General features: G+C 61.5%; 51 protein-coding genes, 5 tRNA genes and 1 pseudogene (1 of these 57 running past the window's edge). 23 read left to right on the top strand and 34 right to left on the bottom strand.

The window, feature by feature from the left end:
• From ACIQUS_RS25015 to ACIQUS_RS24990, 6 genes are all read left to right on the top strand, one after another.
• A protein-coding gene (locus tag ACIQUS_RS25015; RefSeq protein ID WP_403053097.1) for a multidrug efflux RND transporter permease subunit crosses the window boundary here: on the top strand, positions 1 to 2,576 show its 3' portion. The gene continues 526 nt to the left of window position 1, outside the view; the window shows 2,576 of its 3,102 coding nt (coding positions 527–3,102); the start codon falls outside the window, past its left edge; its stop codon occupies positions 2,574 to 2,576.
• 9 nt (positions 2,577 to 2,585) lie between these two features.
• Positions 2,586 to 3,260: a heavy metal response regulator transcription factor gene (locus tag ACIQUS_RS25010; protein ID WP_403053094.1), complete on the top strand. Its 675-nt coding sequence runs from the start codon at positions 2,586 to 2,588 to the stop codon at positions 3,258 to 3,260.
• On the top strand, positions 3,235 to 4,614 hold the full coding sequence (locus tag ACIQUS_RS25005; protein WP_403053091.1) for a heavy metal sensor histidine kinase: 1,380 nt from the start codon (positions 3,235 to 3,237) through the stop codon (positions 4,612 to 4,614). Before ACIQUS_RS25010 ends, ACIQUS_RS25005 begins: the two co-directional genes overlap by 26 nt.
• 316 nt (positions 4,615 to 4,930) lie before the next feature.
• Positions 4,931 to 5,155: a hypothetical protein gene (locus tag ACIQUS_RS25000; protein WP_403053088.1), complete on the top strand. Its 225-nt coding sequence runs from the start codon at positions 4,931 to 4,933 to the stop codon at positions 5,153 to 5,155.
• A gap of 206 nt (positions 5,156 to 5,361) precedes the next feature.
• A complete protein-coding gene (locus tag ACIQUS_RS24995; RefSeq protein ID WP_403053085.1) occupies positions 5,362 to 6,696 on the top strand; it encodes an OprD family porin in 1,335 nt (444 codons plus the stop codon).
• Positions 6,697 to 6,847: 151 nt separating this feature from the next.
• A complete protein-coding gene (locus tag ACIQUS_RS24990; protein WP_403053103.1) occupies positions 6,848 to 8,341 on the top strand; it encodes a diguanylate cyclase in 1,494 nt (497 codons plus the stop codon).
• On the opposite strand, the gene ACIQUS_RS24985 is transcribed toward ACIQUS_RS24990, so the two are convergent.
• Positions 8,338 to 8,811, bottom strand: coding sequence for a PA2169 family four-helix-bundle protein (locus ACIQUS_RS24985; protein ID WP_403053082.1), 474 nt, complete (start codon positions 8,809 to 8,811; stop codon positions 8,338 to 8,340). The two genes, ACIQUS_RS24990 and ACIQUS_RS24985, sit on opposite strands and share 4 nt — an antisense overlap.
• 201 nt (positions 8,812 to 9,012) lie before the next feature.
• Here ACIQUS_RS24985 and ACIQUS_RS24980 point away from each other — a divergent pair, with 201 nt between their 5' ends.
• On the top strand, positions 9,013 to 9,243 hold the full coding sequence (locus ACIQUS_RS24980; protein WP_403053079.1) for a DUF3820 family protein: 231 nt from the start codon (positions 9,013 to 9,015) through the stop codon (positions 9,241 to 9,243).
• Here the strand turns inward: ACIQUS_RS24980 and ACIQUS_RS24975 are convergent, their stop codons facing one another.
• The 3 genes from ACIQUS_RS24975 to ptsP are packed head-to-tail and all read right to left on the bottom strand — an operon-like array spanning position 9,244 to position 14,786.
• A complete protein-coding gene (locus tag ACIQUS_RS24975) occupies positions 9,244 to 10,980 on the bottom strand; it encodes a PTS fructose-like transporter subunit IIB (protein WP_403053076.1) in 1,737 nt (578 codons plus the stop codon).
• Positions 10,977 to 11,927 (bottom strand): 1-phosphofructokinase, encoded by a 951-nt coding sequence (gene pfkB / locus ACIQUS_RS24970; protein WP_403053073.1) that lies wholly within the window; start codon positions 11,925 to 11,927, stop codon positions 10,977 to 10,979. The genes ACIQUS_RS24975 and pfkB overlap by 4 nt, the downstream gene beginning before the upstream one ends.
• Entirely contained in the window at positions 11,928 to 14,786 is a 2,859-nt protein-coding gene (gene ptsP / locus ACIQUS_RS24965; protein ID WP_403053070.1) for a phosphoenolpyruvate--protein phosphotransferase, read from the bottom strand.
• Between the two features lie 283 nt (positions 14,787 to 15,069).
• On the opposite strand from ptsP, the gene cra reads away from it, so the two are divergent.
• Positions 15,070 to 16,065 carry a catabolite repressor/activator gene (cra, locus tag ACIQUS_RS24960; RefSeq protein ID WP_403053067.1) on the top strand — a complete coding sequence of 332 codons (996 nt, stop codon included), beginning with the start codon at positions 15,070 to 15,072 and terminating at the stop codon, positions 16,063 to 16,065.
• A 2-nt stretch (positions 16,066 to 16,067) separates the two neighbouring features.
• Positions 16,068 to 16,844 (top strand): TatD family hydrolase, encoded by a 777-nt coding sequence (locus ACIQUS_RS24955; protein ID WP_403053064.1) that lies wholly within the window; start codon positions 16,068 to 16,070, stop codon positions 16,842 to 16,844.
• Between the two features lie 9 nt (positions 16,845 to 16,853).
• Here the strand turns inward: ACIQUS_RS24955 and ACIQUS_RS24950 are convergent, their stop codons facing one another.
• Together ACIQUS_RS24950 and ACIQUS_RS24945 are read right to left on the bottom strand one after the other, a co-directional pair.
• Positions 16,854 to 17,216, bottom strand: a complete 363-nt coding sequence (locus ACIQUS_RS24950) for a VOC family protein (protein WP_403053061.1) — start codon at positions 17,214 to 17,216, stop codon at positions 16,854 to 16,856.
• 162 nt (positions 17,217 to 17,378) lie between these two features.
• Positions 17,379 to 17,981: a hypothetical protein gene (locus ACIQUS_RS24945; RefSeq protein ID WP_403053058.1), complete on the bottom strand. Its 603-nt coding sequence runs from the start codon at positions 17,979 to 17,981 to the stop codon at positions 17,379 to 17,381.
• 416 nt (positions 17,982 to 18,397) lie between these two features.
• Between ACIQUS_RS24945 and ACIQUS_RS24940 the strand changes: the two genes are divergently transcribed.
• Together ACIQUS_RS24940 and ACIQUS_RS24935 are read left to right on the top strand one after the other, a co-directional pair.
• Positions 18,398 to 18,619 carry a hypothetical protein gene (locus tag ACIQUS_RS24940; protein ID WP_403053055.1) on the top strand — a complete coding sequence of 74 codons (222 nt, stop codon included), beginning with the start codon at positions 18,398 to 18,400 and terminating at the stop codon, positions 18,617 to 18,619.
• A gap of 206 nt (positions 18,620 to 18,825) precedes the next feature.
• Positions 18,826 to 19,032, top strand: coding sequence for a hypothetical protein (locus ACIQUS_RS24935; protein ID WP_403053052.1), 207 nt, complete (start codon positions 18,826 to 18,828; stop codon positions 19,030 to 19,032).
• A gap of 37 nt (positions 19,033 to 19,069) precedes the next feature.
• On the opposite strand, the gene ACIQUS_RS24930 is transcribed toward ACIQUS_RS24935, so the two are convergent.
• A complete protein-coding gene (locus ACIQUS_RS24930) occupies positions 19,070 to 19,804 on the bottom strand; it encodes a hypothetical protein (RefSeq protein WP_403053049.1) in 735 nt (244 codons plus the stop codon).
• Between the two features lie 603 nt (positions 19,805 to 20,407).
• Between ACIQUS_RS24930 and ACIQUS_RS24925 the strand changes: the two genes are divergently transcribed.
• Positions 20,408 to 21,634 carry a PIN domain-containing protein gene (locus ACIQUS_RS24925; protein ID WP_403053046.1) on the top strand — a complete coding sequence of 409 codons (1,227 nt, stop codon included), beginning with the start codon at positions 20,408 to 20,410 and terminating at the stop codon, positions 21,632 to 21,634.
• Between the two features lie 67 nt (positions 21,635 to 21,701).
• On the opposite strand, the gene ACIQUS_RS24920 is transcribed toward ACIQUS_RS24925, so the two are convergent.
• From ACIQUS_RS24920 to ACIQUS_RS24890, 7 genes and pseudogenes are all read right to left on the bottom strand, one after another.
• Positions 21,702 to 22,376 carry a hypothetical protein gene (locus tag ACIQUS_RS24920; protein WP_403053043.1) on the bottom strand — a complete coding sequence of 225 codons (675 nt, stop codon included), beginning with the start codon at positions 22,374 to 22,376 and terminating at the stop codon, positions 21,702 to 21,704.
• Between the two features lie 164 nt (positions 22,377 to 22,540).
• On the bottom strand, positions 22,541 to 23,326 hold the full coding sequence (locus ACIQUS_RS24915; protein ID WP_403053040.1) for a hypothetical protein: 786 nt from the start codon (positions 23,324 to 23,326) through the stop codon (positions 22,541 to 22,543).
• Between the two features lie 459 nt (positions 23,327 to 23,785).
• Complete coding sequence (locus ACIQUS_RS24910) at positions 23,786 to 27,172, bottom strand: P-loop NTPase fold protein (protein WP_403053037.1); 3,387 nt, start codon at positions 27,170 to 27,172, stop codon at positions 23,786 to 23,788.
• Between the two features lie 290 nt (positions 27,173 to 27,462).
• Positions 27,463 to 27,675, bottom strand: a pseudogene (locus tag ACIQUS_RS24905) (integrase); the annotation flags it as partial.
• A 901-nt stretch (positions 27,676 to 28,576) separates the two neighbouring features.
• Positions 28,577 to 29,899: a tyrosine-type recombinase/integrase gene (locus tag ACIQUS_RS24900; protein ID WP_403053034.1), complete on the bottom strand. Its 1,323-nt coding sequence runs from the start codon at positions 29,897 to 29,899 to the stop codon at positions 28,577 to 28,579.
• A 160-nt stretch (positions 29,900 to 30,059) separates the two neighbouring features.
• Positions 30,060 to 30,135: transfer RNA gene (locus ACIQUS_RS24895), tRNA-Thr, on the bottom strand.
• A gap of 63 nt (positions 30,136 to 30,198) precedes the next feature.
• On the bottom strand, positions 30,199 to 30,627 hold the full coding sequence (locus ACIQUS_RS24890; RefSeq protein WP_403053031.1) for a pilin: 429 nt from the start codon (positions 30,625 to 30,627) through the stop codon (positions 30,199 to 30,201).
• Positions 30,628 to 30,845: 218 nt separating this feature from the next.
• Here ACIQUS_RS24890 and ACIQUS_RS24885 point away from each other — a divergent pair, with 218 nt between their 5' ends.
• From ACIQUS_RS24885 to yacG, 4 genes are read left to right on the top strand one after another with little or no spacing between them, the layout of a single operon-like run.
• Positions 30,846 to 32,006: a type II secretion system F family protein gene (locus ACIQUS_RS24885; RefSeq protein WP_403053028.1), complete on the top strand. Its 1,161-nt coding sequence runs from the start codon at positions 30,846 to 30,848 to the stop codon at positions 32,004 to 32,006.
• 2 nt (positions 32,007 to 32,008) lie between these two features.
• Positions 32,009 to 32,878 (top strand): prepilin peptidase, encoded by an 870-nt coding sequence (locus tag ACIQUS_RS24880; protein WP_403053026.1) that lies wholly within the window; start codon positions 32,009 to 32,011, stop codon positions 32,876 to 32,878.
• Positions 32,878 to 33,501, top strand: a complete 624-nt coding sequence (gene coaE, locus ACIQUS_RS24875; RefSeq protein WP_403053023.1) for a dephospho-CoA kinase — start codon at positions 32,878 to 32,880, stop codon at positions 33,499 to 33,501. Before ACIQUS_RS24880 ends, coaE begins: the two co-directional genes overlap by 1 nt.
• Entirely contained in the window at positions 33,498 to 33,704 is a 207-nt protein-coding gene (gene yacG / locus ACIQUS_RS24870; protein ID WP_403053020.1) for a DNA gyrase inhibitor YacG, read from the top strand. Before coaE ends, yacG begins: the two co-directional genes overlap by 4 nt.
• Positions 33,705 to 33,707: 3 nt before the next feature.
• On the opposite strand, the gene ACIQUS_RS24865 is transcribed toward yacG, so the two are convergent.
• Entirely contained in the window at positions 33,708 to 34,397 is a 690-nt protein-coding gene (locus ACIQUS_RS24865) for an energy-coupling factor ABC transporter permease (RefSeq protein WP_403053017.1), read from the bottom strand.
• Between the two features lie 119 nt (positions 34,398 to 34,516).
• On the opposite strand from ACIQUS_RS24865, the gene ACIQUS_RS24860 reads away from it, so the two are divergent.
• The 3 genes from ACIQUS_RS24860 (at position 34,517) to ACIQUS_RS24850 (ending at position 36,868) form a co-directional block, all read left to right on the top strand.
• On the top strand, positions 34,517 to 35,146 hold the full coding sequence (locus tag ACIQUS_RS24860; protein ID WP_403053014.1) for a DUF1780 domain-containing protein: 630 nt from the start codon (positions 34,517 to 34,519) through the stop codon (positions 35,144 to 35,146).
• Positions 35,147 to 35,314: 168 nt separating this feature from the next.
• Positions 35,315 to 35,488, top strand: a complete 174-nt coding sequence (locus ACIQUS_RS24855; RefSeq protein ID WP_403053011.1) for a DUF3094 family protein — start codon at positions 35,315 to 35,317, stop codon at positions 35,486 to 35,488.
• Positions 35,489 to 35,572: 84 nt separating this feature from the next.
• Complete coding sequence (locus ACIQUS_RS24850) at positions 35,573 to 36,868, top strand: NAD(P)/FAD-dependent oxidoreductase (protein WP_403053008.1); 1,296 nt, start codon at positions 35,573 to 35,575, stop codon at positions 36,866 to 36,868.
• A gap of 624 nt (positions 36,869 to 37,492) precedes the next feature.
• Here ACIQUS_RS24850 and ACIQUS_RS24845 read toward each other — a convergent pair.
• From ACIQUS_RS24845 to rluD, 8 genes are all read right to left on the bottom strand, one after another.
• On the bottom strand, positions 37,493 to 38,014 hold the full coding sequence (locus tag ACIQUS_RS24845) for a dihydrofolate reductase family protein (protein WP_403053005.1): 522 nt from the start codon (positions 38,012 to 38,014) through the stop codon (positions 37,493 to 37,495).
• 104 nt (positions 38,015 to 38,118) lie between these two features.
• Positions 38,119 to 38,195, bottom strand: a tRNA-Pro gene (locus tag ACIQUS_RS24840).
• 101 nt (positions 38,196 to 38,296) lie between these two features.
• Positions 38,297 to 38,372: transfer RNA gene (locus tag ACIQUS_RS24835), tRNA-Lys, on the bottom strand.
• 5 nt (positions 38,373 to 38,377) lie between these two features.
• Positions 38,378 to 38,454, bottom strand: a tRNA-Pro gene (locus tag ACIQUS_RS24830).
• 4 nt (positions 38,455 to 38,458) lie between these two features.
• A tRNA-Asn gene (locus ACIQUS_RS24825) sits at positions 38,459 to 38,534 on the bottom strand.
• A gap of 305 nt (positions 38,535 to 38,839) precedes the next feature.
• Positions 38,840 to 41,404 (bottom strand): ATP-dependent chaperone ClpB, encoded by a 2,565-nt coding sequence (clpB, locus tag ACIQUS_RS24820; protein ID WP_403053002.1) that lies wholly within the window; start codon positions 41,402 to 41,404, stop codon positions 38,840 to 38,842.
• 124 nt (positions 41,405 to 41,528) lie between these two features.
• Positions 41,529 to 42,269, bottom strand: a complete 741-nt coding sequence (gene pgeF / locus ACIQUS_RS24815) for a peptidoglycan editing factor PgeF (protein ID WP_403052999.1) — start codon at positions 42,267 to 42,269, stop codon at positions 41,529 to 41,531.
• Positions 42,266 to 43,228, bottom strand: a complete 963-nt coding sequence (gene rluD, locus ACIQUS_RS24810; RefSeq protein ID WP_403052996.1) for a 23S rRNA pseudouridine(1911/1915/1917) synthase RluD — start codon at positions 43,226 to 43,228, stop codon at positions 42,266 to 42,268. The genes pgeF and rluD overlap by 4 nt, the downstream gene beginning before the upstream one ends.
• A 150-nt stretch (positions 43,229 to 43,378) precedes the next feature.
• Here rluD and ACIQUS_RS24805 point away from each other — a divergent pair, with 150 nt between their 5' ends.
• Together ACIQUS_RS24805 and ACIQUS_RS24800 are read left to right on the top strand one after the other, a co-directional pair.
• Positions 43,379 to 44,398: an outer membrane protein assembly factor BamD gene (locus tag ACIQUS_RS24805; protein ID WP_403052993.1), complete on the top strand. Its 1,020-nt coding sequence runs from the start codon at positions 43,379 to 43,381 to the stop codon at positions 44,396 to 44,398.
• A gap of 93 nt (positions 44,399 to 44,491) precedes the next feature.
• Positions 44,492 to 44,722 carry a PP0621 family protein gene (locus ACIQUS_RS24800; protein ID WP_403052990.1) on the top strand — a complete coding sequence of 77 codons (231 nt, stop codon included), beginning with the start codon at positions 44,492 to 44,494 and terminating at the stop codon, positions 44,720 to 44,722.
• 78 nt (positions 44,723 to 44,800) lie between these two features.
• On the opposite strand, the gene thiO is transcribed toward ACIQUS_RS24800, so the two are convergent.
• From thiO to ACIQUS_RS24775, 5 genes are read right to left on the bottom strand one after another with little or no spacing between them, the layout of a single operon-like run.
• The gene (gene thiO / locus ACIQUS_RS24795; RefSeq protein ID WP_403052987.1) at positions 44,801 to 45,904 is read right to left on the bottom strand and encodes a glycine oxidase ThiO; all 1,104 of its coding nucleotides are present in this window, start codon (positions 45,902 to 45,904) and stop codon (positions 44,801 to 44,803) included.
• 30 nt (positions 45,905 to 45,934) lie between these two features.
• Positions 45,935 to 46,342: a type IV pilin protein gene (locus ACIQUS_RS24790; RefSeq protein WP_403052984.1), complete on the bottom strand. Its 408-nt coding sequence runs from the start codon at positions 46,340 to 46,342 to the stop codon at positions 45,935 to 45,937.
• An 11-nt stretch (positions 46,343 to 46,353) separates the two neighbouring features.
• Complete coding sequence (locus ACIQUS_RS24785) at positions 46,354 to 46,860, bottom strand: hypothetical protein (RefSeq protein WP_403052981.1); 507 nt, start codon at positions 46,858 to 46,860, stop codon at positions 46,354 to 46,356.
• Positions 46,857 to 47,528 (bottom strand): PilW family protein, encoded by a 672-nt coding sequence (locus tag ACIQUS_RS24780; protein ID WP_403052978.1) that lies wholly within the window; start codon positions 47,526 to 47,528, stop codon positions 46,857 to 46,859. The genes ACIQUS_RS24785 and ACIQUS_RS24780 overlap by 4 nt, the downstream gene beginning before the upstream one ends.
• A complete protein-coding gene (locus tag ACIQUS_RS24775) occupies positions 47,525 to 47,893 on the bottom strand; it encodes a prepilin-type N-terminal cleavage/methylation domain-containing protein (RefSeq protein ID WP_403052975.1) in 369 nt (122 codons plus the stop codon). The genes ACIQUS_RS24780 and ACIQUS_RS24775 overlap by 4 nt, the downstream gene beginning before the upstream one ends.
• A gap of 108 nt (positions 47,894 to 48,001) precedes the next feature.
• On the opposite strand from ACIQUS_RS24775, the gene ACIQUS_RS24770 reads away from it, so the two are divergent.
• Complete coding sequence (locus ACIQUS_RS24770) at positions 48,002 to 48,514, top strand: GspH/FimT family pseudopilin (protein WP_403052972.1); 513 nt, start codon at positions 48,002 to 48,004, stop codon at positions 48,512 to 48,514.
• Here ACIQUS_RS24770 and ispH read toward each other — a convergent pair.
• The 6 genes from ispH to murJ form a co-directional block, all read right to left on the bottom strand.
• Positions 48,503 to 49,450, bottom strand: coding sequence for a 4-hydroxy-3-methylbut-2-enyl diphosphate reductase (gene ispH / locus ACIQUS_RS24765; RefSeq protein WP_403052969.1), 948 nt, complete (start codon positions 49,448 to 49,450; stop codon positions 48,503 to 48,505). The genes ACIQUS_RS24770 and ispH overlap by 12 nt on opposite strands.
• Before the next feature lie 14 nt (positions 49,451 to 49,464).
• Positions 49,465 to 49,902, bottom strand: coding sequence for an FKBP-type peptidyl-prolyl cis-trans isomerase (gene fkpB, locus ACIQUS_RS24760; RefSeq protein ID WP_403052966.1), 438 nt, complete (start codon positions 49,900 to 49,902; stop codon positions 49,465 to 49,467).
• Positions 49,895 to 50,410 (bottom strand): signal peptidase II, encoded by a 516-nt coding sequence (lspA, locus tag ACIQUS_RS24755; protein WP_403052963.1) that lies wholly within the window; start codon positions 50,408 to 50,410, stop codon positions 49,895 to 49,897. The genes fkpB and lspA overlap by 8 nt, the downstream gene beginning before the upstream one ends.
• On the bottom strand, positions 50,403 to 53,234 hold the full coding sequence (gene ileS, locus ACIQUS_RS24750) for an isoleucine--tRNA ligase (protein WP_403052959.1): 2,832 nt from the start codon (positions 53,232 to 53,234) through the stop codon (positions 50,403 to 50,405). Before ileS ends, lspA begins: the two co-directional genes overlap by 8 nt.
• Complete coding sequence (gene ribF, locus ACIQUS_RS24745) at positions 53,231 to 54,181, bottom strand: bifunctional riboflavin kinase/FAD synthetase (RefSeq protein WP_403052956.1); 951 nt, start codon at positions 54,179 to 54,181, stop codon at positions 53,231 to 53,233. Before ribF ends, ileS begins: the two co-directional genes overlap by 4 nt.
• 118 nt (positions 54,182 to 54,299) lie before the next feature.
• The gene (gene murJ / locus ACIQUS_RS24740) at positions 54,300 to 55,838 is read right to left on the bottom strand and encodes a murein biosynthesis integral membrane protein MurJ (RefSeq protein ID WP_403052953.1); all 1,539 of its coding nucleotides are present in this window, start codon (positions 55,836 to 55,838) and stop codon (positions 54,300 to 54,302) included.
• A gap of 250 nt (positions 55,839 to 56,088) precedes the next feature.
• Between murJ and rpsT the strand changes: the two genes are divergently transcribed.
• The gene (rpsT, locus tag ACIQUS_RS24735; RefSeq protein WP_133216804.1) at positions 56,089 to 56,367 is read left to right on the top strand and encodes a 30S ribosomal protein S20; all 279 of its coding nucleotides are present in this window, start codon (positions 56,089 to 56,091) and stop codon (positions 56,365 to 56,367) included.
• Positions 56,368 to 56,564: the final 197 nt, after the last annotated feature.

The raw sequence follows: 56,564 nt of genomic DNA, 5'->3' as shown, positions 1-56,564 counted from the left end.
TCGGCCTGATCAACATCACCGGCCAGCTGCGCCCGGCGATCCGTGTGCAGGCCCAGCCGGAGAAACTCGCCGCCCTGGGCCTGACCCTGGCCGACCTGCGCCAGTCCATCCAGCAGACCAGCCTGAACCTGGCCAAGGGCGCGCTGTATGGCGAGAACAGCGTCTCGACCCTGGCCACCAACGACCAGTTGTTCCATCCCGAGGAGTACGCCCAACTGATCGTCTCCTACCGCGATGGCGCCCCGGTGCACCTCAAGGATGTCGCCAAGGTCATCGACGGTGCCGAGAATGCCTACGTCAAGGCCTGGTCCGGGGAACAGCAGGGCCTGAACCTGGTGGTGTTCCGCCAGCCGGGTGCGAACATCGTCGATACCGTCGACCGGGTCATGCAGGCCCTGCCCGGCCTTGAGCAGATGCTCCCGGCTTCGGTCCAGGTGTCGGTGCTCAACGACCGTACGCAGACCATCCGCGCCTCGCTGCGAGAAGTGGAAGTCACCCTGCTGATCGCCGTGGCCCTGGTGATCGGGGTGATGGCGCTGTTCCTGCGCCAATGGTCGGCCACCCTGATCGTCTCCAGCGTGCTCGGGGTGTCCCTGACCGCCAGCTTCGCCCTGATGTACCTGTTCGGCTTCAGCCTGAACAACCTGACCCTGGTGGCCATCGTCATTGCCGTGGGCTTCGTGGTCGATGACGCCATCGTGGTGGTGGAGAATATCCACCGCCACCTGGAAGCCGGCGACAGCATGCGCGAGGCGGCGATCAAGGGCTCGGGCGAGATCGGCTTCACCGTGGTGTCGATCAGTTTCTCACTGGTGGCCGCGTTCATTCCGCTGCTGTTCATGGGCGGCGTGGTGGGCCGGTTGTTCAAGGAATTCGCCCTCACCGCCACCTCGACCATCCTGATCTCGGTGGTGGTCTCGCTGACCCTGGCACCCACGCTCTGCGCGCTGTTCATGGGGCGTCCCGGGCACGCGGCGCAACACAAGAGCAGCTTCGGCGAACGCCTGTTGGGCGGATACGAGCGCGCACTGGTCAAGGCCCTGGCCCACCAGCGGCTGATGATGGGCATTTTCGCCGTGACCCTGGCGCTGGCGGTGGCCGGGTACGTGGCCATTCCCAAGGGCTTTTTCCCGGTCCAGGACACCGGCTTCGTACTCGGCACCAGCGAGGCGGCGGCGGATGTGTCCTACCCGGACATGATCAAGAAGCACCAGGCCCTGGCCAAGGTGATCGAGGCCGATCCCGCGGTGCGTGCCTACTCCCATGCCGTGGGCGTCACCGGCAGCAACCAGACCATCGCCAACGGCCGTTTCTGGATCGCCCTCAAGGACCGCGGCGATCGCGATGTCTCGGCCAGCGAGTTCATCGACCGCCTGCGCCCGCAGCTGGCCAAGGTGCCGGGGGTAGTCCTGTACATGCGCGCCGGCCAGGACATCAACCTGAGCTCCGGCCCCAGCCGCAGTCAGTACCAGTACGTGCTCAAGAGCAACGACGGCGCGGCGCTCAACCTCTGGACCCAGCGCCTGACTGAGCACCTGAAGGCCAACCCGGTCTTTCGCGACCTGTCCAACGACCTGCAACTGGGCGCCAGCGTCACCCGCATCGACATCGACCGCCGCGCCGCCGCGCGCTTCGGCCTGACCACTGCCGACGTCGACCAGGCCCTCTACGACGCTTTCGGCCAGCGCCAGATCAGCGAATTCCAGACCGAGACCAACCAGTACAAGGTGATCCTCGAACTCGACGCCCGCCAGCGCGGCAAGGCCGAGAGCCTCAACTACTTCTACCTGCGCTCGCCGCTGAGCGGCGAGATGGTGCCGCTGTCGGTGCTGGCCAAGGTCGCGCCGCCCAGCACCGGGCCCTTGTCGATCAGCCATGACGGCCTGTTCCCGGCGGCCAACCTGTCGTTCAACCTGGCACCGGGGGTGGCCCTGGGCGATGCCGTACGCATCCTTGAGCGCACCCAGCGCGAGCTGGGCATGCCCGACTCGATCATCGGCACCTTCCAGGGTGCGGCCCAGGCCTTCCAGAGCTCGCTGTCGAGCCAGCCGTGGCTGATCCTCGCGGCACTGGTGGCGGTGTACATCATCCTCGGCGTGCTCTACGAGAGCTTCGTCCACCCGCTGACCATCATCTCCACCCTGCCCTCGGCCGGCCTCGGCGCCCTGGCGCTGCTCTGGCTGACCGGCCAGGACTTCAGCATCATGGGACTGATCGGCATCGTGCTGCTGATCGGTATCGTCAAGAAGAACGGCATCCTGCTCATCGACTTCGCCCTGGATGCCCAGCGCACCCAGGGCCTGAGCGCCGAACAGGCCATCCACCAGGCCTGCCTGACGCGCTTTCGGCCGATCATGATGACCACCCTCGCCGCCCTGCTCGGCGCGGTGCCGCTGATGTTCGGGGTCGGCGCCGGCGCCGAACTGCGCCAGCCCCTGGGCATCGCCGTGGTGGGTGGGCTGGTGGTCAGCCAGGCGCTGACACTGTTCACCACACCGATCATATACTTGGCCCTGGAACGCCTGTTCCATCGGCGCCGGGCGTCCGTGAACCTGGCGCAGCCCAATGCCAGTTGAGAGCCGACCATGCGTGTGCTGATTATCGAAGACGAAGAAAAGACCGCCGACTACCTGCACCGCGGTCTTACCGAACAGGGCTTCACCGTAGACCTGGCGCGCGACGGCATCGACGGCCTGCACATGGCCCTGGAAGGTGACTACGCGGTGATCGTCCTCGACGTCATGCTCCCGGGCCTGGACGGCTATGGCGTACTGCGGGCCCTGCGCGCGCGCAAGCAGACGCCGGTGATCATGCTCACCGCCCGCGAACGGGTCGAAGACCGTATCCATGGCCTGCGCGAAGGCGCCGACGACTACCTGGGCAAGCCGTTTTCCTTCCTCGAACTGGTGGCCCGCCTGCAGGCCCTGACGCGCCGCAGTGGCAGCCATGAGCCGGTGCAGATCCAGGTCGCCGATCTCTGGGTCGACCTGATCAGCCGCAAGGCCAGCCGTGCCGGCCAGCGCCTTGACCTGACCGCCAAGGAGTTCTCGCTGCTCAGCGTGCTGGCTCGCCGCCAGGGCGAGATCCTCTCCAAGACCGCCATCGCCGAACTGGTCTGGGACATCAATTTCGACAGCGACGCCAACGTCGTCGAAGTGGCGATCAAGCGCCTGCGGGCCAAGCTCGACGGCCCATTCGACACCAAGCTGCTGCACACCATCCGAGGCATGGGCTATGTTCTGGAAAACCGTGCCGACTAACTCCATCGCCCTGCGCCTGAGCGCGCTGTTCACCCTGGTGGCGCTGGGCGTGTTCCTGCTGATTGGCGGCGCCCTGTACAAGCAGGTCGACCGCAGCCTGGACCTGCTGCCGGTGGCGGAACTGGAGGCGCGCTTCAGCGTGCTGGAGTCGTCACTGACCCGCTACGACACCCCTGAGCACTGGGCCAAGATCACCAACAAGCTCAACCTGCTCAGCGAAGAAGATCGGCGCATACGCTTCTGGGTGGTCAGTGGCCAGCTGCCGTTCGAGTACGGCCAGCCCGATGCCGCAATCCGCACCTTCGCCCAGGGCCGACTGGGCATGCGCGACCTGCAACTGGCCGACAGTCCCTACCCGTTCAAGGTGCTGGTCAGCGAGCTGCCGGCCATGGGCAGCCGTCCGGCCCTGCGCTTTCTGATCGCCATCGACACCGAGACCTTCTGGCAGACCCAGCACACCCTGCTGGTGGCGATCATCAGCCTGTCGGTATTCGGCGTGCTGCTGGCTTCGCTGCTCGGCTACTGGGTGGCACGGGTCGGGCTGCGCCCCCTGGGCACGCTCTCGGCCGACGCGCAGAAGCTCGCCCCACCGCGCCTGAGCGGTCGCCTGCAGCTGGCAGACCTGCCGCCGGAACTGGCGCAGTTCGCCAGCACCTTCAACGCCACCCTGGAGCGGGTCGACCAGGCCTACAGCCGCCTGGAAGCGTTCAATACCGACGTCGCCCATGAGTTGCGCTCCCCCCTGACCAACCTGATCGGCCAGACCCAGGTGGCGCTGACCCGTGGGCGCAGCGCCGAGCATTACTTCGAGGTGCTGCAATCGAACCTGGAAGAGCTCGAGCGCCTGCGCACCATCATCAACGACATGCTGTTCCTGGCCAGCGCCGACCAGGGCAGCAAGGCCACGGCACTGACCTTGAGCTCGCTGGCCGAGGAAGTGGCCGCGACCCTCGATTACCTGGACTACATCCTCGAGGATGCCCAAGTGCGCGTCGACGTCAGTGGCGATGCCCAGGCGCACATCGAAAAGGCCCAGTTGCGCCGGGCGCTGATCAACCTGCTGAACAACGCCGTGCAACACACGGCCCCGCAGCAGGTCATCCAGGTGCGGATCGAGCAGCAAGGCGAGCAGATCAGCATCGCCGTGAGCAACCCGGGCCCGGCCATCGACCAGGCGCACCTGCCGATGCTGTTCGAGCGCTTCTACCGGGTCGACGCCGCGCGTACCAGCGGTGGCGGCAACCACGGCCTGGGCCTGGCGATCGTCAAGGCCATTGCCCTGATGCATGGCGGCAGCGTGTTCGTGCGCAGCCAGGCGGGGGCCAATACCTTCGGGATGCTGTTGCCGGCCTGATGCGGCACACATCGTCTGCGCTGCTCCTGTGGGAGCTGGCGAAGCCTGCGATGCGATGTGACGGACGGAACGCAATCACAGGTGTAGCCGCTGCCGAGGAGCGAGGCTGTACAACCCAGGCTCCCTGGTGGCTGAGCGAGGCGTCTAGCACGGCCGCTTCGCGCCCGATCGCAGCCTGGCGGCAGCGGCTACAGCCCCAACAACTATTACCAATATTGCAACAGTGCTTATCCCTCCCCCCTCTGTTTCCCGCCCACTTTTCCCACTAATTTACTCAAACCTACTTAACACTTGCCCTGCAAGAAGGTTGTTGCAAATGTCCACCAGTATGGGTGTTGCCAGCGTATTCGTCCTGTCTTCACTGTTGTTGTCGCCCCTGGCCATGGCCGAGGAATCCCAGGCTTTCGTCGCTCACAATGCCGAGCGTTCGGTTGTCCTCGAACAGGCGCGCCAGGCCCTCGCCGCGCAGCCGGGCCAAGCCTCAAAGGCTGCGGAGCAGACCGCTTCCAAGGTTTCCGCGAGTGACGCAGCCGACAGCTGATCGACTTCCCGCGCCACCCTTCGACTCCCTCGATGACAGCACAGGTGACTTGAGCGCCTGTGCGGTTGTCTTCCAAAGCCGCTGCCTGCCAGCGGCTTTTTTTTGCTGTGTCGAAAAGTGCCTGCGCACTGCTGCGTTTGTTCATAACAAGATCGTGATTCGCACAATAAAAACTGCCTTACCTTCACCTCAAGGAGTTCATACCGGTGAACACTGCGTTACGCTTCACCCCCCTGTTCGTTGCACTGTCTGCAACGATCCCTTGCAACGCCCAGGCCGATCAGGACAAGGCCGAAGGCTTCATCGAAGGGTCCAGCCTGAACCTGCACGCACGCAACTACTACCTCAACCGCAATCAGCTCGATCGCGGCGTGCATGACAACCGGGAATGGGGACAGGGTTTTCTTGGCAAGTTCGAGTCGGGCTACACCCCGGGCATGGTCGGCTTCGGCCTGGACGTGCACGGTATGCTTGGCCTGAAACTCGATGGCGGCGCCGGCACCTCCGGCTCCAGCATCCTGCCGATCAACACCCAGGGCGACGGTGAGCCGGGCAAGGCCCCCGATTCGTTCTCGACCGCAGGTGCTGCGGTCAAGCTCAAGGCCTTCGATACCGAGCTCAAGGCCGGTGACCTGTTCCTGACCAACCCGGTCATTGCCGGCGGAGAGTCGCGCATGCTGCCGCAGACCTTCCGTGGCGTCAGCCTGACCAACAACAGCGTCGAAGGCCTGATGCTCGAAGCCGGCCAGGCCAGCTTCACCAAGCCCTACAACCAGAGCGGTCACCGCCGCATCGACACCTTCTACGGCGCCCTGCCGGACGACCGCGAAAGCCGTCACCTGAACTGGGCCGGCATGGCCTGGAGCGGCGTGCCGAACCTGACCTCCAGCCTGTACGCCTCCGAACTCAAGGACATCTGGAACCAGTACTACTTCGACCTCGACTACACCTGGCAAGTCAACGAACAGGTCAGCCTCAACCCCGGCCTGCACTACTACCACACCCAGGACACAGGCCAGGCACTGCTCGGTCATATCGACAACAACACCTACAGCCTGCACTTCACCGTCAATGTCGGCTACAACAGCCTCACCGCGGTGTACCAGCGGGTCAACGGCAACACCCCGTTCGACTACATCAACCAGGGCGACAGCGTCTACCTGGACAACTCGCAGATCTACTCGGACTTCAACGGCCCCAACGAGCGTTCCTGGAAGCTCAAGTACGCCTACGACTTCACCGGTGCCGGCATTCCCGGCCTGAGCTCGATCGTGTCCTACTCGCGCGGTGAGCTGGACCTGACCAAGGTCGACCCGAACAGCGTCGGCTACGGCGAGCACTGGTACAACCCCGAAGGCGAGAACGCCCGCCACTGGGAGCGTGACATCGATGTGCAGTACGTGTTCCAGCAAGGCAGCCTGAAGGATCTTTCGGTGCTGCTGCGCTGGGCCAGCCACCGCGGCAGCCAGGGCTATTCGCAGATCGACAACGACGTCGACGAGTACCGGGTGATCATCGACTATCCGCTGAACATCTTCTGATCCTTCCCCTGCAAAGAGCTGGCCGACGCCAGCTCTTTCCGTCGGCCAGTGACCATTAATATCTTGTCCGACAATCCCGCCGCCCCTAGAATACCGCCGCTGCGTAACCACGCCGCGACTCTCCCGACGGTCTTCAGCTGCGACCATGACCTTGCCCACCCGCTCCCAGCGATCCGCCCTGTACAAGTCTCATCCGGAGCTGATCCTGAACCTGGGCAGTTGCCTGGCCGTTCTCGCCATCGTGGCCATTGTCAGCTTCCTGCTGATACGTGAGCGCAGCAACGTCGAACAAAGTGCCGTGCGCTCGGCCAGCAACATCGTCCAGCTGATCGAAAGCGACATCGTGCGCAATGTCGAACTCTACGACCTGTCCCTGCGCGGCCTGATCTGGGCGGTGCAACAGCCGCAGTTGCGCTCGATGCCTCCCGAATTGCGCCAGCAGATCATCTTCAACCAGGCCTTCACCACGCCGGTACGCGGCGACATGCTCTGGCTCGACGCCCACGGCGATGTCGCGGCCGACTCCACCAGTGTGATCCCGCGCCAGGCCAACTTCGCCGACAGCAAGGTGTTCCAGGCCCATCGCCAGAACAAGGACCTTGGCCTGGTCATCAGCCCGCCGTTCAAGGCACGGCTGGGCAACCTGGACTGGTGCATCAGCTTCACCCGCCGCATCAACGACGCCGATGGCGAATTTGCCGGCGTTGCTGCCGGCGCCCTGCGCCTGTCGTACTTCAACGAACTGTTCAAGCGCCTGGACATCGGCAGTGAAAGCAGCATCAACCTGATGAACACCGACGGCGTGCTGCTGGCCCGCCAGTCGACCACGGCCGAAGATCCGCTGATCGGCGCCAACTTCGCCGACCGCCCCAACTTCAAGCGCCTGCTGGCCGATGGCAGCGGCAGCTTCGCTGCCATCTCCGGACGCACCGGCAAGCCACGACTGCTCACCTTCGCCAAGGTGGCGGACCTGCCCTTGATCGTGATCGTGGCGCGCTCCAGCGATGAAGTCTTCGACTCCTGGCGGCGCACGGCCATCCTGGTCGGCTGCGCCACCGGCGTGCTGTGCATCGGCATCCTCTGGCTGACCCTGTTGCTGGGCCGGGAGCTGCGCCGTCGCCACAGCGCCGAACAGGACCTGGCGGCGCTGGCCGCCACCGACAGCCTCACCGGTCTGGCCAACCGTCGCCAGCTCGACCAGGTGTTGCGCCGGGAATGGTCGCGCACCCAGCGCAACCAGCGGCCGATGGCGGTACTGATGGTGGATGTGGACCACTTCAAGGCCTTCAACGAACGTCACGGTCACCAGGGCGGGGACCAGGCCTTGCGTGCGGTCGCCGCCGCCATTGGCCGCAGCATCCGCCGCCCTGCCGACCTGGCGGCACGCTACGGTGGCGAGGAGTTCCTGGTGGTGTTGCCCGAGACCGAGCGCCGCGGCGCGCAGAACCTGGCCGAGCGCATCCGCAGCAGCATCGAGGCGCTGCCGCCGTATGCCGACGACAAACAGCCGGTGACCGTCAGCATCGGTGTCGGCTGCTTCACACCTGGCACCCAGCAAGACCTGGCCGCCTTGCTGGGCAGTGCAGACGATGCGCTCTACCGCGCCAAGCGCAATGGCCGCAATCGCGTGGAAACCGCGGCCTAGCGGGCCCGGGCCTGGTTGCGCAACGCCTTGACCTGGTCATGGTTGCGCTGCACACCGTGATACTGGCGCTCGACCAGGGCGTAGACCTCACTGCCCGGGACCTCACTCAACCGGCCAAGCTTTTCCAGCGCATCCCGGTAGGCCTTCAGGGCATGGTCCTCGCCGCGTTCCACTTCATTGAGCACCGCCTCTTCGCTCTTGCCGGTGAGCATCGACTTGAGATTGACCCATCCGCGGTGCATGTCCCCACTGACACTGGTGGACGTTTCCGGATCACCGCCCAGGGTACGCACCTGACTCTGCAGCTCGGACGCCGCACTGCCACACTCGCTGGCACGCTGCAGGAAGTAGGTTTTCAGTTCGGGATTCTTCACATCGTCGGCAGAGGTCTTGAACCCCTTTTCGCCATCCTTGCTGAACTCGATCAGATCATTGAGTACCGAAACAACTTCTTTGTTCTGGCTAGTCATGACAAAACTCCTTTGCATGAGGAAAGGTGCAAAGATACGGAGCAGTGTTCATGCCAGCCCTGGCGTAACAGGCACCTGCCTGTTTTTCAGGCACTTACGTAACAACGGATTGATCATGGACCGAGCGTTCTGCATGAACTGTCCTTTGGCCTTCATGCAGATTGCATGTATGGTCGAACCTTGCTGCCCGGAACCCGTACCATGAATCCCGAATCCCTCGTCCTGCTGGTCACCCGTGAAATGCCCTTCGGCAAATACCAGGGCCGGCTGATCGCCGACCTGCCCGGCCATTACCTGGCCTGGTTCGCCCGCCAGGGCTTCCCCAAGGGTGAGCTGGGCGCGTTGCTGGCCCTGATGCACGAGATCGACCACAACGGCCTGGGCGAGTTGCTGGTGCCCCTGCGCAAGAAGCACCCGCGACGCCCCGCCTGATCAGGCCTTGGCCGGCTGCACCGCCAGTTCCACCACCTCGCTGCGCTTGAGCACCGCATACACCAGCGCGGTCAGCAGGCTGCCGGCCAGGATCGCCAGCAGGTACAGCAAGGCGTGGTTGATGGCATTGGGGATCAGCATCACGAACAGCCCGCCGTGGGGCGCCATCAGCTTGCAACCGAAGTACATCGACAGCGCGCCGGTCAAGGCACCACCGGCGATACTGGCCGGGATCACCCGCAGCGGATCCTTGGCGGCAAAAGGAATCGCGCCTTCGGAAATAAAGCACAGGCCCAGGACGAACGCCGCCTTGCCCGCCTCCCGCTCGCTCTGGGCGAACTTGCGCCGGGCGATGAAACTGGCGATGCCCAGGCCGATCGGCGGCACCATGCCCGCGGCCATGGTCGCGGCCATCGGCGCGTAGCTCTGGGACGCCAATAAGCCGACCGAGAACGCATAGGCGGCCTTGTTGATCGGCCCGCCGAGGTCCACGCACATCATCCCGCCCAGCAGCACGCCGAGCAGGATCGCGTTGGTGGTGCCCATGCTGTCGAGAAAGTGGGTCAGCCCTTCGAGCAGGCCGGCCACCGGCTTGCCGACCACATAGATCATCACCAGGCCCGTGAACAGGCTCGCCAGTAACGGAATGATCAGGATCGGCTTGAGCGCCTCGAGGCTGGTGGGCAAATGCACCCAGCGGCTGATGGCCTTGGCGCTGTAGCCGGCGAGAAAGCCGGCGATGATGCCGCCAATGAAACCGGCGCCCAGGGTGCTGGCCAGCAGGCCGCCGATCATGCCCGGGGCCAGGCCCGGACGGTCGGCAATCGAATAGGCGATGTAACCGGCGAGCAGCGGCACCATCAGTTTGAAGGCCGCCTCGCCACCGATCTGCATCAACGCCGCCGGCAGGGTGCCGGGCTCCTTGAAGGCTTCGATACCGAAGACGAACGACAGGGCGATCAGCAAGCCGCCCGCCACCACCATCGGCAGCATGAACGACACGCCGGTGAGCAAGTGCTTGTACACCCCGGCCTTCTCGCTGCGCGCCGGGCTGGCTGCGCTGCCCTGCCCACTCGACTCTTCGCGGCCCTCGGCCAGGGCCTTGTTCAGGGTGGCCTGGGCCTGCTTGAGGGCGGTGCCGGTACCGCAGCGATAGATACGCTTGCCGGCGAAGCGCTCGGTGGGCACCTCGATGTCGGCGGCCAGCAGCACCACATCGGCCTCGGCAATCGCCGTTGCTGGCAACGGGTTGCGTGCACCGACCGACCCCTGGGTCTCGACCGTCAGTTGGTAGCCCAATTGTTGCGCGGCCTGCTGCAAGGCTTCGGCCGCCATGAAGGTGTGGGCGACGCCGGTCGGGCAGGCCGTGATGGCAACGATTTTCGCCCCGCGCGGGGCGGTTACTGGCAAAGTCTCGGCCACCGGCTGATAGACCTCGGCCTGCTGCGCCGCGTCGCTGAGAAAGTGCTGGGCATCGCCCAGGGCCTGGGCCGGGGTGCTCTGGAACAAGCGCTTGCCGGCGAAGCGGCGCAGGTCCAACGGGCCGGTGTTGACCACCAGCACCCAGTCGGCAGCAGCAATCACCGCCTCGGACAATTGCCGCTGCGGTTGCTGCGGATCGTGGATCTCGACGCTGGTGCTCCAGCCCAGGCGCTGCGCGGCGGCTTCCAGCAGGCGCGCGCTGAGTACACTGGAGACCTGGCCATTGGGGCAGGCGGTGACGATGGCAATGTTCATCTGCAACCCTCTTGTTGTTCTTCGCGCAGGCTCACGTTGCGTTCCAGTTGTGCCAGTTGCTCGCGGTCATTGATGCCGAAACCGATCTGGGTCACGGCCTGGGCGGCAATGGCCGTGGCCCGGCGCAAGGTTTGCGCGGGCGCGTCGCCACTGAGCAGGCCATGGACCATGCCGGCCAGCAGCGAGTCGCCGGCACCGACGGTGCTGGCCACCTTGATCCGGGGCGGCACCGCACCGAGCGCGGCGCCCTGGCTGAACCAGTTGACGCCCTGCTCGCCCTGGGACACCACCACATGTTCGACGCCCTGCTCAATCAGCTGGCGAGCGGCTGCCTGTTGTTCGGCGAAACTGTGCAGCGCAGCACCAAGCAGCTCGCCCAGCTCATCGGTATTGGGCTTGACCAGCCAGGGTCCGCTTTGCAGCCCCAGACGCAGGGCTTCGCCGCTGCTGTCCAGGGCAACCTTCAAGCCCATGGCCTTGAGCTGGTCGAGCAACTGGCGCAACCACTGCGCCGAGACGCCCTGCGGCAGACTGCCGGCGACGACCACCGCATCGTGCCCGGGCGCGACCCTGGCCAGATTCGCCAGCAACTGTTCACAGGCCCGAACATCGACCCGCGGGCCCGGGCCGTTGATGTCGGTGACACGGCCATCGGCCTCGACCAGCTTGATGTTGCAACGGGTCTCGCCGGGCACGCGGACAAAACAGTCGGCAAAGCCACGGCGGGCAATCAGGTTTTCGAAGGGCTGCAGGTTGTCTTCACCCAGAAAGCCGCCGACGGTGACGCTGTGTCCCAGGTCGGCCAGCACCTGGGCGACGTTCAGGCCCTTGCCCGCCGCATGGCTGTGCTGGGCCTGGCTGCGGTTGACCTGGCCACTGTGCAGGGCATCGAGGCTGACGGTCAGGTCCAGCGCCGGGTTGAGGGTCAGGGTCAGTATCTTGGCCATTCAATCGTTCTCCACCAGCGCCCGTACTGCGCCGGCACTGCCCTGCAACAGCGCGTGCCGCGCAAGCTGCCGGGCGTTTTCAAAATTCAGTTCGCGGACCCTTGCCTTGACCTCGGCGATGCTGCGCGCGGCAACGCTCAGCTCATCGACGCCCAGGCCCAGCAATACCGCGACCGCCTGCGGATCGGCCGCCAGCTCCCCGCACACGCCGACCCACTTGCCATGGGCATGGGCGGCGCGCACGGTGATGTCGATCAGTTGCAGCACCGCCGGGTGCAGGCCGTCGGCCTGGGCCGAGAGGCTCGGATGCCCCCGGTCGATGGCCAGGGTGTACTGGGTCAGGTCGTTGGTACCGATACTGAAGAAGTCCACTTCGCGAGCCAGCACCGGGGCCAGCAGGGCCGCCGAGGGCACCTCGATCATGATCCCCAGTTGCAGGTCGCTGACGCTGATTTCCGTGCGCAGGCGCTCGACCATGGCCCGTGCCTGCTGCCACTCCTCCACCTGGCCGACCATGGGGAACATGATCCGCAACGGCCTGTCACCGGCCGCCCGCAACAAGGCGCGCAACTGGGTTTCCATCACCTGCGGACGCTGCAGGGTCAGGCGGATGCCGCGCACGCCGAGGAAGGGGTTTTCTTCCTTGGCGATCGGCCAATACGGCAGCGGTTTGTCGCCGCCCACATCCAGGGTACGCACCACCAGCGGCCGGCCCGCCAGGCCATCGAGGACACGCCGGTACTCGGCCTCCTGCTGGGCTTCGTCCGGGGCTTGCTGATGGGCCATGAAAATCAGTTCGGTGCGCAGCAGGCCGACGCCTTCGGCGCCCTGGTCGACCACCGCCTCGATGCCTTTGCTTTCGCCAATATTGGCGCACACCTCGATGGCGTGCCCGTCGCGGGTCACGGCCGGCTCCAGGCGATGGGCGCGGGCCTGTTGCAGGCGCTGCTCGCGGCGCTCGCGTTCGGCCAGGGCACGCTGCAGTTCATCCTCGGGCGGCGCCACCTGCAGGCGGCCGCGCTGGCCGTCGAGCAACAGCGGTGTGCCTTCGGCAATCAGCAAGACCGCATCGCCGGCGCCGACCACGGCGGGAATCCCCAGGGCGCGGGCGACAATGGCGCTGTGCGCGGTGGCGCCGCCACGGGCGGTGAGGATGCCGGCCACCCGCGCCGGATCCAGGCGCGCCACATCCGACGGGCCGACCTCTTCCATCACCAGCACATAAGGCTGCTCGGGCGCTGCGCTATCGGCCTCGCCACATAATTTTGCCAGCACCCGCCGGCCGATATCGCGCAAGTCAGCGGCCCGCTCGGCGAGCAAGGCATCGTGCAGGGCTTCCTGCTGGCGCGCCGCGGCATCGATCACCGCCATCCAGGCCGCCGGCGCACTTTCGCCCTGGCGCAGGCGCTGGTCGACTTCATCGCCCAGGTCCGGGTCGGCGAGCATTTCCTGATGGGTGATGAAGATGTCGCCAATGGCCTTGGCCTGGCTGCGCTGGATCAGCGCGGCGATCTCGCCGTTCACTGCCGCCAGGGCCTGTTGCAGGCGCTGGCGTTCGACGGGCAGGGACTCGCCGCGTAGCGGGTAATCTAATTCACGCAGCACCTGGATATGCGCTGGACCACTGGCAATACCTGGCGCGGCGGCCACACCCTGGATCAGTGCACCGGCCTGCGGCACCTGAAGTTCGGGCTCCGGCAGCAGTGCCGGAGCGGCCTGGGTCACCTCGGCCAGCGCTTCGACCTCCTCGCCGAGGCCCGCCTCGATGGCCGCCAGCAACGCCGGCAACGCATCGGCGGCGACAGTGGGCTCGGCGATGATCTCCAGCACCTGGCCGCGCCGGGCGCCGAGGCTCAGCAGCTTGCTCAGGCTCTTGGCTGAAACCGCCGCCTGGCCGCTGTCGACCACCCGCAGGCGGATCTCGCCGTCGAAGGCCTTGGCCCGTTGCGCCAGCTCCTTGGCCGGCCGTGCATGCAAGCCGTGGGCATTGGCAAGGGCAATACGGGCGCTGGGCCAGTCGGCCGGCAGCTCACCGCCGAGCACTTCCAGCACGGCACGGCTGCTGGTGGCCCGGCACAACTCCTGGCCACGGCCTTCGATCAGCAAGGTGCACAGGCGCTCCAGCAACGCCTGGTGCGCAGCGCCCAGGCTGGCCAGGCAGAACACGCCGTTGACGGGCTGATCGCGATAGCGCAGAGGCTGTTGCGGGGTGACGAAGGCCAGCCCCGGCTGGCGCACCACCTGTTCACTGTGCAGCCACCACAAGCCCTCGCCCAGCGGCAGCGGCTCGACCTGTTGCACTACCCCGGTAAAACCGCCGGCCACGCATTCTGCACGTTGCAGCAAACGGGCCGCGCGCCAGACCAGCTCATCGAAATCCTCGACCGGCACACCGAGGCCGATCATCTGCGCATCCAGCGCCAGCTCCTGGGGCGCGCCCTGCAGCAGCTTGAGCAGGGCTTCGGCGGAGCTTGCCCGGCGCAGCGCCTCGGCCAGGTCGGTTTCGCCCAGGGCCCGGGTCAGCAGTTGCAGCAGGCGCAGGTGCTCATCGGAACGCGCGGCGATACCGATGGCCAGGTACACCCGCTGGCCGTCACCCCAGTCCACGCCTTCGGGAAACTGCAACAAGCGCACGCCGGTGGTGAACACCTGGTCGCGGGTCTGCGGGGTGCCGTGGGGGATCGCAATACCCTGACCGAGAAAGGTCGAACCCTGCGCCTCACGCGCCTGCAGGCCCGCCAGGTAACCCTCGGCGACCAGACCGTCACTGACCAGGTAGCCGGCCAGCAACTGCAAGGCCGCTGCTTTGTCCGGCGCCGACTGGCCCATGGAAATCTGCTCTACAGTGAGCTCGAGCATGACCTTCTCCTTTGCAGCACCAGGGCGGTGCTGAGGTATTGTTGTGAATTTTATTGCACAGGACCATTGTTCACGGCCCTGGGCAGGCGATGGCTCGGCAGAAAATTCGCCTGCTGAAACGTTTAATCTAGAATTGTGACCACGGTACTCGATAATCTTCGATCAATGAAGCCCCATCTTGTCGGACAATTGCGACAATGGTCGTCTGCGCCGTGATCACTGGATCGGCGACAATTCCCGGTCAGGCTGTGCAGACAGCCGCGGTAATAACAAGGAATATGCGGTGAAACTCAGCGATATCGCCCGTCTGGCCGGTGTGTCCGTGACCACAGCCAGCTACGTCATCAATGGCAAGGCCGAACAGCAACGCATCAGCAGCAGCACGGTGGAGCGTGTGCGTGCGGTGGTCGAAGCCCATGGCTTCACCCCCAACCCGCAGGCCGCCGGCTTGCGCAGCCGGCACACCCGGACCCTGGGCTTCATTCTCCCGGACCTGGAAAACCCCAGCTACGCACGCATTGCCAAGCAACTGGAGCAAGGCGCCCGGGCCAAGGGTTATCAACTGCTGATTGCCAGCAGCGACGACCAGCCCGACAGCGAGCGCCAGCTGCAGCAGCTGTTCCGTGCCCGGCGTTGCGATGCGCTGTTCGTCGCCAGCTGCCTGCCGGCCGGCGATGACAGCTATCGCGAACTGCAAGCCAAAGGCCTGCCGATCATCGCCATCGACCGCAGCCTGGACCCGGCGCATTTCTGCTCGGTGGTCAGCGACGACCGCAACGCCAGCCTGCAACTGACCCGCAGTCTGCTGGACACCCAGCCTGCCCACATCGCCCTGATCGGCGCACGCCCGGAGCTGAGCGTCAGCCAGGCCCGTGCCGGCGGCTTCGACGAAGCCCTGCAAGGCTTTGCCGGCAACATCAGCCGCTACCAGGGCGAAGCCTTCAGCCGCGAATGCGGCCAGCGCCTGATGAACCAATTGATTGCCGAACTCGGCGGCCTGCCCGACGCCCTGGTGACCACCTCCTACGTGCTGCTGCAAGGCGTATTCGATGTGCTCCAGGCCCGCCCGACCGACTCGCGCAGCCTGCAACTGGGCACCTTCGGCGACAACCAGCTGCTCGACTTCCTGCCGCTGCCGGTCAACGCCATGGCCCAGCAACACGGCGTGATGGCCGAAATCGCGCTGAAGCTGGCCCTGGCCGCCGTCGAAGAAAAACGCTACGAACCTGGCGTGCACGCCGTAGGTCGAACCTTCAAACAGCGGATCAACAAGGCCTGAACATGCGCCTGATCGACACCCACACCCATCTGGATTTTCCGGACTTCGACCACGACCGCCCGGCCTTGCTGGCCAATGCCAGGGCGGCCGGGGTCGAACGCATGGTGGTGCTGGGGGTGTACCAGGCCAACTGGCAGCGAGTCTGGGACCTGGTGGGCAGCGACTCGCAACTGTACGCCGCCTTCGGCCTGCACCCGGTTTACCTCGACCAGCACCGCCCCGAGCATGTGCGTGAACTGGGCGACTGGCTGAGCCGCCTGCGCGGTGAGCGGCAACTGTGCGCAGTGGGCGAATTCGGCCTGGACTACTACCTGCCGGAACTGGACCGCGAGCGCCAGCAGCAGCTGTTCGAGGCGCAACTGCAACTGGCCGTCGACTTCAACCTGCCCGCCCTGCTCCACGTGCGCCGCAGCCATGCCGTGGTGATCGCCACCCTCAAGCGCTACAAACTCAAGCGCGGTGGCATCATCCACGCCTTTGCCGGCAGCGTCGAAGAGGCTCGCGAGTACAACAAGCTCGGATTCAAACTTGGCCTCGGCGGCGCTGCTACCTGGCCCCAGGCCCTGCGCTTGCACAAAGTGCTGCCGCAACTGCCGCTGGAGAGCCTGGTGCTGGAAACCGATGCGCCGGACATGGCGCCGGTGATGTTTGCGGGAGTGCGAAACAGCCCGGAGCATTTGCCGCAGATTGCCGGGGCGTTGGCGCAGATAATCGGGATCGAGGTAGAGCGGTTGGCTGAAGCAAGCACCCGCAACGCGCTTGAGTTGTTTGCCTGGTAGACGCCAGCCTCAAGACACCACTTGCCGCAAACCCAGGCAATTGCCCCAGGGATCGCGCACCTGGGCGATCCACTCATCCCCTTCGATCTGCAGCGGCCCGCGATACAGCCTGCCGCCCAGCGCTTCCAGCCGCTGCACCTCCTGGCGCAGGTCGTCGACACGCCAGTAGACCACCGAACCCGAAGCCCCGCTGCTGACCTTCTCATCTTCATTGATGATCTCCAGCGCCACGCCCGCCAGATGCAGCAGGCCGTAGTCATCGGAAGCGGGATAGATCCGTTCAGCCTGGGGGAAGGCCTGCGCGTACCAGTCGGTGGCGGCCCTCCAGTCGCGGGTGTGAAGAAGAATGGAAACGATCTGATTACCGGGCATCCTGCCTCCTGAAGTACTGCAAATAACAATGTCGCTGCCTGGCGGCAGCGGCAAAGGAAGGTCAAGCATTGTGAACGCAGGTGTAGCCGCTGCCGTCAGGCTGCGATCGGGCGCGTAGCGGCCGTAAAATCTGATCGCCCGGTGCCCGGCTACGGGCGCGGGTCAGAACCAGCCGCTGTCATCCTCCAGCTCCTGCCGACACTGCTTGAGCTGCGCACCATAGACCTTCGCCTGCTGCTCCACCTTGCGCGCCACCTGCATCAACCAGGGCTTGCTGCGATAGGTACCCCGACTGAAACCGCCGCGCCCCTCGTGGTACGCCAGGTACTGGTTGTACACATCCCACTTGGAAATCCCCAGTTGCTGCTGGGTGCCGGCGGTGTACCAGCCAATGAACATGACCGCGTCATCGAAGTTGTCACGCGAACCGCCATTGCCGGTGCCATCCTTGTACTCGCCCCAGACCGGGTCCTGTGCCTGTGCATAACCATAGGCCGAACTCACCCGCCCCCAGGGAATCACCCAGAGCAGATAATCGCGAGGCGGCAGCGCATCGGAAACGAAACTGCTTTCCTGCTTCATGATCGCCATCGCCACATGTTGAGGCGTGCCGAATTCCTTCTGCATCTGCAGCGAATCGTCGTACCAGTCAGGGTACTCACGGAAGATATTGCAGAGATTGTTCTGATCCCGGGGTGGCGCGGTGGCACAGCCCGCCAGCATCACGAACAGCAGCATCAGTGGCCAAAATCGACCTTGTTTCATCCATCGCCCCAGCAAGAAATGAGGGCGTTAGTTGCCCTTCGTAGTTGGCTCGGAACCTGGACGGAGCAGGTTCCGGTGTAAATGGCGAAATTATCACCCCTGTGAACGCTCCGTTGAAAGGGACTCATCAGATTTTCCTGATTCCATGTAGTCCATTTCCCAAACATACTTTGGGCGCTTTCAAGGCATTGCAGGGGTCCTGCCGCGGTTCTAGTCTCGGCCGGTCGTTGCCCATTCAACGACCGGTTTTGACAGGCCGCATTCACCGAGAACATGTGCAAGTCTTTATGGCGATTGTACGTGGGGCACCTTCGTGTGCGCCGAGTTCTCCGGTGTTCGGTCTGTCAACCCGCGTACAGTTGCCACCCATTTGTTTGACAGCAGATTCGTGGCGACTCCACTCACCGGGAGACACCATGCTGAAAATCGTTCCCGATCCACCGGATCACTTAAACCATTCCCTCGAAGACGTCCTCGTCCAGATTTCCGAATACCTGGCCTGTGCCCGAGCCGTCGCCCAGCAAACCGTGCTGCTTCATCCGAAACCACCGGGTCAGTTGCTGACCTTGGCCGCCCTGCATGAAATCGAGAATGCCCGTGGCCTGGTCGAAGTGGCCCTGGGCAAGGTCCAGCCGTAGCGCCGAGGCATCCATGGACAAGCGTCAGCCTTGCAGATGAGGGACCATCGGCGAGGCTGGTGGCCAAGGCCCCCTGTGCCACGTTTCATCGGAATCGTCGCCGAAGTGATGAGCGGTCAGGGTCGCCGATCAGCAGGGCGGCATAATGGCACACCTTTTTTGCACACGATCAGCATCCACACTCCGCCCTTGCGAGCCCCTTTGTAATGAATACCGAAACACGCTACTCGATCATCCTGGAACGCAGCGCCGAGGTGCTGCTTGAAAATGCCCCCATGGCACAGGTGGAGGCGTTCTGGGATGCCAATGACTCCCGCTACTTCGGTTTACGCATGGAAGACGAGCACAGCGCTCATGCGCGGGTGTTTGTTACGGATGAGATCCCTGAGGACGAAGAGCTTTTCTTGGGATAACCGAGAAAATCGAAAACTTGATCCGTCCCCTTTTCCCTCACATCAATGAGGCTCGATCAAGCGCCGCCATTGACGCCCTCCGCTGCGCAAGGAGCGCGATTCGGTCCGAGTCAGACAGGTGTCGGCCTGGAGCGGGACAGGCAGAAACAGTAGCTTCACGCCAGCGATGAAACATATCGGTGTCTGCGAACACCGATACGTGCGCCTTCTTTGCCAAGGCCTTCTCGATATGCTCAGCAATGACCGGATTGACTTTGCTATAGGCAAATCGTGATGACGGATGATTCACCACCGCCACGGGCACGTCACCCGCTAGCGATTTCACCCGTTTACCGTTTCGCAAACTGAAGCAGACGATCACATCAGGCGCCAGCACCGTCAGGACCTCGGTAAATGCGATCTTGCCCCGCTCCCAGGCATCCTTGGGCGGCAGAACGCGACTGTCGCTTATGAACTCCTGTAGGAAGTTGTAATAGGCAACGCCATCCCAGAACGCTCTTCTTTGAGCGCTTGAAATACTCCCGGATCGCTTAACGTTCGTGAGTGCAGCCATTATTTTGGCAAAGTGCGCATGCCGCCCAAGTTTTCGGGTTGCCTGCGGGTGTTTCTCACCTAATGCAAGTGCCTTGACGAGCTCGGGCGTGACAGTCGGTCGCTCATGCTGCTTGTCGCCATAATGAGACTCACACACCAGAAGAATGCGCAGACCGCGAAATCCTTCCGCATAGTGGGAGCCAACCCAAGGTGCAAAACGGACCGTGGTCTTGTTCATTGCGCTTCCTTATCGCAGTCTGGTCAATACTCGCCAGAAACAACAAAGCCCGCGCTAGGCGGGCTTTGCTGGTCGTTTCATAGACAGTCATGGACTGCTGGAAACTGTTCTTTGGTGCGGAGACAGGAGTCGAATCAATACACAAGCTACTGATTTTTTATTAATTTCAATGAGACTAAAATTTTCTATCTCTAAAACTACCCCATGACACCTTATCGATAGTTTGCAGTCCAAAGACAACACCACTGAACGCGCAGTAATGGACGTTTAACCATGGCAGCCCCTCATAACTTAACCGAAAACAAAGCGATCTGAAGGATGTTGTATCCAAGCATGTTTACCGTAACAGAACTGTATAACTACTCGTCACCCCACCCGGGTGTTTAGTCACAAAAGCATCCATGCCAAAAATTTAGAAGCCACATCGCCAGGCAATGGTACTGAAGCCCCCTTAGCCTACCATCATCAGTTGCTTGGCACATTGGCTTATAGGCACAAAGTCTCATTAAATCGTAATTATTGACAACTGTGAATCATACCTTAATCTGGCAGGTGCTGGTTGACATGCGCCCGGAGCTTCAGTAATAGTTTATTAATTCTTTAATGGGCAACCAGCACAAAGTCTTCACCAACACCTTGGATCGAAACTTTAACTGCCCACCCCAAAAACCACACCCCATACAGACCGGCATCGAGCATATGCATATAATTATCGACTCAAACATAATACACAACAACTGGTTCCTTAGGTCAGCGCCACTAAGACTGCTCATCCACTACATAAACAATGAAGGCTGCACACTGGTCATACCGAGAGTGGTAACACAAGAAGTCGACAATCTATACATGCGTTCACTCAATGATGCTATTCGAGACGTTGAGAATTCCAACAAGGCTCTTGAGAAAGTGGTACCAAGTATTAAGCTAGAGGCACCAAGGCTAGAGCAGCAAAAACCATATAGTCTAGAGTCCGTATTAAAAGCGAAAATTGAAGACCTCAAAATAGTTGAATACAAAAACATTTCTCACGAAGAAATGGCGCGCCGAGCTATTTTAAGGGTCAGGCCATTTCGCGAAAACGAAAAAGGATACAGGGACACTCTAATCTGGCTTTCGTTACTCGACCACCTGGAAAATAACAAAATCACAGAAGACGTATTCTTCATAACATCAAATACAAATGACTTCATGGGAAAAACCAAGGATCATTTCCACGACGACCTACAGAACGACATAGACAAAAAAAACCTTCAGTGCAAAATCTACCTAATTAGCTCCTTGAACGAATTCCTGAAAAACCACGTAAATTCTGACGAACATGCACTGGACCGACATAGAGACGAGGAGGAATTCAGAGCGTATCTCGAAGAAAGCGCTATATCATACTTACAAAGCATGGACAGTAGTGTGCGCTCAGGCTTAAGCAAAGAGCTTTTCAGTCACACCGGAATACTTTCAAGTTGCAGCCCTTTATCCGCTCACATCATGGAGGGACTAGAAGACTTCTTCTACATAGAAACAAAAGCGCTTGAAAATCATGAGGTATATGTTTCCTGCAAATTTGAACTGAGAATTACCGAGCTCATACTTGACATTACGACCAGAGAATTCGAAAACCATCGCGAGCTAATCACAGCTTGTGATGGCTTCTTCGAAGAAGAGCACAGCCACGAAATATCTACTATAAGCCTGTACATTAGACCTGGCTTTTTAGCCAGCTTTACATATAACCAGCTTACGAAAGAATGTAGCGGATTTTCAGTAGATCAATTTGCGCTAGTCAGAAGGGGACGCCCCCTATCAACAATGTTCGAACCCAACATTCAATAAAAGCTTTCATGCGATACTAAAAGCACCTACAGGAAAACTGTAGGTGCTCAAATTAGCCTCACCCAAACTAAGACAACAATTCGACGCAACCGATTTCCGTAGAATCAACAACCACCTCATACTCCGGAGCTTGGCAAGCATAAAATACTAAACTTTTATTTACCGTAGCTCTAAACACCACACGCTCTTCTCTTTTGAACCAAGGCATGTGCTCATAACTTTGATACGCAAACCTCCGTGCCACAGCCTCTTCGGTGCTCCAAGATTGGCCATATCGTGACACCTCCCATTCTGAGATGCTTGCACCTCGATAAATTACTATTTCTCCTGGCAGCAGATTGATGCAATTGGGCTTAAGTTCACAATCCAAAATTATTTTTGGATACCACATCTCATTCTCTTGATACACCCATAAATCATGAAGTCCTCCAAGCGCATAGAGTCGAAAAGCATGCCTAAACGCATCAAGAATATCCCTAGCACCTTGATCATATATTTTACCTTGTAAAAAAATGGCGCACTTGTTAATTCTCTCCACTACTTCATGAGAGCCTAGCACAAGTTGAGAACCAGCAAGGACATCAAGCTGACCTTTGCGAATCGCCTTCACACAAAAAGAAACAAACTCTTCAATCCCTGCCCTATACCCAGATAAAAAAACCTCACTCAGTTTCTCCTCAACATGAGAGACCGAAATCTTCATATGCTCAGATAGAAACCTACACTCCTCATCTGAAAGCATAACCCCTCCACAATATAACTTAATGTTTAGCGCGATAGCTTTCTTAGCTAGTGAATCACAACCAAACTAACACCACAGGAAACGAGAATAATGAAAACCAGGAAGCCGCCCCTAATCGCCACATTATTCAAGCGTTACTAAACAGTCACACCCCCAAGAGTTTATTAAAGCGAAGCTTCTAGCATTTCATTAATCATCTCTTGAACAGAGTGTCTAGACGCCCCTTTCACCAAAATACCATTTTTATACTCTAGCCCTATACCAAAAAACTTGAAAACATCACCGAGACGGGGTTGATCTGAATGAATTTTTTTTGGACCTTTAAAGAAAGCCCCACCACTCATACCTTTAAGTGAGTAACCTTTCTGTTTGAATCCTTCGTGCTCGTATTCTACATTTTCATTTACATGCTTTCCGACCACTTCCCTTTCTGATTCTGACTCAAATTCAACGCCGAGCAAGAGAAAATTAGCATGCTCCCATTTTTTAAGACCATCAACCCCTTCCGAAAGGTACTCTCTAATTTTTTCTGACGAAGACTTGCTACTATGTATACTTTGTATAGCTTTTTTCTTCGGAAAACCTATCCACCCGAAATCATCAACGAACTCGGTAGTTGATTCATGATCAAGATCAAAATAATTTTTGTACTCAAACTCATTAGTTGCGCATATACACAAATCCCTCTTCCGACAGATCTTGTAAAAATAAGATACATCCGACAGCGACATAAAGCTTCCGTCCGTCTTAAGAGCTCCTACCCCACTCAATTGATCTTCCCGCAAATTAAGAGCATGCGCTGCAAAAACACAAAAATACAGCTCTTTAAATTTCACAAATGTCATAGTAGAGGAAAATTCGTATCCCCCTCGCCCGTCTTTACGATACAACGGATAAATATGCCGCTGAGCCTGCAAAGAAAACTCGTCAACCCGAAATTTGCTGCTCATACAAAAAACCTTATTCCAACATCGCTATTATGTTTCTATTTTTTGAACACATTTACCACTAACAAAAATACTAACTAGCCATCAGCCCATAACATTTCGCGCCCTAATTAATCTGAATACATAAAAATGGGAATGATTTATTTTTACTGTAGGTTCGAGTGAAAATCACAACCCTCAAGAGAGCGACTCGAACATCGCCTCTTGACGTCCGTTGACGCGGGGCAGGCTCAAAATCTATGTTTCATCAACGAGCGTCACAAAAAATAAATCTGTCCCCTTTAACTGAGCGAAAAAAACAAACCCAAACATCCTGATTTGGAAGTGCATAAGCACAAAAAAGGTGACTGCCCTTGAAAGTAGTGAGAGGGGCGAGTTACTGAAGATAGGCCGCGTCTAGACGTACAGCGACGGTCATACCACGACCGTCGTTGTACGTGGGCTCTGAACGGGAACAGCCCTTCACGCGTCCTGCTCAGGTTCTGGATCACGCGCGGCCCTTTTGAGCGACTGGATCAGGCGCTTGAAGCCCTTGGTTTGAGCAAACTTTTTGTAGAGAGCCGGGGTGATTTCTGAAAGTTTGGCAACAGCCTCCCCCATCGTGTTCCTGAGTTCTGTCGAGTACTTGAACTCCGCGATCTGCTCAGCCTTCGCATCGAAGAATTTGGCCAAGGCGGGAAGGCTTTCAGGGTTGCGGCTCAGGTACGCCAGGAACAGGACGATCCGTTGAACCTCTTGAGGATTAGACGGCTGAACATCCGGGATGAGATGTCCATATTTCGATAACGGGATTGCGAAAACATCAGGCTCCACCGACTCCGCGAAGAGCATCTTCCTCAATCGAATACCGATGACGTCGCGCTGCTGGACATCAAGCAATCTGAGCAGCGAATCCATCATGGCGTACTGGGGCGCTCCCCACGGCGAAGTCATCGTGCCGTTTGCGAGGGAGTTGAGCACGTCGATCAAGGCGTCGCCGACAGCCGCGATCGACTGTATGGGCACTTCATTGCTCACAACCCCATTCAGGATTGCCTGGTGCTGCTTGGCCCCTGCCGAGATGATTTGTACCCACTCATCACGAGTGCGCTCCTCACTCGTGAGCTGCTTGAGTAGACCCTCCCGAGTTTTCGGCAGCACACTTTTATCCGCCTCCATGACGACACTGATCAATCGGACGTCCGCCTTCAGAGCGTCCTTGGAGGCTTCTGCAATATAAGTGTCCCAAGCTGTGAGCCAAGCCGCGAAATCGGCCTCAGCAAGGCCAACCTTGGAAAGCGCCTGAGTAATCACGCTAAATTTGGTAGCAACCATTTGGGAGTTCAGGTGCCCAATACCCCGCTCTTGAATGAGGTGAGCCAGGTAGGTCGCAACCGACTCACCCACTTGGGCGTCGTCAACCAGTTGGAACAAAGCCGCTGTGGTCAGCGATGCGTTTGCCAAGGCCCGGAAGACTGACGACTCGAAGACACCATCCAGATCATCGAGCTTGGCGAGCGAATCGGCGTCGGCTTGCCGAATGTACGTCACTGCCGCCACCGCCTTTATCAGCGGACTGGTATTGTTCGCCAGCAACGTTGTAATCGCGGTGACGATGACCTGGTCGACAGTCGCAGCCAACCCAAGCCCCAGCACCGCGCTATCCACTTCGCCCGCAGCGCCTGTGGCTTTCGCCAGAATGGCCACGTCACCAGCCGAGATGCCACCGGTAATACCGCCGCCAAACCTACGCTCGCGGTACAACCATTCGAGCGCAGGCACGACGCAATTGTTCGGCATTACCGCTATGCCCATCTGGTGATCGGCACAGCTGACCAGCTGCGCGTGTGCCTCTGGCAGCCCCGCGTTCGCAAAGGTAAACCCACTGGCCTTGATCACGTTCAGATGGGCAATATCAGGCAGCAGGTGCATCACATACTCGGAACGTTTAACAACGACTGCTTCAAACTCCAGCCCTAGCGCTTGGAGGTAATGGTCGTATTCCTGCATCAGATCCCAGGCCGGCGTCAGTTGCTCAGGATCGAACGCAGAGTTCAAAATTTTTAGTAAGCCGGTTTTCAGCTGACCGCCATGAGCGTTCAGTAGCTGCCCCTTCAACCCATGGCCTTTGCAATACCTTACAGCTTCGTAGAACTCCTCAGTCCCCGCTTTCGATTCGCCGAACAGATCAAGTTGCGTGTTATTGATCAGCTCCAGGAGCGACTCAATCCAGTCGCCTTCACGCGCCTGATGTGCCTGGGAAATGGTTGGCAACAAAGAAGCCAGCGATGGACGCTGGGATAGAAGGCGCTTCATGGCGTCATAGAAGCCGAACAGTGAAGTAAGCTCGCCCAACGCGTCGTGATCCTCGTTGGCAAAGGCTGCTGCCAACGGCGTGTCCAAGAGCTCCGCGATCGCGATATCACCCGTGGTCAGATAATGGATCTGCAGAAATTGGATCTGCCACCCGGTCTCCATGGAATCGCCAAGAGTGGCTCCCAGCAGGGTTTTAGTGTCCTTGACCAGCCCCGCTTGCTCCTCCCCAACTTCTTTCTGATAGGTATCCGAGAACCCATCCGTTCGCAGTGTCTCCACCAGCGAAAGGTCAGCATATTTACAGAGCAGGAGATGGCTGGCGATGGCCAGGAGACTGATCTCCTCCCCTACCACCAAGGCTGTCGTGGCGATGTCGTTGATGAATTTCTTCTGCAGCCGGGGCGTGACCAGGTTGTTGGCCATGGGGCTGTGGCGCTGCAGCAGTTGTGCGCACTGCTCAATGACGTTCCCATCGCTATCCGGGAAGCTGTGGTTCCACAACTGACGGAAGCCATCTTTCCAGCCCGAGGTGATGACCGGCGGAGAACGGAAAACCACCGGGAATTTTTTCGCTATGAAGTCCCTGGCATCGTACCGTCGATCTCCGTCTGCCTTCAGGTATTCCGCCACCTTGTTGGAGCAAAACGGCACGATCACCGTCAGATTCGCAGCCTTTGTAGCGACCTCAATGAAGATCTCCAGGTCGCTCCACACCGACCGCAGGCTGTCCTTTGGCAGGCGATCAAGGTTGTCCAGGATGATGACAAAACGCTTGTCCTCAACCACCTTCAACTGTTCAAGAAGGGTCTTCTTGAGATCAAGGGGCGTCACCTCCTTGCCAACCTCAACCTTCTCCTGAATATGATCGTCACTAGAGCCCTTGAATAGGCTCAGAAGGCTCCATTTCTGGGTGCCGACCCGCACCTTCCTATGCCAGAGCTTGGCGGCGCCAAGGATCAGCACCGGGCTGCAAAATGAAAGGAGGTGCACCCCTATAAGCCACCAGAAGGGGTCTTGCAGTGTGTTGGTGAGCGCGGCGGCTTCCGGCGACGTCCCTGTGATGGCCGCATGGGAACTGCGCGAAAGTGCAAAAAGCTCCCGGAATGAGGTGGCGGCGAAGAACAGGCTGGCGACCAGTGCCAACGCCCAGGCACTGACCCGGCTCGTTGTCCGTTTGTTGTATTCGAACAAGCGCCCGAGGGCTCGATCGCGAGAGGCTTTCAGGGTCTCGGCAGCCCTGCTGACATGAGGCACTTCTTTGAGCACCTCATCAGTGAAGAGCTCGATGAAATTGCTCTTCGTCGACCCTTGGTAATTCTGCTCGCAGTCGAAAAACCAGACCCTGAAATCAGAGTCAGCTGCCGTCAGCTTTGCCTTCAGCATGCTCAGAATCGAGCTCTTACCAGAGCCAAACTCACCATCCAGGCCCACGACCTTTGAGGGCCCGTGACCCAGCAAATGACCATGGATCGCGCTCGCCACCTTGTCATGGCTACCACCTGGGAACACGTCCTGAGTTGCAGGGTGTTCAGTATGGAAATTGATCAACCGCATAGAAGTCCTTTTATGCCATCCCTGCGCGCTGTGTCATTCCCGTGAGCAGAGAATGTCGCTGGAGCCCGATTGCCCCTAACCAAGCGATTACATTGCAGATGACGCCCGCCCTTTAAAACCACCATATGTAGTTATGATCCAGCCATAAACCACAAGATAGTGACATATTACATAGATGGCAAGCTGCCATAAAACTACACTGCTGCGATCCGGAGGGCGTCCTTTGGTTGTAGGATTTTGCGTCCAACAACACCCATGCAGGTAACCACGTCGCGCAGATACGCCGCCTAGTCGGCCAACACTTTCCGATCAATCTGCCGTGCATCATTGATACCGGGCCCCTAGTCGGAGCGACGCCACTTCAGGAACGCCAACCACCGGTCACATTGCGCCTTGACCGTGCCGCAATGACGGCCGCCGAACATGTATCTCAGCGCTTGCGGCCCTGCGTAGCTCTATCGCCTGCCGTAATCGAAATTACGACCATCGCGTCTATCACCAATGCCATGTCGGTCACCTCATCTGCCGTTCTCCGATCCTCGCCCCACGTCATCCCGCCAAGAATGTTGAGTGTTATCAGGGATCAAGGCCCCTGCGACCTGTGGGGAATGTCCTCTTCGCGGGACTGGCGGCTCCTTACGACCGGGAGCAAGGGCATCTCATGATCTGGCCTCCTTAACACCGTTGCCGGTGGGCGGGTGGAGGCAGTGCTGGCTGACTAAACCAGCGCCTGAAGATCCTGAGCCGGGTGAACGCAGCAATGCGATGACCGGGGCATGCCTGACTGTCAGTCAGGTGCAGTCCATTCCCTGGTCTGCGGCACCATCATCTACAAGGCTGTTGCTGGTGACATCGGCGTTTGTCACGCCGATTGTCACGAGGGGGAATGCCGCAAAGCCCTGTGCGATCAGGGCTGCAGCAGTGTTAGAAGTGCCCGTCTCTTTCCAGAGAAAGAGACGGGCACAGGTTGGCGCAAAAGTCGGCCAAGCGGATAGGTTGCTGCAGGGCAGCTGGGTACGGTGTATTGGCGCACGAGCGCCGTATGTGTAAGAGCATCCATCACCTGAGAGGTGACCGGGCGAGCTGCTGGATGCGAATCGCCCTTGGGGAGAACCACCACGAGAGCGGCGTGACCTTTAAGGCTCGGGTCACCTAGGGTGCTGTCAACGACAGCCTTTGCACTGTCTTTTCTACGCCCGCAATCCGAGAGGGTCAAGCGATGTGCCCCGCATGGTTTTGCGATTGAAAATGGTACTGGGCGTGTGCGGAACACCGTGGCACCCAGTGGCGGATGTGGTGCTTTTGATCTTTTTAGGTAAGGTCCATCCAAACAGGGCGGCTTTGCAGCCCTGTTTGGATGGACCCGCATGAAAAGCGGATCACCGAAATATCAAAGCCGTGCGCTCACTCGACTGCGCCACGCCTTGCTCTTAGGCTAGAAACGTTTGCCCCGGTCTGATTCGCGAACTCATGCGGCGAGATATGCTCCTGCCGGTTCGCATCGAGGTAACGGCTCCACCAGCTCATAATCATTCGCCGTTCCTCCAGGAACTCGGCCTTGTGAATGTACACCGCCCGAACGTTGTTGCGCTCCCTGTGGCTCATCTGCCGCTCAATAGCCGTCTCTGACCAAAGCCCGGACTCGACCAAAGCACTGCACGCCATGGACCGGAAGCCATGCCCGCAGATTTCGGTCTTGGTGTCGTAGCCCATGTTCCGCAGAGCGCTGTTGACCGTGTTCTCTGACATAGGCTTCCACGAGCGAGCATCACTGGTAAACACCAGATCGAAGTACCCCGTGATCGCATGAATCTGTTCGAGCAACGCCACAGCCTGCGGTGAAAGCGAGACCAGATGGATGTCACCCGCCATCTTCGTTCCCCTGGTCGAATACGGAACGCCGTCCAACGCGGGCCGCGTGTCAGGTATCTCCCATATACCGCGCTTCAGGTCGAACTCACTCCAACGTGCAAAGCGCAATTCGCTGGAGCGCACGAACACGTGTAGCGACAGCATGACTGTCAGCCGAGTGAGCGTGCGTCCCTTGTAGTTCTCGATGCGGTCCATCAACTCAGGCAGACGTGACAGCGGGAGTGCAGGCCGGTGCGTAACCCGTGGAGCGCTGATGAAGCCCTCAAGGTCATATGCAGGGTTCACCGTGATCAGCCGCTGCCGCTTAGCCTCACGCATGATGCTCTGTAGGTAGTTTTGCACCCTCAAGGCCACATCGATCGTGCCGCGTTTCTTGATCTCTTCCAACGGTTGCATGAGGTCGAAGGTATCCAGATCAATAATGGCGCGTGCGCCGAGCAGCGGGAATACGTGAGTCTTCAAACGACTCAGCACGGTCCTCGAATGGCCAGGCGCCCACTTCACGGACATTTCCTTATGCCAGTCCAAGGCAACACGCTCGAATGTGTGGCCTCTGACAACCGCCTCAGCCTTGGCCTGCTGCTTGGACGCAATCGGATCAATACCTTCAGCCAGCATCCGCTTAGTCTCCAGACGCTTCTGCCGAGCATCTGCAAGCCCGATGACGGGATAGTTGCCAAACGAGGTCAGTCCCTCGCGCCCATCCGGTTTCACATACCGGAAGCGCCAGCCTTTGCGGCCATTGGGATAAACGAGGAGGTAAAGACCGTCACCGTCAAAAAGCTTGTAGGGGCGGTCAGTAGGTTTGGCCGAGCGGCAGGCGGTGTCAGTCAGGGGAGCAGTAGTACGAGCCATAAGGGTAAACCCCTTTATCGAATCGACTTTATCCCAAAAGTTACCCCTAAATCGGCTGGCAGCTGTCGGAATCCGACGGAACGCCATAACGAAAAACCCGCCAGAAGGCGGGTTTTAGGGGGGTTCCAGAGATTTTGGTAGCCTTCGCTGGAACCTGAACTGGTGCCGGAGACAGGAATCGAACCTGCGACCTTCGCGTTACGAGTGCGCTGCTCTACCGACTGAGCTACACCGGCGTGGCACCAACGCTACCACTGCCGGATCGCTTACGCAAATCACTGTTTAATAACAGCTATTGCTCACTGCGCCGGCGCACCCGCGGCGGGCTTGCAGGCGGCCGGGGCGAGGTCTTCGGCGAGGTCGCTGGTGCAGGCCCAGCCGCTGGTCGAGCGGGTCAGGCTGAGGGTCTTGCCCACGGCCACGGCCGGGGCGTCGACCAGGGTGCAGACGATGCTGCCGGCACCGCTCGCGGCCGTGCCGGTGGCGGTGATGGCGCAGTTGCCGGTGCTGGCCTGGCCGCCCAGGGAACTGACATCGGTGACGTCCTTGCCTTCGTTCATGCGCAGGTCGAACGGGGTTTTCAGGGCGGAGATCTCGACCAGGGCAGCGGATGCCTTGGTTCGTACCTGGTAGTTGGTGTACATGGGCAGGGCGATGGTCGCCAGGATGCCGATGATCGCCACCACGATCATCAGTTCGATCAAGGTAATGCCGCGTTGTCCTTTCATGGACGTTCTCCCTCACAAATTCGGTTCGTGTCGGCAACCAGCCGGGCCAGGCCGCCAACAGGCGCGCCAGTAGGCCCGAATAGACACCTTTTGTCACCCTGTGGCGGTGATTCGTCAGCGTGCTCGACTACTCTAGTGAGCAGCGGGCAATTCTGCCCCTGGTACCGGAGCCGAAGCTGTTTCCGGGTTTGTGCAGGCCACGCAGCAAGGAAGTCGCGATGTCCGAAAATACCCCTGGCTACACCTGGCGCCGCCCTGCCCCGCTGCGCGCACAACGGCGCAATCGAGGCACAGGTACCGGTCCTATCAAAAAATCCAGAAACGGTTTCTGGCAAAAACAGGGGGCGCTCGGCACCCGCGAGCTGAGCCAGTTCAGCCGCCAGCTGGCCACTTTGCTCAACTCGGGCGTCGCGCTGCTGCAAGCCCTGGAGGTGGTCGCCCAGAGCGGTAGCCACCCGGCGCTGATCACCCTGGTCGATGCCTTGAAAACCGATATCGCCTCAGGTCGCAGCCTGGCGGATGCCTTGCGCCGCCATCCGCGTTATTTCGATGCGCTGTATTGCAACCTGATCGCCAGCGGTGAGCAGTCCGGCACACTGGAAATGGTGCTGGAGCAGGTGGCGCACCTGCAGGAGCAGCGTCAGGCGTTGCGGGCCCGGTTGAAGAAGGCCATGACTTATCCACTGATCGTGTTGCTGACCGGGCTGGGGGTGTCCAGCCTGTTGCTGCTCAAGGTGGTGCCGCAGTTCCAGGCGATGTTCAGCGGCTTCGGTGCCGGGCTGCCGGCCTTCACACAAGCAGTGATCAGCCTGTCCGATTGGCTGGGGCAATATTTCTGGGGGTTGCTGCTGTGCGCCGTGGTCAGTGGCTGGAGCCTGCGACGGGCGTACCGACACAGGCCCGGCTTTCGCCTGTGGTGCCTGCGCTCGGCATTGAAGCTGCCCATTGCCGGGGACTTGCTGGGCAATGCCGCCCTGGCCCGTTTCGCCCGCACCCTGTCCACCTCCTTTGCCGCCGGCGTGCCGCTGGTTGAAGCGCTGGGGCCGGTGGCCGGGGCGTGTGGCAATCCGCTATACGAGCAGGCGGTGCTGCGCCTGCGCAAGGATCTGGCCAGTGGTCAGTCGTTAAGTCAGGCATTGGCCTACAGCGGCTTGTTCCCGCGCCTGATGCAGCAGATGTGCGCCATCGGCGAAACTGCCGGCACGCTGGAGGTGATGCTGGCACGGGTTGCCAGCTACTATGAAAGCGCAATCGAAGGCTCGCTCGACACCCTGTCCAGCCTGCTCGAACCGCTGATCGTGCTGATCCTCGGTCTGCTGGTGGGCAGTCTGGTGATTGCCATGTACCTGCCAATCTTTCAGTTGGGTAGTGTGATCTGAACATGGACCTGATCGATGTGCTGGCCAGCCAGCCTCTGTTGTACCTGGGCGCGGCCCTGTTGCTGGGCCTGATCGTCGGCAGTTTTCTCAATGTGCTGGTGCACCGTTTGCCGATCATGCTGCAACGGCAATGGCAGGCTGAAGCCCGGGAGGTGCTGGAGTTGCCCGGCATCGCCGAGCCTGAGCGCTACGACCTGTTCCTGCCGGCATCCCAGTGTCCGCATTGCGGGCATCGCATTCGCCCCTGGGAGAATATTCCGCTGCTCAGCTACCTGATTTTGCGCGGGCGCTGTTCCGGTTGCCACAGCGCCATCAGCCCACGCTACCCGCTGGTGGAGCTGGGCTGCGCAGCGATCACGGTGTATATCGCCTGGCACCTGGGCGCCAGCTCCGCCGCCCTGGCGCTGATGCTGCTCAGTTGGGGGCTGATGGCCATGAGCCTGATCGATGTCGAGCATCGGCTGTTGCCCGACGTGCTGGTGTTCCCTTTGTTGTGGCTGGGGCTGATCGTCAACGCCTTCGAGTTGTTCGCCCCGCTGCAGGACGCGCTGTGGGGCGCCGTTGCCGGCTATCTGAGTCTGTGGACAGTGTTCTGGCTGTTCAAGATGATCACCGGCAAGGAGGGCATGGGTTATGGTGACTTCAAATTGCTGGCACTGATCGGCGCCTGGGGCGGCTGGCAGATCCTGCCGCTGACCCTGCTGCTGTCGTCGTTGCTGGGCGCGGTGATCGGGCTGGTTGTGCTGCGTCTGAAAGGACAGAAAGCCAGCACCCCGATCCCCTTCGGCCCCTATCTGGCCATTGCGGGCTGGATCGCACTGCTCTGGGGTGGTCAAATAACCACTTCTTACCTGAAATACTCTGGAATGTGATGACCACCGCTGCTTTCACTCCCTGGATTCTCGGCCTGACCGGCGGCATCGGCAGTGGCAAGAGCGCTGCCGCCCAGCGCTTTGTCGAGCTGGGCGTGCACCTGGTGGATGCCGACCAGGCCGCGCGCTGGGTGGTCGAGCCCGGGCGGCCCGCCCTGGCCCGTATCGTCGAACGTTTCGGCCCCGGTGTACTGCAGGAGGACGGGCAGTTGAACCGTGCCGCCCTGCGCCAGCTGATCTTCAGCGACGCCGAACAACGGCGCTGGCTCGAAGCCCTGCTGCATCCGTTGATCGGCCAGGAAATCTTCAGCTACCTGGCCAAGGCAGAATCACCCTATGCGGTGTTCGTGTCGCCCTTGATGGTCGAATCGGGCCAGTACCAGCGCACCCAGCGCCTGCTGGTGATCGACGCGCCACAGGAATTGCAGGTCCAGCGCACCCTGCTGCGCGACCAGACCAGCCCCGAGCAGGTCCAGGCCATCCTCCAGGCCCAGGCCAGCCGCGAGGAACGCCTACGCCACGCCCACGACGTGCTGGTCAACGACCGCGACCTGGCCTGGCTGCATTCGGAGGTCGACCGCCTGCACCACTTTTACCTGACTTTGCGAGGAGGCCAAGCATGAGCCAACCCCTGACCGTAGAATGCCCGACCTGCGGCGCCCCCGTGGAATGGAGCCCCGCCAGCCCGTTCCGGCCGTTCTGCTCCGACCGCTGCAAGCTGATCGACCTGGGCGCCTGGGCCGCTGAAGAGCACAAGATCCCGGTCGCTCCAGATGCCGAAGACGAGCTGTTTTCCGGCGAGCTCGATCCCCGCGCCCACCATTGAGCCTCAACGCCCGGGGTCGTCGTCCTTCCAGGGCGCCTGCAGGTAGCGGGTGCGGTTGAAGGTCTCAAGCCACTCCGGGCAGAACACCACCAGTGCGCTGACCACCATGCCGTTGATGAAGGCTTCGGGAAAAATGATCAGCCACAGGTAGCCGATAAAGTCTTCGATCCATTCCGGCATCACGAAACGCCCATCCATCCACAGGATGCCCAGCCCGGCCAGCAGGCACAGCAGCGCCGCCAGGGCCGCGGCGAAAAAACCCGAGCAGAAGATATAGACGAACAGGTTCTTCGGCTGCGCCCGTTCCACCAGGATCGCGCAGACCTCGGTGACCAGTACCGGCAGGCCGATGAACAACAGGCCGTTGACGCCCATGGCCGCCAGGTCCTGGCGCCCGAGCAGCATCAGCCCGGTCTGGGCGACCAGGCCGCCGAGAATGGCCAAGGGCCAGTCCAGCAGCAGGGTGACGGCGGTCATGCCGATGAAGTGGTAGGACACGCCGGTGTCGAAGTCGCGCCGCACCAGCCAGAGCGCAAACAAGGCGAACATGGTGCCGAACAGCAGGTGCTGGCGGCGACTGTCGGTGAACAGTTCGACCCAAGGGGTGCGCCAGATGGCCCAGAGTAGCAGCGGTGCGTAGCCAAGCCAGGCGAGTATCAGGGTCTGTTGCGACAACACGTGAGCGCCAATCACCGTAAACGACCTCTGCTTGCGATCCTGTCGGCAGTCTACACCGCGCGCCCTCGGCGCTGGCCGACAATAAAACGGCGCGCACTAACAACTATCACGTTTTGACCGCTAAGCTTGTCCCCATGGATGACTCAGACTACCTGCGCCTGCTCACCATTCAGGCCGAACAAGCCAATGCGTTTCTTTCCAATGCCCGTAAATGGGAACGCGAGCGTTGGGTCTGCCAACGCCTGCTGCAAGGCCTGAACATTCCCTACCGTGGCGAGGACTTCACCCCCGCCGGCCAGGAGCCGCCGGACGTGCTGTTTCGCGACGCCGCCTTCGAGGTGTTTTTCGTCCTCGATGAGGGCCGCCGCCTCAACGATGAGTGGCGCGAGGAACTGCAACGCCGGCGCAGTGCCTTCTCCCTCAGCCAGCTGGTGCGCCGCGAGGCGCGGCCCCGACGGATCAGCGCGCAAGAACTGCTGCAGCGCCTGGCCCCGACCTTGCGCAAAAAGTCGCACAACTACCAGGAGCGCGGCCTGGACCTGAGCGAACTGGACATCATCGCCTTCGCCAGCCTCAAACGCGAAGTGCTCGACCTCAACAGTCACTTCCCGCCCCCCACCGAGTACCTGCGCCAGGGCTGGCGTTCGCTGTCACTGGTCGGCCCGACTTTCGCCCGGGTGCTGTTCGCTCACCCCGACGCCCCGGATTTCCTGCGAGGCAACCTGGGGCGCAGCATTGTTTTCGATGTCGGCATCAGCCTTTGAGCTGGCCCCCTGCCAACGCGTAATGGCATAAATTCCGCGCCGATGATACAAAGCGCAATCATTCGTCATAAAGACCGCGGCGTGACTGCACGATGGCCCCTGCCCGAACAACTACAGTGAACCCTGTAGCTTTCCTTCAGTCACACGCGTCTACCTGACGAGGCCTCCATGACCAGCCGCCTGAACCCCGAAGACCAACGTCGTGTCGATGACTACCTGCAAGCACCCCAACATCAAGTCGAGCGCAAGCCTTTCCGGCCCTGGCTGCTCCTTTGGATGGTGGTGCTGGTGACCATTGGCCTGGGCCTGTTGAGCCGCCTCTTGAGTAACCTGGTGCTATGAGCTGCCTTGCGCTCGCCCGAACCGCCCGCCCCGTGCGGCCGCCCACTCGAGACCCGAATTCCGTAAACCTTATGAGATATCTCCATGACTCACCGTATCGTGATTGTCGGCGGCGGCGCCGGCGGCCTGGAACTGGCGACCCGCCTGGGCAAGACCCTGGGTAAGAAAGGCAGCGCCAGCGTCACCCTGGTCGACGCCAACCTGACGCACATCTGGAAGCCGTTGCTGCACGAAGTGGCGGCCGGCTCGCTGAACTCCTCGGAAGACGAACTGAACTACGTGGCCCAGGCCAAGTGGAATCACTTCCAGTTCCAGCTCGGGCGCATGAGTGGCCTGGACCGCGAGAGCAAGCAGATCCAGCTGGCCGCGACCCTCGATGAAGAGGGCCGCGAGCTGCTGCCTGCGCGTACCCTGGGTTACGACACCCTGGTCATCGCCGTGGGCAGCAACACCAACGACTTCGGCACCCTGGGGGCAGCCCAGCACTGCCTGTTCCTCGACACCCGCAAGCAGGCCGAACGCTTCCACCAGCAGTTGCTCAACCACTACCTGCGCGCCCACGCCGGCGACCAGGCCAACGAGACCATCAGCGTCGCCATCGTCGGTGCCGGTGCCACCGGCGTGGAACTGGCCGCCGAACTGCACCACGCCGCTCACGAGCTGGCCGCCTATGGCCTGGACCGCATCCAGCCCAAGGACATGCACATCACCCTGATCGAGGCGGGCCCACGTGTACTGCCGGCACTGCCGGAGCGTATCAGCGTGCCAGTGCACAAGACCTTGGAAAAGCTTGGCGTCACGGTCATGACCAACGCCTCGGTCAGTGAAGTCACCGCCACCGAGCTCAAGACCAGCAACGGCGAAGTGATCCAGGCCAGCCTGAAGGTCTGGGCGGCCGGTATCCGCGCCCCGGGGTTCCTCAAGGACATCGACGGCCTGGAAACCAACCGGATCAACCAGCTGGTGGTGCGCCCTACCCTGCAGACCACCCTGGACGATGACATCTTCGCCTTTGGCGACTGCGCCGCCTGCCCGCAACCGGGCAGCGACCGCAACGTGCCGCCACGGGCACAGGCCGCTCACCAGCAGGCGTCGATGCTGGCCAAGTCGCTCAAGGCACGCCTGGAAGGCAAGCCGTTGCCGACCTATGCCTACCGTGACTATGGCTCGCTGGTTTCGCTGTCGCGCTTCTCGGCGGTGGGCAACCTGATGGGCAACCTGACCGGTAGCGTGATGCTCGAAGGCTGGCTGGCGCGGATGTTCTATGTGTCGTTGTACCGTATGCACCAGATGGCGCTGTACGGCACCTTCCGTACGCTGATGCTGATGCTGGGTAGCCGCATTGGCCGAGGCACCGAGCCGCGCCTGAAGCTGCACTGACGGTCACGGGCCTCGTCGCAGGCTTCGGTAGCCGCTGCCGAGGAACGAGGCTGCGATCGACTGCGCAGCAGTCGCAACACGGTCATCTCGTGGTACCTGATGCAGCGAGGTCGCCAGGTTTTACGGTCGCTTTGCGACCGATCGCAGCCTGGCGGCAGCGGCTACACCATCAGGCGAGCCGCGCCTGAAGCTGCACTGGCGGTCACGGGCCTCGTCGCAGGCACCGGTAGCCGCTGCCGAGGAACGAGGCTGCGATCGACTGCGCAGCAGTCGCAACACGGTCACCTCGTTGTACCTGACGCGGCGAGGTGGCCAGGTTTTACGGTCACTTCGCGACCGATCGCAGCCTGGCGACAGCGGCTACACCATCAGACGAGCCGCGCCTGAAACTGTATGACGGTCACAGGCCTCATCGCAGGCACCGGTAGCCGCTGCCGAGGAACGAGGCTGCGATCGACTGCGCAGCAGTCGCAATAAGGTCATCTCGTTGAACCTGACGCACCGAGGTCGCCAGGTTTTGCGGTCGCTTCGCGACCGATCGCAGCCTGGCGGCAGCGGCTACACCACCAGGCAGCTCCCATAGTGCCTGCATGCACAGTGGAAGCTGGTGTAGCACCTACCGGTTTACTTGAGTACCCGGTAGGTGCTTTGCACGAAGCCATTCTCGAACGTGGTGCTGCGCACATGTTGCAGCTTCACGTCCGCCGCCAACGCCCCGAACAGGGGTATGCCGCTGCCCAGCAGCACCGGAATCCGGGTGATGGTCAGTTCATCCAGCCGGCCTTCACGCAAAAAGCTCTGGATCACCTGGCCACCGTCCAGGTACAGGCTTTTGGCGCCCGTATCGCGCAGATGCTCCACCAGGTCGGCAATCGGCCCGGGATGGACTTCAACGCCCTCTGCCTGGCCCAGGGTGCTGCTCAACACCACGACCCGCTTGTGCGGATACGGCCAGTCACCAAAGGTCAGGATTTTTTCGTAGGTATTGCGGCCCATGACCAGGGTATCGATGGTCGCCATGTAGGCGGCATAGCCATGATCGTCACTGGAACTGGTGGCAACCATCAACCAGTCCAGCTCGCCACTTGTACGGGCAATGAAGCCATCGAGGCTGGTGGCGATGTACACGGAGGCTTTGAGGGTCATAGGGCAGCTCCCTTGCAGAATTTAGCCGGATAGTAGCAGGCAAAATTCCAGGCTGCAGAAACGAAAAAAGGGCACCCTTTTCAAGGTGCCCTTCTTTCTGAATATGGTCGGGGTGAGGGGATTCGAACTCCTGACATCCTGCTCCCAAAGCAGGCGCGCTACCGGACTGCGCTACACCCCGGTAAAAAAAAAGCACCTGTTACGGCGCCTTTTTTTCGTTGACCAGCCGCTAATGGCGAACCGGTCCTTTAAGATCCAAATCCAGCGAACCGGACTCGAAAATGGTGGGTCGTGTAGGATTCGAACCTACGACCAATTGGTTAAAAGCCAACTGCTCTACCAACTGAGCTAACGACCCAAATATGGTCGGGGTGAGGGGATTCGAACTCCTGACATCCTGCTCCCAAAGCAGGCGCGCTACCGGACTGCGCTACACCCCGAAATTGGCTCCGCGACCTGGACTCGAACCAGGGACCCAATGATTAACAGTCATTTGCTCTACCGACTGAGCTATCGCGGAACTACAAACTTCGATACAACATTTACAGCAATTTCGAAAACCGTATCGCTACTGCTTCGAACACTTCGACCGTCTGCATCGCTGCATTCGTGTCTCTGTGGCGCGGTATTCTACAGCCTTCGAAACCCTTGTCAACCCCTAATTTGCATTCAACTTACTGATTTGCAACTTTTTTTCAGATTTCCAGTTTTGCTGGAAAACTGCGGGGTGACATACAGCGGGGCGCACTTTACAAGCACTCGAGAAAAAATGCAAAGAAAAAAAAGGCCTCGATAATCGAGGCCTTGATGTAACCCTGTGAAAACTCAGGCGAAGACGATTTCCTCACCCTCGACCTTGGCGGTGATGGCCGTGCCCGGCAGGAACTTGCCGGCCAGGATCAGCTGCGCCAACGGGTTCTCGATCCAGCGCTGGATCGCCCGTTTCAGTGGCCGTGCGCCGTAGACGGGGTCGTAACCGACGGCGATCAGTTTATCCAGCGCCTCGTCGCTCAGTTCCAGGCTCAGGTCGCGCTCGGCCAGGCGGCTGCGCAGGCGACCCAGCTGGATCTGGGTGATGCCAGCGATCTGATCGCGTCCCAGCGGCTCGAACACCACCACTTCGTCGATCCGGTTGATGAACTCGGGACGGAAATGCGACCCGACCGCGTCCATCACCGCAGCGCGCTGCGCCTCGCGATCGCCTACCAGGTCCTGGATCTGCGCCGAGCCCAGGTTGGAGGTCATCACGATCACCGTGTTGCGAAAATCCACCGTACGGCCGTGGCTGTCGGTCAGGCGTCCGTCTTCAAGCACCTGCAGCAACACGTTGAACACATCCGGGTGAGCCTTCTCGACCTCGTCGAGCAGCACCACCGAATAAGGTTTGCGCCGCACCGCTTCGGTCAGGTAACCGCCCTCTTCATAGCCGACGTAGCCCGGTGGTGCACCGATCAGCCGCGCCACGGAATGTTTCTCCATGAACTCGGACATGTCGATCCGCACCATCGCCTCTTCGGTGTCGAACAGGAACTCCGCCAGCGCCTTGCACAATTCGGTCTTGCCCACCCCGGTCGGGCCGAGGAACAGGAACGAGCCGCTTGGCCGGTTCGGATCGGAGAGTCCGGCGCGGGAACGACGCACGGCGTTGGACACCGCGACTACCGCTTCTTCCTGACCGATCACGCGCTGGTGCAGCAGGTTTTCCATCTTCAGCAGTTTTTCCCGTTCGCCTTCGAGCATCTTGGCCACGGGGATGCCGGTCCACTTGGACACGACTTCGGCGATTTCCTCTTCGGTCACCTTGTTACGCAGCAGCTGGTTCTCGGCCTTGCCGTGCTGGTCGACCATCTGCAGGCTGCGCTCCAGATCCGGGATCACCCCGTACTGCAGCTCGGCCATGCGGCTGAGGTCGCCCTTGCGCCGCGCGGTTTCCAGTTCCTGGCGCGATTGCTCGATTTTCTGCTGGATCTGGGCAGAGCCCTGCACTTCGGCTTTTTCCGAGGTCCAGACTTCTTCCAGGTCGGCGTATTCACGCTCCAGCCTGGCAATCTCTTCAGTGAGTTTCTCCAGGCGCTTGAGCGCGGCTTCGTCGTCTTCCTTCTTCAGCGCCTGGGATTCGACCTTCAGTTGAATCAGGCGACGCTCCAGGCGGTCGAGCACCTCCGGCTTGGAGTCGATCTCCATACGGATACGGCTGGCCGCCTCGTCGATCAGGTCGATGGCCTTGTCCGGCAGCTGGCGGTCGGTGATGTAGCGGTGACTGAGCTTGGCCGCGGCGATGATCGCGCCGTCGGTGATCGCCACCTTGTGGTGCACCTCGTAACGCTCCTTGAGGCCACGCAGGATGGCGATGGTGTCTTCCTCGCTCGGCTCCTCCACCAGCACTTTCTGGAAACGCCGCTCCAGGGCTGCGTCCTTCTCGATGTACTGGCGGTATTCGTTCAGCGTGGTCGCGCCGACGCAATGCAGCTCGCCACGGGCCAGGGCCGGCTTGAGCATGTTGCCGGCGTCCATGGAGCCTTCGCCCTTGCCGGCGCCGACCATGGTGTGCAGCTCGTCGATGAATAGGATGATCTGCCCTTCCTGCTTGGACAGCTCGTTGAGCAACGCCTTGAGGCGCTCCTCGAATTCACCGCGGAACTTGGCCCCGGCGATCAGCGCGCCCATGTCCAGCGACAGCAGGCGCTTGCCTTTAAGGCCGTCCGGCACTTCGCCATTGATGATGCGCTGGGCCAGGCCTTCGGCAATGGCGGTTTTACCCACGCCGGGCTCACCGATCAGCACCGGGTTGTTTTTGGTCCGGCGTTGCAGCACCTGGATGGTGCGGCGGATTTCGTCGTCACGACCGATCACAGGATCGAGCTTGCCGTCTTCGGCACGCTTGGTCAGGTCGACGGTGTACTTGTCCAGGGCCTGGCGCGACTCTTCGGCGTTCGGGTCGTTGACCGCCTCGCCGCCGCGCAGGTTGCTGATGGCGTTTTCCAGGGCCTTCTTGGTCACGCCCTGGCCGAGCAGCAGCTTGCCCAGCTTGCTGTTCTCGTCCATGGCCGCCAGCAGCACCAGCTCGCTGGAGATGAACTGGTCGCCCTTCTGCTGGGCCAGGCGGTCGGCCTGGTTGAGCAGGCGCGCCAGGTCCTGCGACATGTTGACGTCGCCGGTCGGGTTCTGGATTTTCGGCAGTTGGTCGAGCTCTTTGCTCAACGCCTTGCGCAGGCTGTTGACGTCGAAGCCCACCTGCATCAGCAGCGGCTTGATCGAACCGCCTTGCTGATCGATCAGGGCTTGCAGCAGGTGCGCAGGCTCGATGGCGGGATGATCCATGCCAACGGCCAGGGATTGGGAGTCGGATAACGCCAGCTGTAGCTTGCTGGTCAAACGGTCTATTCGCATAAGTTACCTTCCTTTATGGGCAGGCCGGAGCGATGGACACACCTGATGAAGAAAAACCTGCCAGAGATACCCTTGTAGATAGGGTTGATTCTGGAAGATTCAAGCGCGACGGGCTTGATCCAGGTCAGCGCGGCGTGAGCCAGACCAGGGAGGCGAAGCGACCGCCTTGCGGAGTACGCCGGTAAGAATAGAAGCGTGGATCGCTGACGGTGCAAAATCCGCCGCCATACACGGCGGTTACGCCACGGGCGGCCAGGCGCAGGCGCGCCAGGGCGTAGATGTCGGCCATGAGCTTGTCCGGGCGGGCACCGGGCACGAAGGCCTGGGCCGCTTGCCGATGAACGGCCGTAAAGGCATCGCGCACTTCCAGGCCAACTTCAAAGGCTTGCGGGCCGATGGCCGGGCCCAACCACACCAGCACCTCTTCAGGCGCCAGGGCCAGGCGATCGAGGGTGGCCTCGATCACGCCACCGGCCAGCCCGCGCCAACCGGCATGGGCAGCGGCAACACGGGTGCCAGAGCGGTCGCAGAACAGCAGCGGCAGGCAGTCGGCAGTCATGACCGTGCAGGCGATGCCCGGCGTGGCTGTCCAGCTGGCGTCGGCTTCGGCAATGATGCCGGGGTCGGCATCGGCCACCACCACGCCATGCACCTGCTTGAGCCAGGCCGGCTGGATCGCGAACTCGGCGGTCAGGCGACCACGGTTCTCGGCCACCGCCTCAGGCGCATCGCCCACATGGTCGCCGAGGTTGAAGCTTTCATAGGGCGGCTGGCTGACGCCGCCAGCGCGGGTGGTGACGCACGCCTGCACCCCGGCTGGCGCGGGCCAGTCAGGGATCAGCAGGTGGTGCGCCAGCTCACTCATCCGACGAACGCCTCGCGGTCCTGCTTGAGCAGCGACAGCAGCCAGACGAAGTCATCCGGCAGCGCCGACTCCCAGCCCATGCGTTCACCGGTCACCGGGTGATCCAGCTCCAGGAAGCGCGCATGCAGGGCCTGGCGCGGGAAGGTCTTGAGCGCCTCGACCATGGTCTGGCTGGCGGCTGGCGGAATGCGGAAGCGCCCGCCGTAGACCGGATCACCGACCAGCGGGAAGTTCACGTGGGCCATGTGCACACGGATCTGGTGGGTACGACCGGTTTCCAGCTTGACCCGCACGTGGGTGTGGGAGCGGAAGCGCTCCAGTACACGGTAGTGGCTGACTGCCGGCTTGCCGCCTTCGGTCACCGCCATGCGCTGGCGCTGCCCGCCATGGCGGCCGATCGGTGCGTTGATCTTGCCACCGGCGGTGACCACGCCAATCACGATGCATTCATAGATGCGGCTGACGCTGCGGCTTTGCAACTGGGCAACCAGCTGGGTCTGCGCCTGGATGGTCTTGGCCACCACCATCAGACCGGTGGTGTCCTTGTCCAGGCGGTGGACGATGCCGGCGCGCGGCACGTTGATGATGTCCGGCACATGGTGCAGCAGGGCATTGAGCAGGGTGCCGTCGGCGTGGCCCGCCGCCGGGTGCACCACCAGGCCCGCAGGCTTGTTGATCACCAGGATGTGGTCGTCTTCATAGACGATATCCAGCTCGATGTCCTGGGCCACCCACTCGCCCTGGGCTTCCTGCTCCGCCTCGAGGGCCAGCAGCGAGCCGCCGTGGACGATATCGCGCGGACGCAGGACGGCGCCATCGACTGTCAGGCGCCCCTCCTTGATCCAGGTGGACAGGCGCGAGCGCGAGTGCTCAGCGAACAATTGGGCGGCGACTTGGTCGAGGCGTTGCCCGCCCATTTCGGACGGCACCTCTGCGCTAAGTTGAATGATCTCGGACATGCTCGAATCAGCGGGCGGCACAGCCTTTGGTTTCGACTGCACGCTTGTGGTTAAATACGACATCTTTTGCCCCGGGTAATGTGCCGGGGTGCTCATCATAACAGGACGGCCACGCCCAAGACAGCGGCCGTCATAGGGACGCAAGCCGCTATGCAAGTGAAACACCTGCTGCTGATCGCCATCCTCGGACTGACCGCTGCTTGTTCTTCGAAGGAAGTCGTCGACGAAAACCTGAGCGAAGCCGAGCTGTACCAGCAGGCGCAGGCCGACCTGGACAACCATAGCTACACCAGCGCCACGAGCAAGCTCAAGGCCCTGGAGTCGCGCTACCCCTTCGGTCGCTATGCCGACCAGGCCCAGCTCGAGCTGATCTACGCGAACTACAAGAACGCCGAGCCTGAAGCCGCCAAGTCGGCTGCCGAGCGCTTCATTCGCTTGCATCCCCAGCACCCGAACGTCGATTACGCCTACTACCTCAAGGGCCTGACCTCCTTCGACCAGGACCGGGGCCTGCTGGCGCGCTTCCTGCCGCTGGACATGACCAAGCGTGACCCGGGCGCCGCCCGCGACTCGTACAACGAATTCGCCCAGCTGACCAGCCGCTTCCCCAACAGCCGCTACTCGCCGGATGCCAAGCAGCGCATGATCTACCTGCGCAACCTGCTGGCGTCCTACGAAATCCACGTGGCCGACTATTACCTGACCCGTCAGGCCTACGTCGCCGCCGCCAACCGTGGCCGCTACGTGGTGGAGAACTTCCAGGAAACCCCATCGGTCGGCGACGGCCTGGCGGTGATGACCGAGGCCTACATGCGTCTGCACCTGGACGAACTGGCGGCCACCAGCCTGGAAACCCTCAAGCTCAACTACCCGGATCACCCGAGCCTGGTCGACGGCCAGTTCCAGCCCAAGCAGGATGAAGCCGACAACCGTTCCTGGCTGTCCAAGGCCACCTTGGGCCTGATCGAGACCGACACCCCGCTGCCGCCAGGCGAAACCCGCGCCAACCAGGACGTGATCAAGCAGTACGAAGACGCCAAGGAAGCGATTCCGGCCGAGCTGCTGCCAAAAGAAGACGGCGATGCCGTCGAGGAAGAGGAACACGAAGCGGAAGGCAACAACGAAGACCGCTCCTGGTTCAGCTACATGACCTTTGGCGTGTTCGACTGATCGATCATGCAACAGATAAAGGGAGGCCAAGGCCTCCCTTTTTTCTTGCCCGCGCCCTAGACTGAAGGCTCTTCACTGACAAAGCTGGACACCATGGTTCGCCTACTTTTCTGGATCGCCCTGATTGCTGCCGCCATCTGGTTGTGGCGCAAGTTCAAGGCCAGCAACGCCGCCACACCCGACAACAGCCTCGAAGACCCGCTGAAAATGGTGCGCTGCGCCCATTGCGGCGTGCACCTGCCCAACGACCGCGCCCTGCGCCAGGGCAGCCAGTGGTATTGCAGCCAGGCTCATCTGGAGCAAGGGCCCGGCGCACAGCGTTAAGCCCATGGTTTTGTAGGAGCGGGCTTGCCCCGCGATTGCGGGTCGTCAGCCACATCGTATCGCGGGGCAAGCCCGCTCCTACAAGGTCTCCAGCCGCCCCGCCGGCGCGTAAGGTGCCGGATCGATGATCGGCTCACGCCCTAGCAACAGGTCGGCAAACAACTGGCAGGAGGCTGGCGCCAGTACCAGGCCATTGCGGTAATGCCCGCAGTTCAACCAGAGACCCTGCCAGCCCGGCACTTCTCCGATATACGGAATGCCCTCGGGCGAGCCCGGACGCAAGCCTGCCCAATGGGCAACCGGCGTGGCCCCGGCCAGGGCCGGCAGCAACTCGACGGCCGACGCTTTCAAGCTTTCCAGTGCCTCATCGGTCGGCGTCTTGTCGTAACCGGCATGCTCCAGTGTGCTGCCCACGAGAATGTGGCCATCACGACGCGGAATGGCATAACGCCCCTTTGCCAGCACCATGCTCGGCAGGAAGTCCTCGGCGCATTTGTAGAGGATCATCTGTCCCTTGACCGGCTCGACCGGAAGCTCCAGGCCCAGCGGACGCAGCAGGTCACCGCTCCAGGCGCCGGCCGTGAGTACCACGCGGTCGCCCGCGATGGGTCCCGCCGTGGTCTCGACGCCGGTGATCCGCCCGGCCTCCTGGCTGAACCCGGTGATTTCGCAGTGCTCGCGAATGCTCACGTTCGGCAGGGCCTGCAGGGCCGCCTTGAGCGACTTGACCAGGCGCGGGTTGCGCACATTGGCGACGCCCGCCATGTAGATGGCCCGCTTGAAACCGGCGCCCAGGACGGGCACTGCGTCATAAGTGGCCGAGATATCCACGGCACTCAACGGGCGCCCTTCCCGCTCGGCCCAGGCCAGGGCCTCGGCTTCGTCTTCCAGGTCCAGCCAGTAGAGGCCCGTGGTGTGCACTTCAGGGTCCACGCCGGTACTGGCGAACAGGCGCTCGCCCAGCTGTGGATAAAAATCCTGCGACCAGTGTGCCAGCGCCGTAACGGCCGGACTGTAGCGCCACGGATAAAGCGGCGAAACAATACCGCCACCCGCCCAGGAAGACTCCTGGCCCAACGCGCCGCGATCACACAGCACCACCTGCTCGACCTCGGCCGCCAGGTTGAACGCGGTCAGCAGGCCGATCACCCCGCCACCGACAATCACTACTTGCTTGGTCATCTATCGATCCAGTTTCTGAAGTAAAAAGCGTCAACCACCCCAGCACCCGCCCGGGGCCTGCCCGGCGCTGCCGGGGTTGCTGCGTACACCGGCCTGATCAAGCGCATAGTCGGCGCACGCATCGTCCATCATGAGGCCAGCAGGCCGGCGTCGTGCCAGGAGGGTGAAGGATTCCTCGTCGCGCACCGCCTGCAGCGTGTAGTGCGCCGTACCGTTCATCAGCGGCGTCACCACCGTTTCACTGTCGCTGTACTGGCCAGCGCGCGCGTAATGGCGCTCCAGCTGTTGTGCGCTCTCGAACAACAGGCCGACAACTTCCGTGCGCGCAGATTGTTTCAACTGCTCGCGGTAACCGGGGTAGGCAATGCTCGCCAGAATGCCGACCACAGCGATGACAATCAACAGTTCGATCAGGCTGATACCGTTCTGTTTATCCATTGACCGCCCCCCTAATGGAGCTGACGCCAGAGAATCCGCTGCCATGGCCCACCACCGACAGACTGTGCAACGACGGTCTCAAGCACAGTGCTGGCCGCGCCATGGCGGTGTACGGCGGTGATGCGATACAGGTTCGCGTCCTGCTCCGGCGGCATCAGGCGGGCCTGACTGCTGCGCCCCAGAAACTGAATGAGCAGCAAGCCACCCTCCCCGGCCTGCCAGGCCAGCCCGGAACTTGCGCCGGCGCCGGCATACACTCCGGCTGCCATCACGTACCTGGCCTCGGGGGGCGGCAGACAAAAGCTGCAAGGCGGCCACGCCTGCTCCTGCACACTGGTTTCCCCCAGCAGCAATACCTGCTGCGCCTGTTCGAAGCCCTGCAAAGAGGCCAGCAGGTTGCGCGCCATACGCTCCTGCTGGGTGGCACTGCCCATCACCGAAACCCCGAGCATGCCCAGCATCAGGGTCAGCACCAGGCCCAAAAGCAGTACCAGGCCATGCTGCCGCCTGACCGTCATGCGCCGCTCACCGGGTTGCCCAACGCCACGTTCATTCGATAGGTCTGCGGCCTGACCCGCCCCTGCGGATCGCTCATGGTCAGGCTCAGGCGCAGGCCTGAAACCGCCAGGCTCCGGTTCCTGATCAGGTCCACACGCAGGTCGGCGACACCGTCCACCAGCGCGGCGTTGCTGGCTGCGCTACTGAGGAACAGTTGCTCGCCAACCAGCCGGTAATCCTGGCGTCGGATGGGGATGGCGAACTGGCCGGCGCCAGGCGCTACGCCTCCTGCGTGCACGCTCGCCACCGAGCGACAGTCGGTCACCAGGGTCCAGTTGGGCTTACCGCTGGCTTGCGTGACCTCGGCACTGACCAGGCTCAGGCGCTGCAGACGACCATCGGGCGCCCGGGTGAGTTCTAGCGGGCGGGCAAAAGCATCGGCAGCCGCCGGGTCGACAAAGTCGATAGCACCGGGATCCAGGCAACCGAACATGCCGGCCATGCGAATATCCTGGGCCAGGCGCTGCAATGCCTGGCGCGCATCCTCCTGCAACTGCGCCGCTACGCCTTGCGCCAGCCACGACTGGCTGGCTGCGACAAACAGATGCCCGGACCCCGCCAGCAACACCAGCCCCAGGCTCAGCGCCAGCATGACTTCCAGCAGGCCAAACCCCGACTGCCGACTCATGGCGCCAACCGCCCAGCGAGGCTCAACGAGCGCCGTTGCCAGCCTGCGCGGCTGTCGTCCCAGTCGATCAGGACACGCAGCTCACCGGTAGTGAGCGCCACCTGCCCTTGAGCACCGGCCCCCAACACCCCCCCGACCTGCGCCTGGAACCACACCCTGTCCTCTTCGCGCAGCACCTCGACGGCACGGGCTTGCTCGAACACACCCTGGGCCAGGTAAGCCGCCTGGGTACCGCGCAAGGCACTGTCGGTGGCCTGCAAGGCTCGCAGTTGCAAGCCTGCAGCGGCAAACAGACCCACGCCCAGCAATGCCATCGCCAGCAGCACTTCGATCAGGGTCATGCCCTGTTGTCGCCAGCCATCCATGGCCAACCTCCCGAGACTTTTCCACAGGCCCTGGCCAACTGCGCCGACTGGACGTCGCAAGCCAAGGCTTCGAACCTATAGCGAAGCACTTCCAGGGAGGAATGCACGGTGAAGCAACAGGGCGTAACACTGATACAAATCTTGTTCACGACGGCGCTGCTAGGGGTATTGGCGCAGCTGGGCATCCCGGCCTACAAAACGATGACCGAAGGACTACAAAGGCAAGCGGCGGCCAGGGATCTCGCCCAGGCGTTGCGAACAGCGCGCAGCGAAGCGCTTCTGAGAAACACCGTGGTGCGCCTACAGGCCCTGGAGTCGGATTGGAGTAACGGCTGGCGGATGACCCTCGAACAGGACAACCCGCAATTGCTGCATGAATGGCGTCGGGAAAAGCGTGCAACCATTGTCGGCAACCAGCCGGTGGCCCGGCAGGTACGTTTCAACGGGCTGGGTGTCCCGCTGCTGGAAGCGGGCGGTTTTCAGGCCGGGACGCTGCATGTTTGCCAGCGTCCCGAAGCGCTCAGTCACTACCAGGTGGTCCTGTCGGCCAGTGGCAGGGTCAGCCTGCGCGAGGACCTGATGGCGCACCCGCTGTGCGCCGCGGCGCCGTCAGCTCACTGAGCGAACGCGCAGCTCCTTGGGCATCGAGAAGGTGATGTTCTCTTCGCGACCGTCGAGTTCTTCAGCACCGGTCGCGCCCCACTCCCGCAGCTGCTGGATCACGCCACGCACCAGCACTTCCGGCGCCGAGGCACCGGCGGTGATACCGATACGCTCGACACCGTCGAACCAGCTCTTGCGCAGGTCTTCGGCACCGTCGATCAGGTAGGCCGGGGTCGACATGCGCTCGGCCAGCTCGCGCAGGCGGTTGGAGTTGGAGCTGTTCGGGCTGCCCACCACCAGCACCACATCGCACTCGTCAGCCAGTTGCTTGACTGCATCCTGGCGGTTCTGGGTGGCGTAGCAGATGTCGTCCTTGCGCGGCCCGCCGATGTCCGGGAAACGCGCCCGCAGGGCATCGATAACCCGGCTGGTGTCGTCCATCGACAAGGTGGTCTGGGTCACGAAGGCCAGGCGTTGCGGATCACGCACCTGCAGGGAGGCGACATCCTTCTCGTCTTCGACCAGGTAGATGGAGCCACCGTTGCTGGCGTCATACTGCCCCATGGTGCCTTCCACTTCCGGGTGACCGGCGTGGCCGATGAGGATGCACTCCTTGCCGTCGCGGCTGTACTTGGCGACTTCGATATGGACCTTGGTCACCAGTGGACAGGTCGCATCGAAGACCTTCAAGCCGCGACTGGCCGCTTCCTGGCGCACCGCCTGGGAAACGCCGTGGGCGCTGAAGATGACGATGACGTCGTCCGGCACCTGGTCGAGTTCCTCGACGAAGATGGCACCGCGATTGCGCAGGTCCTCGACCACGAACTTGTTGTGCACCACTTCGTGACGCACATAGATCGGCGGGCCGAAGACTTCCAGCGCGCGGTTGACGATCTCGATCGCCCGGTCCACGCCCGCGCAGAAACCACGGGGGTTGGCGAGTTTGATTTGCATGCTCGGCTCCGGGCTCAAAGTGCCGTGACTTCGAGGATTTCCACCTCGAAGTTCAGGGTCTTGCCGGCCAGTGGATGGTTGAAGTCGATGGTCACCTGGGCGTCATCGAAAGCCTTGACCACACCTGGCAGCTCGGCATTGGCTGCGTCGTTGAAAATCACCAGCAGCCCTTCGGACAGTTCCATGTCGTTGAACTGCGAGCGGGGAATGATCTGCACGTTCTGCGGGTTGGGTTGGCCAAAGGCGTTTTCCGGCTCGACGATCACAGTGCGCTTGTCACCGGCCTTGAAGCCGAAGATCGCGGCTTCGAAGCCCGGCAGCAGGTTGCCATCGCCGACCTTGAACACCGCCGGTGCCTTGTCGAAGGTGCTGTCGACGGTATCGCCGTTTTCCAGGTGCAGGGCGAAGTGCAGCTTCACTTCGGTGTTCTGGCCGATACGGGTCTCAGTCATGGACGGGTTCTCCGGACTTTTTACTCTTGAACATGTCCAGCGCCAGCATCACCGCACCCACGGTAATGGCGCTGTCGGCCAGGTTGAAGGCCGGGAAGTACCAGCGGTTCTGCCAGTGCACCAGGATGAAGTCGACGACGTGGCCGAGCACGATGCGGTCATACAGGTTGCCCAGGGCACCGCCGAGTACCAGCGCCAGCGCGATCGCAAGCCAGGTCTCGCCGCGCCCCAGGCGCTTGAGCCAGACTACCAGCACGGCGCTGACCACCAGGGCGATCAGGGCGAACAGCCAGCGCTGCCAGCCGGAGCTGTCAGCCAGGAAGCTGAACGCAGCGCCGGTGTTGTAGGCCAGGGTCCAGCTGAAGTAATCGGGGATGACCACGATCTGCTGGTAGAGGCTCAACGCCCCTTCGAAGTAGAACTTGCTGGCCTGGTCGAGGACCAGGACCAGCAGGCTCAACCAGAGCCAGCCGAGGCGCCCGAAGCGCCCCGCAGCAGGGTTAGGCATAGTGACGCACCTCGCCGTTGCCGCTGATGTTGTCGGCGCAACGGGCACAGATTTCCGGATGCTCCGGGTTCACGCCGACATCGGCACGGAAGTGCCAGCAGCGACCGCACTTGGTGTGACCGGACTTGACCACTTTCAGCTTCAGGCCTGGGACTTCGGTCTCGACCGCGTCAGCCGGCGCCTGCACGAACGGTGCAACGCTGGCGGCCGAGGTGATCAGCACGAAGCGCAGCTCGTCGCCCAGCTTGTTCAGGTCGGCGCTCAGGGCGTCGTCGGCGAACAGGGTGACTTCGGCTTGCAGGTTGCCACCGATGGCCTTGGCCGAACGCTGGTTCTCCAGCTCCTTGTTGACCGCCGCCTTGGCCGCCATGACGCGGTCCCAGTAGGCGCGACCCAGCTCGAAGCCTTCGGGCAGCTCGCTCAGGCCCTGGTACCAGGTGTTGAGCATGACAGACTCGTTGCGCTCGCCCGGCAGGTACTGCCACAGCTCGTCGGCGGTGAAGGCCAGGATCGGCGCGATCCAGCGCACCAGCGCCTCGCTGATGTGGTACAGCGCGGTTTGGCAGGAACGGCGGGCAACACTGTTGGCGCCGGTGGTGTACTGGCGGTCCTTGATGATGTCCAGGTAGAAGCCACCCAGCTCCTGCACGCAGAAGTTGTGGATCTTCGAGTAGACGTTCCAGAAACGGTATTCGCCGTAGTGCTCTTGCAGCTCGCGCTGCAGCAGCAAGGTACGGTCGACCGCCCAGCGATCCAGCGCCAGCATGTCTTCGTTGGCCAGCAGGTCGCGGGCCGGGTCGAAGCCGGACAGGTTGGAGAGCAGGAAGCGCGCGGTGTTACGGATACGCCGGTAGGCGTCGGCACTGCGCTGCAGGATCTGCTCGGAAACCGCCATCTCGCCGGAGTAGTCGGTGGCCGAGACCCACAGGCGCAGGATGTCGGCACCCAGGGTGTCGTTGACCTTCTGCGGCTCGATGGTGTTGCCCAGCGACTTGGACATCTTGCGACCGCTCTCGTCGACGGTGAAACCGTGAGTCAGCAGTTCGCGGTACGGCGCGTGGTTGTCGATGGCACAGCCGGTCAGCAGCGAGGAATGGAACCAGCCGCGGTGCTGGTCGGAACCTTCCAGGTACAGGTCGGCGCGCGGGCCGGTTTCGTGACCGATATTGTGCGAGCCACGCAGCACGTGCCAGTGAGTGGTACCGGAGTCGAACCAGACGTCGAGGGTGTCGGCGATCTTATCGTACTGGCCGGCTTCGTCACCGAGCAGCTCGGCAGCGTCCATCTTGAACCAGGCTTCGATGCCTTCCTGCTCGACGCGCTTGGCCACTTCTTCCATCAGCTCGACGGTGCGCGGGTGCAGCTCGCCGGTCTGCTTGTTCAGGAAGAACGGAATCGGCACGCCCCAGTTACGCTGGCGGGAGATGCACCAGTCGGGACGGTTGGCGATCATCGCGTGCAGGCGCGCCTGGCCCCAGGCCGGCACGAACTTGGTTTCCTCGATGGCCTTGACCGCGCGCGTGCGCAGGGTCTCGCCGTTGTCGGGCTGCTTGTCCATGCCGACGAACCACTGCGCGGTGGCGCGGTAGATCAGCGGGGTCTTGTGGCGCCAGCAGTGCATGTAGCTGTGGCTGATGGTTTCGGTGTGCAGCAGCGCGCCGACTTCCGACAGCTTGTCGACGATGGCCGGGTTGGCTTTCCAGATGAACTGGCCGCCGAAAAACTCCAGCGACGGTACGTACACGCCGTTGCTCTGCACCGGGGTGAGGATGTCGTCGTTGACCATGCCGTAGCGCTTGCAGGTGACGAAGTCGTCTTCGCCGTAGGCAGGTGCGGAGTGAACCACGCCGGTACCGGCGCCCAGTTCGACGTAGTCAGCCAGGTACACCGGCGACAGGCGATCGTAGAACGGGTGACGGAAATTGATCAGCTCCAGGGCCGAGCCCGGTGCGGTGGCGATGACCGAACCTTCCAGCGCATAGCGCTTGAGGCACGACTCGACCAGCTCTTCAGCCAGTACCAGCAGCTTGTCACCGGTGTCGACCAGGGCGTACTTGAACTCCGGATGGATGTTCAGCGCCTGGTTGGCCGGGATGGTCCACGGGGTGGTGGTCCAGATCACGATGGACGCAGGCTTGGCCAGCGAGGCCAGGCCGAACGCAGCGGCCAGTTTGTCCTCATCGGCCACCTGGAAGGCGACGTCGATGGTCTGGGATTTCTTGTCGGCGTATTCGACTTCCGCCTCGGCCAGGGCCGAGCCGCAATCGAAGCACCAGTTCACGGGCTTGAGGCCCTTGAACACGAAGCCGTGCTTGACCATCTCGGCCAGGGCGCGGATTTCACCGGCCTCGTTGGCAAAGTTCATGGTCTTGTAGGGATTGTCCCAGTCGCCCAGCACACCCAGGCGAATGAACTCGACCTTCTGCCCTTCGATCTGCTCGGCGGCGTAGGCGCGGCACAGTTCGCGGGTCTGGTCGGCGCTCAGGTGCTTGCCGTGGGTCACTTCGACCTTGTGCTCGATCGGCAGGCCGTGGCAGTCCCAGCCCGGGACATAAGGAGCGTCGAAGCCGGACAGGGTCTTGGAGCGGACAATCATGTCCTTGAGAATCTTGTTCAGCGCATGACCGATGTGGATCTTGCCGTTGGCGTAGGGCGGGCCGTCGTGCAGCACGAACTTCGGACGATCCTTGCCAATTTCGCGCAGCTTCTGGTACAGGCCAATGCTGTCCCAGCGCTGCAGGATCTGCGGTTCGCGCTGTGGCAGGCCGGCCTTCATCGGGAAGGCTGTGTCCGGAAGGTTAAGCGTGGCTTTATAGTCGGTCATTTCAGGCTCTTCGTTAGCGGTTGAGCGTGCCAATGGGCACGTGCGGCGGCGATATCCGCATCGATCGCCGACTTCAGCGCCTCCAGGGAGGCGAAACGCTGCTCTTCACGCAGCTTGTGGTGGAATTCCACCGTCAGGCGCCGACCATAGAGATCGCCGGCAAAATCCAGGAGATGCACTTCCAGGTGGGCACTGCCATCACCGGAAACGGTTGGCCGCACGCCGATATTGGCGACACCCGGCCAGGCCTTGCCATCGAGTTCGACGCTGACCAGGTAGACGCCGGTCAGGGGCACGCGATGGCGCTTGAGTTGTATGTTGGCGGTCGGCGTGCCCAGTTGGCGCGCCAGCTTCTGCCCGTGCAGCACACGGCCGCTGATGCGAAACGGGCGCCCCAGCAGACGTTCGGCCAGGGCGAAATCGGCCTTGGCCAGGGCCTGGCGCACTTGCGTGCTGCTGACCCGCAGGCCATCGAGTTCGACCGTTTGCGCAGCTTCGACGGTGAAACCCTGGCTCAGCCCGGCCTGCTGGAGGAACTCGAAGTCGCCGACCCGGTCGCAACCGAAGCGGAAATCGTCACCGACCTCCAGATGTCGCACGCCCAGGCCGTCGACCAGGATGGTGTCGACGAACTCGGCGGCACTGAGTTTGCTCAGGCGCTGGTTGAACGACAGGCACAACACCCGGTCCACGCCTTCAGCCGCCAGCAGTGCGACCTTGTCGCGCAGGCGGGCCAGACGGGCCGGTGCGGTGTCGGGGGCGAAGTATTCGCGCGGCTGTGGTTCGAAAATCACCACGCAGCTGGGTACGCCCAGCGCTGCCGCACGCTCACGCAGGCGCGCCAGGATTGCCTGGTGGCCACGGTGAACACCGTCGAAGTTGCCAATAGTGGCGACACAGCCCCGGTGCTGGGGGCGCAGGTTGTGAAGGCCTCGAACCAGCTGCATAACGCGCTTCTTGCTCATAAAGTGGTCGATTATAACCACACCCGGGCGCTGGCGACAGGCAGCAGCGCAACCCCGAGGCGCGGAAACGATAAAACCGACGTCTGGGCGTGCCCGCGACTCAATGCAACGCCTTGCGTGCAAAATCGCGGGGGCGAAAGCCAAACACGAACAGACTGCCGAAATAAGTCACTACACCGGCCAGGATCAGCGCGCCCAGGCGCAAGAAGCGCTCAAGCATCTGCCCTTGCTCCCAGGCCGGCATGTAGTGCATGCCCACCAGCAGAACTGCCGACATCAGCACCACGGCCACTACCAGCTTGGCCAGGAACCAGGGCCAGCCCGGCTGCGGCTGGAACAACTGCTGCTGACGCAGCTTCCAGTACAGCAACCCGGCATTCAGGCAGGCACCGAGGCTGATAGCCAGGGCCAGGCCGGCGTGCTGCAGGTGGGTGATGAACAGCAGGTTGAACACCTGGGTGCAAACCAGGGTGAATACCGCGATTTTAACCGGAGTGCGAATGTTCTGCTGGGCATAGAAGCCAGGTGCCAGCACCTTGACCAGGATGATCGCCAGCAGGCCTACCGAATAGGCGATCAGCGCGCGCTGGGTCATGGCGGCATCGTGGGCGGTGAACTTGCCGTACTGAAACAGTGCCACGGTCAGCGGTTCGGCAAGAATCGCCATGGCCAGGGTGCAAGGCAGCACCAGCAGGAAACACAGGCGCAGGCCCCAGTCGAGGATCCGCGAATACTCGTGACGGTCGCGGTTGGCGTAGGTCTTGGCCAGGGTCGGCAACAGGATGGTGCCCAGGGCCACGCCCAGCACCCCGGATGGCAACTCCATCAAACGGTCGGCGTAGTACATCCAGGACACGGAGCCTGCCACCAGGAACGACGCGAAAATGGTGTTGATGATCAGCGAGATCTGGCTGACCGACACGCCGAGGATCGCCGGCAGCATCTGCTTGAGCACACGCCATACGCCGGAATCGCGAAGGTTCAGGCGCGGTAACACGAGCATGCCGATCTTCTTCAGGTGCGGCAGCTGGTAGAGCAGCTGCGCCAGCCCCCCCGCCAGCACGCCCCAGGCCAGGGCCATGATCGGCGGATCAAAATAAGGTGTCAGGAACAGGGTGAAGCCGATCATCGCCACATTGAGCAGGGTCGGCACGAAGGCCGGTACCGAAAAGCGGTTCCAGGTGTTGAGGATGGCGCCGGCCAGCGACGACAGCGAGATCAGCAATATATAAGGAAAGGTGACGCGCAGCAGGTCGGTGGTGAGCTGGTATTTCTCGGTACTGTCGACAAAGCCCGGCGCGGTTACCCACACCACCCAGGGCGCGGCGAGGATGCCAAGGGCCGTGACCAGGGCCAGCACCAACGTCAGCAGGCCGCTGACATACGCGATGAAGGTGCGCGTCGCCTCATCGCCCTGCTGGGTCTTGTACTCGGCCAGGATCGGCACGAACGCCTGGGAAAACGCGCCTTCGGCGAAGATCCGCCGCAGCAGGTTGGGCAGTTTGAAGGCAATGAAGAAGGCGTCGGTGGCGATGCCGGCGCCGAATACACGCGCCAGGATGGTATCGCGCACAAAGCCCAGCACCCGTGAAACCATGGTGATGGAACTGACGGCGGCCAGGGATTTCAGAAGATTCATCGAAAGTTTTTCACGCCAGAAGATAAAGGGCTGTGCCGCAACGCACGCAGTTGTGCGATACTCCGCGCCGCAACGCAAGCAGAGCAAAGCTCCCGAGTTTACAGGTCGTACCGCAGAAGGGAATCACTCCCTTGTTCAGAACGACCACTCAGCGGAACCGTGCAAGTGCCCTTGACAACCGATTAACTCATCGGCATGATTCGCGGCCTATTTTGTTTGCTATTTACCAAGTCTTTCGAGGAGCTCGACGGTGGCCAACTCACCTTCCGCCAAAAAACGTGCAAAACAGGCTGAGAAGCGTCGCAGCCACAACGCCAGCCTGCGTTCCATGGTTCGTACCTACATCAAAAACGTAGTTAAGGCCATCGACGCAAAAGACGCCGAAAAAGCGCAAGCTGCTTACATCCTGGCTGTGCCAGTTATCGACCGTATGGCCGATAAAGGCATCATCCACAAGAACAAGGCTGCTCGCCATAAAGGCCGTCTGAATGGCCACATCAAGGCGCTGAAAGAAGCTGCAGCTGCCTAAGCGACACGCTTGTTAAAAAACCGACCTCAGGGTCGGTTTTTTATTGCCTGCGATTTGTGTTGTTGCGGTAGAAAGCATCGCGGGGCAATTCGAGTCGTGGGGGGGCCGCCGGCCGAGCGCGGGGGGGGGGGGGGGGGGGGGGCAGCCCTCGGCCCCCCGCCCCGAGAAAAAAGAAGTGATTTGATATTGAGTGCCCC

The organism is Pseudomonas sp. NPDC090755, assembly GCF_044769005.1.
Classification (GTDB): domain Bacteria; phylum Pseudomonadota; class Gammaproteobacteria; order Pseudomonadales; family Pseudomonadaceae; genus Aquipseudomonas.
This window is presented reverse-complemented; position numbering and strand designations above follow the sequence as displayed.

Bases quoted from the DNA above. Each gene is read 5' to 3' on its own strand.
- ACIQUS_RS25010 (WP_403053094.1), top strand. From the start codon at position 2,586: ATGCGTGTGCTGATTATCGAAGACGAAGAAAAGACCGCCGACTACCTG.
- ACIQUS_RS25005 (WP_403053091.1), top strand. From the start codon at position 3,235: ATGTTCTGGAAAACCGTGCCGACTAACTCCATCGCCCTGCGCCTGAGC.
- ACIQUS_RS25000 (WP_403053088.1), top strand. From the start codon at position 4,931: ATGTCCACCAGTATGGGTGTTGCCAGCGTATTCGTCCTGTCTTCACTG.
- ACIQUS_RS24985 (WP_403053082.1), bottom strand. From the start codon at position 8,811: ATGACTAGCCAGAACAAAGAAGTTGTTTCGGTACTCAATGATCTGATC.
- ACIQUS_RS24980 (WP_403053079.1), top strand. From the start codon at position 9,013: ATGAATCCCGAATCCCTCGTCCTGCTGGTCACCCGTGAAATGCCCTTC.
- ACIQUS_RS24975 (WP_403053076.1), bottom strand. From the start codon at position 10,980: ATGAACATTGCCATCGTCACCGCCTGCCCCAATGGCCAGGTCTCCAGT.
- pfkB (WP_403053073.1), bottom strand. From the start codon at position 11,927: ATGGCCAAGATACTGACCCTGACCCTCAACCCGGCGCTGGACCTGACC.
- ptsP (WP_403053070.1), bottom strand. From the start codon at position 14,786: ATGCTCGAGCTCACTGTAGAGCAGATTTCCATGGGCCAGTCGGCGCCG.
- ACIQUS_RS24955 (WP_403053064.1), top strand. From the start codon at position 16,068: ATGCGCCTGATCGACACCCACACCCATCTGGATTTTCCGGACTTCGAC.
- ACIQUS_RS24950 (WP_403053061.1), bottom strand. From the start codon at position 17,216: ATGCCCGGTAATCAGATCGTTTCCATTCTTCTTCACACCCGCGACTGG.
- ACIQUS_RS24945 (WP_403053058.1), bottom strand. From the start codon at position 17,981: ATGAAACAAGGTCGATTTTGGCCACTGATGCTGCTGTTCGTGATGCTG.
- ACIQUS_RS24940 (WP_403053055.1), top strand. From the start codon at position 18,398: ATGCTGAAAATCGTTCCCGATCCACCGGATCACTTAAACCATTCCCTC.
- ACIQUS_RS24935 (WP_403053052.1), top strand. From the start codon at position 18,826: ATGAATACCGAAACACGCTACTCGATCATCCTGGAACGCAGCGCCGAG.
- ACIQUS_RS24930 (WP_403053049.1), bottom strand. From the start codon at position 19,804: ATGAACAAGACCACGGTCCGTTTTGCACCTTGGGTTGGCTCCCACTAT.
- ACIQUS_RS24925 (WP_403053046.1), top strand. From the start codon at position 20,408: ATGGGCAACCAGCACAAAGTCTTCACCAACACCTTGGATCGAAACTTT.
- ACIQUS_RS24920 (WP_403053043.1), bottom strand. From the start codon at position 22,376: ATGCTTTCAGATGAGGAGTGTAGGTTTCTATCTGAGCATATGAAGATT.
- ACIQUS_RS24915 (WP_403053040.1), bottom strand. From the start codon at position 23,326: ATGAGCAGCAAATTTCGGGTTGACGAGTTTTCTTTGCAGGCTCAGCGG.
- ACIQUS_RS24910 (WP_403053037.1), bottom strand. From the start codon at position 27,172: ATGCGGTTGATCAATTTCCATACTGAACACCCTGCAACTCAGGACGTG.
- ACIQUS_RS24900 (WP_403053034.1), bottom strand. From the start codon at position 29,899: ATGGCTCGTACTACTGCTCCCCTGACTGACACCGCCTGCCGCTCGGCC.
- ACIQUS_RS24890 (WP_403053031.1), bottom strand. From the start codon at position 30,627: ATGAAAGGACAACGCGGCATTACCTTGATCGAACTGATGATCGTGGTG.
- ACIQUS_RS24885 (WP_403053028.1), top strand. From the start codon at position 30,846: ATGTCCGAAAATACCCCTGGCTACACCTGGCGCCGCCCTGCCCCGCTG.
- ACIQUS_RS24880 (WP_403053026.1), top strand. From the start codon at position 32,009: ATGGACCTGATCGATGTGCTGGCCAGCCAGCCTCTGTTGTACCTGGGC.
- coaE (WP_403053023.1), top strand. From the start codon at position 32,878: ATGACCACCGCTGCTTTCACTCCCTGGATTCTCGGCCTGACCGGCGGC.
- yacG (WP_403053020.1), top strand. From the start codon at position 33,498: ATGAGCCAACCCCTGACCGTAGAATGCCCGACCTGCGGCGCCCCCGTG.
- ACIQUS_RS24860 (WP_403053014.1), top strand. From the start codon at position 34,517: ATGGATGACTCAGACTACCTGCGCCTGCTCACCATTCAGGCCGAACAA.
- ACIQUS_RS24855 (WP_403053011.1), top strand. From the start codon at position 35,315: ATGACCAGCCGCCTGAACCCCGAAGACCAACGTCGTGTCGATGACTAC.
- ACIQUS_RS24850 (WP_403053008.1), top strand. From the start codon at position 35,573: ATGACTCACCGTATCGTGATTGTCGGCGGCGGCGCCGGCGGCCTGGAA.
- ACIQUS_RS24845 (WP_403053005.1), bottom strand. From the start codon at position 38,014: ATGACCCTCAAAGCCTCCGTGTACATCGCCACCAGCCTCGATGGCTTC.
- clpB (WP_403053002.1), bottom strand. From the start codon at position 41,404: ATGCGAATAGACCGTTTGACCAGCAAGCTACAGCTGGCGTTATCCGAC.
- pgeF (WP_403052999.1), bottom strand. From the start codon at position 42,269: ATGAGTGAGCTGGCGCACCACCTGCTGATCCCTGACTGGCCCGCGCCA.
- rluD (WP_403052996.1), bottom strand. From the start codon at position 43,228: ATGTCCGAGATCATTCAACTTAGCGCAGAGGTGCCGTCCGAAATGGGC.
- ACIQUS_RS24805 (WP_403052993.1), top strand. From the start codon at position 43,379: ATGCAAGTGAAACACCTGCTGCTGATCGCCATCCTCGGACTGACCGCT.
- ACIQUS_RS24800 (WP_403052990.1), top strand. From the start codon at position 44,492: ATGGTTCGCCTACTTTTCTGGATCGCCCTGATTGCTGCCGCCATCTGG.
- thiO (WP_403052987.1), bottom strand. From the start codon at position 45,904: ATGACCAAGCAAGTAGTGATTGTCGGTGGCGGGGTGATCGGCCTGCTG.
- ACIQUS_RS24790 (WP_403052984.1), bottom strand. From the start codon at position 46,342: ATGGATAAACAGAACGGTATCAGCCTGATCGAACTGTTGATTGTCATC.
- ACIQUS_RS24785 (WP_403052981.1), bottom strand. From the start codon at position 46,860: ATGACGGTCAGGCGGCAGCATGGCCTGGTACTGCTTTTGGGCCTGGTG.
- ACIQUS_RS24780 (WP_403052978.1), bottom strand. From the start codon at position 47,528: ATGAGTCGGCAGTCGGGGTTTGGCCTGCTGGAAGTCATGCTGGCGCTG.
- ACIQUS_RS24775 (WP_403052975.1), bottom strand. From the start codon at position 47,893: ATGGATGGCTGGCGACAACAGGGCATGACCCTGATCGAAGTGCTGCTG.
- ispH (WP_403052969.1), bottom strand. From the start codon at position 49,450: ATGCAAATCAAACTCGCCAACCCCCGTGGTTTCTGCGCGGGCGTGGAC.
- fkpB (WP_403052966.1), bottom strand. From the start codon at position 49,902: ATGACTGAGACCCGTATCGGCCAGAACACCGAAGTGAAGCTGCACTTC.
- lspA (WP_403052963.1), bottom strand. From the start codon at position 50,410: ATGCCTAACCCTGCTGCGGGGCGCTTCGGGCGCCTCGGCTGGCTCTGG.
- ileS (WP_403052959.1), bottom strand. From the start codon at position 53,234: ATGACCGACTATAAAGCCACGCTTAACCTTCCGGACACAGCCTTCCCG.
- ribF (WP_403052956.1), bottom strand. From the start codon at position 54,181: ATGCAGCTGGTTCGAGGCCTTCACAACCTGCGCCCCCAGCACCGGGGC.
- murJ (WP_403052953.1), bottom strand. From the start codon at position 55,838: ATGAATCTTCTGAAATCCCTGGCCGCCGTCAGTTCCATCACCATGGTT.